Raw genomic sequence first — 56436 nt, forward strand, 5'->3', positions numbered from 1 at the left:
GGCCGCCGCCGCGACCGCGGCCGCCAGCGGAGCCAGCGGCCGGTCCGCCGGCGTCATCGCGGCCAGCGCGGCCACCACCCGCCCGTCCCGGCCCCGCACCGGGAGCGCGGCGCAGCACAGCCCCGGCACCACGCCCTCGCGGTCCACGAACGGACCCCGCTCCCGGCTCGTCAGGGCCGACCCGGCGGCCGTGCCCGGCGGGAAGCACATCCCGTCGCGCACCGGCACCAGCGGTTCGGCGAGCCCCGGCACCGAGGCCACCGCCAGCGCCCTCCCGTCACACGGCACCACCAGGACGGCGCTGGCGCCCGTCGTCATCCGCACCCGCAGCAGCGGCGTCCGCGCGGCCGCCCGCAGCCCCGGATACGGCTGCCACGACTGCCCCAGCCGGAACAGCTCCGGCCCCAGGACGTAGCGCCGGCCCCGCCGCTCGACCGCCCCCAGCGCGGCGAGCTGCTCCAGCAGGCGGTGGGCCGTCCCCTTCGGCACCCCGCACGCCACGGCGATCTCGGTCAGCCCCGCCTCCCCGCCGGCCCGCCGCAACGCGTCGAGCAGCGCGAACGCCCCGTCGAGCACCCCTCTGCCCACTGACTTCCCCGTCATGGATCCCCCCGTACACATCGGTCACCGGCCCGCAGGCCCTCCGCAGTGTGCGGACCTCGCGCCCGCCGCGCCATCCCAGGAATCTGGGGGTGCGGGCCCGGCCCGGCGCCGTTTATCGAACGTTCAGCGACATGGCCGAATCTGGACCCCTGTCCGCTCCGCCGGGCGCTCGAACGGGAGGACGCATGACCGGCCCCACGTACTGGCAGGGCGCGCACCGGCGTACGGTCCGGGCCGCGCAGGAAGCGAGGGGCCCCGTCCCCGTGCTGGAGGCGGCCGCGGCCGAACTGGCGCGCACCGTCCCGTTCGAGCTGTGGGCCGGGGTGCTGCTGGATCCGGACACCCTGCTCAACGTCGGCGGTGTCTACCGGCACGGCGTCGGCGCGCAGTGGATGCCCCGGATGCTCGACATCGAGTACCGCGAGGGGGACGCCCTCCAGATGCCCGTCCTCGCCCGCCCGGGCACGCCGCCCGTGGGCACCCTGCACACCGGACTCGACGGCCGGCTCGACCGCAGCACCCGCTACCGCGACATCTACCGCCCGCAGGGGCTGGGCGACGAGATGCGGATCCTGCTGCGCGACGCCGGCCGGGTATGGGGCGCGCTGGTCATGGTCCGCGACGCCGGCGGGGTGCCGTTCTCGGCCGCCGAGACGGAGTTCGCCGCCCGGCTCTCGGCCCCGCTGGGCCGGGCCCTGCGCGACTCCCTGACGGCCGTCCCGGGCGGCCGCGACCCCGAGGCGCGGGCGATGGTCCTGCTCAGCGCCCGGTACGAGGTGCTCTCCTCCTCCGCCGCGGCCCAGGGCTGGTTCGCCGAGCTGGCCGAGGTGCCCGCGGCCGGCACCGGGCTGCCGGCCGCCGCGTACGGGGTGGCGGCGGCCGCGCTGCGCAGTACGACGGGCGGCAGCCGGGTGTGCGTGCCCACCCGCTCCGGGGGCTGGGCGGGCATCGAGGGCTGGCGCCTGGACGGGGGCTCCGCGCCGCAGATCGCGCTGTCCGTCGGCCCGGCCTCGCCGCCCGACCGGATCTCCGCCCTGCTGCGCGCGTACGCGCTGACCCCGCGGGAGTGCCAGGTGCTGCGGCAGGTGCTGCGGGGCTCGTCGACGGCGCAGATCGCCACCGGCCTGGCCCTTTCCCAGCTGACGGTGCAGGACCATCTCAAGTCGGTGTTCACCAAGACCGGGGTCCGCTCCCGCCGGGAACTGCTCGGCCAGGTCTTCTTCCACCAGTACCTGCCCGAGCTGCCGCTCGGCTGAAGCGTGCCGGGGACTTCGAGGTCCGGGGCCGTGTCGCCCGCGGCGTCCTCCCCGGATCAGATCCGTTCGAAGCCGTGGCACCGGCCGATGACCGAGAAGCCCCGCCGCTCGTACCAGTGGCGCGGCCAGTCCGCGGCGTCGGCCGTCAGGAAGCGGGTGCCGCAGCGCGCGTCCGCGGCCCCGCGCAGGGCGGCGGCCAGGACCGCGTCGCCGTAGCCGCGCCCCAGGTGGAGCTCGGAGGTGACCAGGTCCTCGATCTGCGCCGTGCCCGAGGCGGGGTCGAGGTAGAGGTCCGCCCACGCGGCGACCTCGCCCTCCGGGGTCCGGGCGCCGATGAACCGCACGGTGTCGGCCCCGCGCCGGCCGGTCTCGCGGCGTTCCACGAGCTGGCGGATCACCGTCTCGTCGGCCTCGGGAAGGAAGTCGCGCCAGCGTCGGGCCAGCGGAACGCGGAGCGCGTCCAGGTCGACCTCCTCGGCCCGGCCGCCGTCCGGCACAGGGCCCCCGTGCAGCATGACGAGGTAGACGGAATGCGCGTAGCCCGCCCGGACGAGGGGCTCGGCGCAGGCCTGCCCCACCGCGTCGTCGAGGACCGTCACCAGGCGGTACGGCAGGTGCCCGAGCGCCTCGTCCGCCAGGGCGGGCAGGGCGGCGGGGTCGGCCGCACCGTCGATGACGACCTGGTTGTTCGCGTAGGAGAGCGCGAACGCGTCGTCGAGGGCCGCGAATCCGCCGGGAAGGTCGACGGTCCGCGCGGCCCTGCGGCGGGCGAACGCCGCGAGGAAGGTCTTGATCCGGGGCAACTCCGAGCCGGGCATGGGGCGAGCCTAGGCGGCCGGGCACCGTGGTCGCCGCCGAATATCCACCCGTCCGTGCCCGCTCCACCTACGCTGCCCCCCATGACCGACGCTCAGGAAGAACACGAGGAACAGGACTGGGCCGCGACACGCGCCTGGGTGGACGACTTACTGCCCGACGGGGAGCGCGTCGTGGACGCCACCCCGCTCCACGGCGGCTGGACCTCGCGGATGCGCCGGCTGGAGCTGGACGGCGGGCCGGCCGGCCGCCGTTCGCTGGTGCTGCGGTCCTTCGTCCGGCCCTTCTACCTCCGGCACGCGGAAGGGCTGCTGACGCGCGAGGCCGCGGTCCTGCGGCTGCTCGGCGCCACGGACGTCCCCGCGGCCGCCCTGGTCGCCGTGGACCCGACGGCCGAGCACTGCGACCACCCCTCCCTGCTGATGTCCCTGCTGCCCGGGACGCCGCGCCTCGACGACCGGGAGGCGGACCGGCGCGCGGACCTGCTGGCCCGCCGGCTGCTGGACGTCCACCGGCTGCGGGTGGCGCCGGAAGACCGCCCCCGCGCCTATCAGGCGTGGACCTCCGCCGACCGGGTCACCCCGCCGGAGCGCACCGCACGGCCCGAGCTGTGGTGGCGGGCGGCGGACGTCATCCGCCGCGAGCCCCCCGCGCACCCGGCCTGCTTCCTGCACCGGGACTTCCACCCCGGCAACGTGCTCTTCGAGGGCGTTGGCGAGACCCTGCGGATCAGCGGTGTCGTCGACTGGGTGGAGACCTCCTGGGGCCCGGCCGACCTGGACGTGGCCCACTGCTCCACCTCCCTCGCCCTGCTGCACGGGGTACGGGCCGGGATGGCCTTCGCCGACCGCTACACGGCGGCGGGCGGAACCCTGGCGGAAGCCGGTGCCGACCACCTCTACTGGCGCCTGCTGGACGCCCTGGCGTTCGCCCCGGACGCGGAGAAGGTCGCCGTCCCCTGGCGCGCCCTGGGACGGACGGACCTCACCCCCGCCGTCCTGGCGGACCGGCTGGAGGGGTACCTCGCGGCCCTGTTCGAGCGCTACGCCTGAGCCGCGGGCCCGTCGTCCGCCCCGCCCAGCGCGCGGGCCAGCAGCCGCTTGTCGGGCTTGCCGACCCCGGTGAGCGGGATCCGGTCCACGGTGTGCACGGCGCGGGGGGCGTACATCGCCCCCAAGTGCCGTGTGACGTACTCCCGGACCGCCCTGGGCCCCGCGTCCCGGCCCGGCACGGGGACGACCGCCGCGTGGACCTCCTCGGTCCCGTCCCCCCGGCGCACCCCGAACACCGCGCACGCGGCGACGGCGGGATGGGCCAGCAGCAGTTCCTCCAGCTCCGCCGGGTGGACGTGCCCGCCGACCACGACGATCCGGTCCCCGATCCGGTCCAGGACGAACAGGCGGCCCTCGGCGTCGAGGCAGCCGATGTCCCCGGTACGGATCCAGCCGTCGCGCAGCACCTCGGCGGTCGGTCCGGGCTGCCGCCAGTATCCGCTCATCGGCATCGGGGTCCGGACGACGATCTCCCCGCGCTCCCCGGCGGGCAGCGGCCGGCCGTCGGCGCCGCGGATCTCGATGGTGACGCCGGGCGCCGGCCGGCCCGCCGTCGGCAGCCCGCCGGGGCCCGTCACCCCGTGTTCGTGCGGCAGCACCTCGGCGATGTTGCCCGCCTCCGTCTGCCCGTACCAGCCGTGCAGCACCGGCCCGAACGCCCGGGCCGCCTCCCGCAGCCGCCGCGCGGACGCGGCGGTCCCGCCGTAGAACACGCGGCGCAGGGCGGACAGGTCGGTCGCCGGCAGGTCCGGGTGGTCCAGCAGTTGGTAGAGCAGCGGCGGAAGCAGCCAGACGTCCGTGATCCGCTCGCGGGCGAGGGCCGCGAGGACGTCGCCCGCCTCGAACCCGGGCCGGAGCACGACCGTGCCGCCGGCGAGGAGGGCGATGTCCGCGAGGACGCCCGCCATGTGCGCGAGCGGGGTGCAGGCGAGGGTCCGGGGCGGGCTCCCGGCGGGGATCCGGCCGGCGTGGAGGGCCAGCGTCGAGGCGTACGGGCCGTGCGCCATCCGCACCCCCTTGGGCACCCCGGTGGTGCCGCCGGTGAAGCGGACGCACCAGTCGTCCCCGGGGCGGGCCGCCCCCGCCACCGGGCGGGGAGGCCGCAGCGCCGCGGCCGCCGTGAGGTCCTCGTGGTCCGGGGAGGGCCCCAGGGACAGGACGGCCGGCGCGGCGACCCGCGCGAGCAGCGCCCGGGCGGCGGCCTCCGTGCCGGGAGCCACCAGCAGCACCGCCGGGCCGACGCCCTCCACGATCCGGGCCTGCGCCTGCGGGGCCGTGCCCTCGCCCAGGAACACCGCCCGGGCGCCGATCAGGTTCGCCGCGTACCGGGCGGTGAGCGCCTCGGGACGGTTGCCCGTCAGGAAGGCGACGGTGGAGCCCCGGCCCACGCCCCGCTCCGCCAGCTCCGCCGCCGTCCGCCGGACGCCGTCGCGCAGTTCCCCGGCGCTGACGGCGGGGCCCCGGGCCGGGACCAGGGCCGGACGGCCGGGGGAGCGGGCCAGTACCTCCAGGAGGGACTCGACGTAACTGCGGTACGGCGCACCCGCGTTCTCGCTGTTCTCGGTCATGCTCCGCAGGCTAGGGGCGCACCGTTCATACGGTCCAAGACCGGTTCGGCCATGAAAGGATGCCCCCGGGGTTATGAAGGGGGAACGGGGAGATGGACCTGCTCGCACTGCGCTGCTTCCAGACCGTCGCCCGCCATGAGCACATCAGCCGCGCCGCTGCCGAACTGCGCGTGGCCCAGCCCTCGGTGAGCCGCACCGTCGCCCGCCTGGAGGCGGAGCTCGGCGTACGGCTCTTCGAGCGCCGCGGCCGCCGCATCCGCCTGAACCGGCACGGCGCCGCGTTCCTGCGCCGCGTCGACCGGGCGCTGGCCGAACTGGAGGACGGCCGCCGCGAACTGGCCGAAGCCGCCGGCACCGGAAGCGGCGCCGTGACGGTGGCCGCCGAGACCCTGATGACGGTGGCGGCCCTGCTCCCGGGCCACCGCCGCACCCACCCCGGCGTGGACGTGCGGCTGCGTCAGTGCCCCGCCGACGCGATGGCGCACCTGCTGCGCACCCGCGAGGCAGACCTCTGCCTCGCCTCCGCCCCGCTCGCCGGACCCGGGCTGGAGGCGGTCGAGCTGCTCCGCGAGGAGGTGCTGCTGGCCGTGCCCGCCGGGCACCGGCTGGCCGGACGGGAGGGCGTCGCCGTGGCCGAGCTGGCGGGGGAGCCGTTCCTCACCCCGGGGCCCGGGCACTGGCAGCGGGAACTGGCCGACCGGCTGTTCGCCGGGGCCGGGCTGCGGCCCTCCGTCGTCTGCGAGGGCAACGAGCCCGGCGCGCTCGTCGACCTGGTCGGTACGGGCCTGGGGGTCGCCCTGCTCCCGGCGATGGCCCGGGACGCCGGCCCGCGCGCCGGCGTGGCCTGGGCGCGGCTGGCGACCCCGGACAGCCACCGGGTGCTGTGGCTCGTGCGCGACCGCGAGGCCTTCGTACCGGCCGCCGTCCGGGACTTCGCCGATTTCGCCCTCGCGCACTTCCGCGGGGACGGCTGAACGCCCGCGGCCTCAGACGGTCCGGGCGGCCGTCCCCGGGGTGGGCCGCGGATAGGTACGGGACTGCTTGACGCTGCCGAACGCGAAGCTCGACTCGATGGAGGCGATCCCGGGGATGGCGTGGATCCGGTGGCGGACCAGGGCCTCGTAGGCCTCCAGGTCCTCGATGACCACGCGCAGCAGGTAGTCGCTGCTGCCCGCCATCAGGTAGCAGTCCTGGATGTGCTCGATCACCGCCACGTGCTGCTCGAACTCGGCCACCGCCTCCTTCGTGTGCCGCTCCAGGCGGATCCGGACGAAGACGGTGATCGGCAGCCCGAAGGCGACCTGGTCCACCACCGCCGTGTAGCCGCGGATCAGGCCCGCCTCCTCCAGCCGGCGGACCCGGCGCAGACAGGGTGAGGGGGACAGCCGGACGCGGTCGGCGAGGTCCTGGTTGGAGAGCCGGCCGTCGGCCTGGAGCTCCCGGATGATCTGGAGGTCGACGGCGTCCATGGCCACTCCCGGGGGTGCTCGGCGCTTTCTCGGCGGTTGTTGGCAGATCCTGCCCCAAACGTATGTCCGAGCGGCAGAACTGGCAATCGGCTGCCCCGGCCGAAGCTCTAACGTTGCCGGTGAACGGGCCGGACCGGCCCGCTCTCACAGGCTGGAGTGCATCCCTTGGTCGCGACCCACACCACCGGCGCGTCCGCGCCTGTCGACACGGCGGGCCCGCCGGCCGGAAACACCGGCCGGTTCGGGCTCTCCCCCCACGCGCAGGGCATGGCGGCCCTCGCGGTGACCGTGGCGATCTGGGCCGCCTTCGCCCTCAGCGCCCGCGCCCTCGGCGCCTCCACCCTGCTGCCCGCCGACGCCGCCCTGCTGCGCTTCGGCGTCCCCGTCCTCGTCCTCGCCCCCGCCCTGTGGCGGCGCAGGCGCCGGATCGCCGCGGTCCGCCCGGGCGCCGCGCTCATGATCGTCTGCGGGGCCGGGGTGCCGTTCTTCCTCGCCGCGATGCACGGCGGCTCCCTGACCTCGGCGGCCTTCGTCGGCTCGATCGTCCCCGGGATGGTCCCGCTCTTCGTCGCCGCGCTGATGGCGGCCCGCGGCCGCGGCCTGCCCCGGGGCGCCCAGGTGGCCGGGCTCGTCCTGATCGCGGCCGGCGTGGCCGCCCTGGTGTGGCGCTACGTGGTCCCCGTCGACGCCGACGTCCTCGAAGGGGCCGGCACCCTGCTCGTGGCCAGTGGCCTGTGGGCCCTGTACACGGTCGGGCTGCGCGACGTGGACCTCGACCCGGTCGGGTCGATCGGACTGCTGTGCCTGCCCTCCTTCGGCGTGATCGCGCTGCTGGTCCTCACCGGGGTCCTCCCCACCGGCCTCGCGCACGCCGCCGGCGGCGACATCGCCCTGTTCCTCGTGGTGCAGGGGCTCGGCGTCGGGCTCTGCGCCGGCCTGCTGTACGCCTTCGCCATCCGCCGGCTCGGCGCCGAGCGCGCCTCCGTCGTCGGCAGCCTCAGCCCCGTCGCCGTCGTCCTGCTCGCCGTCCCCGTGCTCGGGGAGTCCCCGACCGCCGCCGTCCTCGTCGGCGTCCCCCTCATCACCGCCGGCGTGGTCCTCGCCAACCGCCGCCCCGGTCCCCGCACCCGTCCCTCCGCCCGCCCCCGTCCCGAGGTCCCCGCAGATGCTTGAGCTCCTCCCCCCGCCGCCCACCGACCCGCTGTGGGACCTGACGTACGAGTTCGGCTCCGACGAGCGGGCCGAGCGGCTGAACCTGGTGCTCGGCGTCTACCGCGACCCCACGGGCCGCACCCCCGTCATGGCCGCCGTCCGCGAGGCGGAGATACGCCTGGCGGAGCGCTCCGAGTCCAAGGAGTACCGCGGCCTGTCCGGCAACGCCGCGTTCAACCGGGCCCTGCTCACCCTGGTCCTGGGCGACACCGGACCGCAGGGGCCGGCCGGCCGGGCCGCGGCCGTCCAGACCGTCGCCGGCTCCGGCGCGCTGCGGCTGCTGGCCGACCTGATCTGCCGCACCCGGCCGGGCGCCACCGTGTGGATCAGCGACCCCGCGTACGTCAACCACCGCCCCATCCTGGAGGCGGCCGGGCTCCGGGTCCGCACGTACGGCTGGCGCGACGCCGACGGCGGCTTCGACGCGGCCGGCGTGCTGCGCGACCTCTCCGCGGCCCGCCGCGACGACGTCGTCCTGCTCCAGGGCTGCTGCCACAACCCCACCGGCGTCGACCCCGAGCCCGAGCACTGGGAGGCGCTGGCCGGCCTCGCGTCCCGCGACGGCTGGGTCCCGTTCGTCGACCTGGCCTACCACGGCCTCGGCGACGGGCTGGAGGCCGACCTGCGGGCCACCCGCATGCTCGCCGAGCGGGTGCCGGAGATGCTGATCGCCGTGAGCTGCTCGAAGAACTTCGGTCTGTACAGCGACCGCACCGGCTGCGCCATCGTCCTGGGCGCCTCGGAACGGGCCGTGCGGCACGCCGAGACGGCCCTCCAGAACGCCGCCCGGACGCTGTACTCCATGCCGCCCGAGCACGGGGCCGCCGTGGTGACGGCCGTCCTGGAGGACGAGGGCCTGCGGACCGCCTGGCGGGCGGAACTCGACGTCATGCGCGGCCGCATCGAGGCCAATCGCACGAGCCTCGCCGCGCACCTGGCGGAGCTGGGCTGGGAGGCGCAGGCGGCCTCGCTCGCGCGGCAGCGCGGGATGTTCTCGATGCTGCCCCTCACCCCCGAGGAGATGCTCCGGCTGCGCCGGCAGTACGCCATCTACGGGACCACCGCCGGCCGGATCAACATCGCGGGCATCGGCGCCGAGCGGATCCCGTGCCTGGCGCGCGGCGTGGCCGGGGTGCTCGCCGGCCGCTGAAAGGCGTGCCCGCGAAGGCCCGTTCCGGCACCTCCGGATTTCCCGGCCGCTTTCCCCGTCCCCGGGGAAGGCGGCCGGCGGAGTATCACCGGTCGAAATCCGCCTGGAGAGTGGCCGGATAGAACTCAGCTGCCGGGGTGGGGAGTTGGTCGTATGGCATCATGGCCGCGTTGTCGACCGCTGGGTTCGCCGGAGGACTGAGGGATGAAGTTACCTGGCTCCGCGTTACCGGCGTCGGAGGACCGGACGCTCAGGCGCCGACTCAAGAAGGTGCGCCGGACCTGCGAGGGGCTGCTCGCGGAGTGGGGCATGGAGCACGGTTGCGGCATCGACGAACTCCACGCATATCTCAGCGAACAGCGCGGGCGTCCGATCCATTTGATTCCGACGGCCTTCCCCGAACGCCACCTGTTCGGCATATGGCTGAAAACGGATGACTTCGACATCATCGCCTTCGAGAAGGCGGCTTCGGCGTCGCACAAGGAACACATCATCGCCCACGAACTCGCCCATATCGCCTTCGATCACAAAGGCTCCCTGCAACTGGACCGGACCGACCCCGGCACGCACGAGTCGGACGGTGCGGAGGGTGCGGGCGGTGCGGGTACGGGGGGCGAAGCGGCACCGGCGGGTCCGCTGTTCTCCGATGTCGACCCCGAGGCGGTGCGGAGCGTGCTGATGCGCTCCCGCTACAGCGACGACGAGGAGCAGGAGGCCGAGACGATGGCCTCCCTGATCCTCGCCCGCGCCAACAAGCGCTGGACCGAACCGGCCTGGGGCGTTCCGGAGGCGGCCGCCGAGATAGTGGCCCGGATCGAGAGCGGCCTGGGCAGGCCCGAACAGGGGCCCGCGTGATCTACGCGATCCTCGCGTGGGTCTGCGCCTTCGTGGGCCTCGCGGCCTTCGCCTACCGGCTCCCGGACCTGCTGCGCAGACGGCACGACGTCGCCCTGTGGGCGCTGTGCACCTACTTCCTCTGCTCCGGCATCAGCTTCCTGGTCGACCTGGACCTGCTGCGGCTGCACATCTCCGCCTTCTTCGGGCTGCCCAACATCACCTCGCTGATCACCCAGGCGGCGGTCGTGGTGCTCACCGCCGCGCAGCAGGTCGTGCTCGTCTACTGGTCCTCGCCGCCCGCCGAGGCCCGGCGCATGGCGCGCCACCGCGTCCTCGGCTTCGGCGCGGCCCTCGCCGTGCTGATCGTCTCCTCCTTCGCCGTCGGCCCGGTCGCGCACTCCGAGACAGCGACCTCCACGATCCTGCTCAGCATCCAGCACGGCGGATACGCCGTGTACATGTCCTTCTACCTGCTGATCTGCGCCGTCGGGCAGTTCGAGACGGTACGCCTGTCGCTGCGCTTCACCACCATGGCCAACCGGCAGTGGCTCAAGGTCGGCATGCGCACCGTCACCGTCGGCGCCAGCCTGATCCTGGTCTACTGCGTCACCCGGGGCGTCCAGATCGCCGGGACCCGGCTGGACTTCGACGGCAGCGCCCTGGACCCCGTCCAGTGGACGGCCGGCAGCGTCGGCGCCCTCCTCCAGATCGCCGGCTGGACCATCCCCTCCTGGGGCATCCGCCTCACCCGCGCCCGCGGCTGGATCCGCTCCTACCGCTCCTGGCGCCGGCTGCGGCCCCTGTGGTGGGCGCTGTACCAGGCCTCGCCCGACATCGCCCTGGACCCGCCGCGGTCCTGGCTGCGCGACCTGGTGCCGCCCCGCGACCCGCACTACCGCCTCTACCGGCGGGTCATCGAGATCCGTGACGGCCAGCTGATCCTGCGCACCTCGCTCTCCCTGGAGGACTTCTCGCGGGTGGCCCGCTCCCTCGGCCTCCCCGGGGACCCCACCTCGCCCCTGGGAGAGGCCCTCCAGCTGCGCGCCGTGCTGAGCCGGCCGGCCGAGGAGCGGGCCGAGCGCGCCGACGCCTCCGAGATCCCCGCGCGGCCCCCGTACGAGGACTTCCGCGACGAGGTGGAATGGCTCAGCCAGGTGGCCTCGTCGTTCCACCAGCTCGGCCGGCGCCGCTCCGCGCCGGCCGACGCCGGCCTGCTGTCATGACGGCACCGCAGCGGCCGGGGGGCCCCGACCACCTGGTCCCCCTGGCCGGACGCGCCGTCGCCCACCTGGTGGCCCTCGACACCCGGAGCGGTGCCACCGCCGCCGTGGCGGCCGTACGGGGGGCCGTGCGCGGGATCCCGCAGCTGTCCGCCGATCCGCACGCCCTGCACGGCCTCGGCCCCGACGCCCTCGCCGCCCTCGCCGAGCTGGCCGAGGTCATCGGCTGGATCCTCTTCGACGCCGGCCGCTACCGCGCCGCCCACCGGATGAACCTGAGGGCGCTCGCCCTGGCGGGGCTGTGCGGCGACCGCTGGACGGCGCGGCTGACCCTGCTCAACCACGCGATGCTCGCCACCCACACCGGCCGGCCCCGCGCCGCCCTCGACGCAGCCGGCCGGGTGGCCGGGCCGCGCCCCCTGCCGGCCCGGGTCGCCAGCCTCGTCCTGGTCCGCCGGGCGCACGCCACCGCCCTGCTCGGCGGCCACCGCGAGCCCCTGGAGCTGATCGCCCGGGCCCGCAGCCGCTTCCTGGACGGGATCTCGGCCCGCGACCCGCACTGGGCGTGGTGGATCGACGAGACGGAGCTGCTCGGCCACCAGGGCTGGGTCCAGGCCCGGCTGCGCCGCTGGAACCGGGCCATCCCCCTGCTGTACGAGGCGGCCACCGCACCCGGCCCCGCCTACCGGCACCTGTTCACCGCACAGCTCCTCACGGCCCTGGCCGACGCCGGTGCCTGGCGGGAGGCGGAGGACCTCATCGGGCGGATCGCCCCCCGTGCCGCCGGCATCGGCTCGGTCCGCACGACCGAGGCGCTCGCCGCCACCGCGGCGGGCCTGCGCCGCCGCTCCGGCGCCCCGGCCCCGCTGCGGGACGCGGCCGCCTTCCTGCGGGAATCCCTGCCGGCCTGACCGGCCCCCGCCGGCCACCGCGGCGGCCCCTCGCCGCGACACGGACACACGCACGCACCCCCGGATCACACCCACGCACCCCAGAGTGAGGACGACGACATGCGCTCCCCGAGAATCTCGACCCCCGCGGCCGCCCTGCTGGCCGCGGCGGCCCTCCTCTTCGCCTTCGGCGGCCCGGTGTCGCAGGCCGCCTTCGGCACGCCCGCCGCGTCCGCCGCCCCGGCCGCACAGCCCGCCGCCGACCTGGGCAGCCCCTACATCTCCACCCACCTCTACTTCGGGACGGGCCGGCACAACGGGAACCCGCCCATCACCGAGGAGGAGTTCAACCGGTTCGTCGCCGACGTGATCACCCCCCGGTTCCCCTCCGGCCTGACCCTCCAGGAGGGGCGCGGCCAGTGGCGTGACAAGGAGGGCGACATCAACCGGGAGAAGTCGTACGAGCTCACCGTGATGTACCCGGTGCGCGAGGCCGCCGCCCGCAACGCCGACATCGAGTACATCCGCCGCCTGTACTGCAAGACCTGGGAGCTGGAGTCCGTGGGCCGGGCCGACGTCCGCGCCCAGGTCGACTTCTGACGGGACCGGTCCGCGCGCCTTCCCGGCGGGCCGGTGGGGGCCGGCACCCCACCGGCCCCTCCCGCCCCCGCCACAGCGCCCCGCGTCGAGCCCTCGGATAGGGTGAATCGGTACGAATCGGACCCCCGTGAGGTCGGTGCCTTGGACACGTACCCGTCGACGAGCAGGGTGCCCGATCCGCCGGAGGCGGCCGTCGGCTATGCGGGCGTGCTCCGCGAGCTGCTGCCGATCGCCCTGTGGCGGGAGGACGCGGACGGGCGCGTCGTGGAGTGGTCCCTGGCCGCCCAGGAGCTCCTGGGCCACCGCCCCGAGGACATCCTCGGCCGCCCCGGCACCGCCGTCCTGGTCCCCGAGGCCAACCGCACGCTCGCCGACGACCTCACCCGCCGCGTCCAGGCCGGCGAGACCGTCGTCGGCACCCTGCCCGTCCGCCACCGCGACGGGCACCGCGTCGCGATGGAGATGTGGATCGTGCCCGCCGCCGACCCGCGCGGCCGCAGGGGCGCCATGCTCATCGCCGTCGAGACCTCCGAGGTCCTGCGCATGCGGGACTCCCTCGCCGCCTACCAGAGCCTGTTCACCCAGTCCCCGATCGGCCTCGCCACCCTCGGCCCCGACCTGCGCTTCCTGCGGGTCAACGACGCCCTCGCCCGGATGAACGGCGTCCCCGCCGCCGACCACCTCGGCCGGCGCCTCACCGAGGTGGTCCCCGGGGTCAACGCCACCGCCCTCGAAGCCACCATGCGCCAGGTGCTCGAACACGGCACCGCCGTCCTCGACGTCCGCCGCACCGGCCGCACCCCCGCCGACCCCGGCCACGACCACACCTGGTCCTGTTCCTACGCCCCCCTCCTCGACGGCGGCGGCCGCACCCTCGGCCTGATCGCCTCCCTCATCGACATCACCGAGGGCCAGCGCGCCCAGCTGGAGGCCGAACGCGCCCGGACCCGCTTCGCCCTCCTCGCCGAGGCCGGCACCCGCATCGGCACCACCCTCGACCTGGGCCGCACCGCCCAGGAGATCGTGGACCTGCTGGTGCCGCAGCTCGCCGACTCCGCCGACGTCCAGCTCCTCGAAGCCGTCCTGGACCCCGACGAGACCCACGCCGCCGCCACCCACGGCCTGCTCCGCCGCCTCGCCGCCACCTTCCCCGACCCCACCGCCCCCACCGCCCGGCTCGCCCCCGGCCAGACCCTCCAGATCCCCGCCGGGTCCGTCTACGAACGGGTCATCGCCGACGGCGTGCCCATGAACCTCTACGCCTCCGACGTACCCGCCCTGATCACCGACCCCCGCGCCGACGCCCTGCGCTCCTACCTCTCCAGCCTCGGCTCGGCCCGCATGGTCCCGCTCGTCGCCCGCGGCAAGGTCCTCGGCGCCGTCGCCGTCACCCGCCTGCGCAGCCGCGAGCCCTTCGACGCCGAGGACTGCGTCCTCATCGACGAACTCGTCGCCCGGGCCGCCCTCAACATCGACAACGCCCGGATGTACACCACCCAGCGCCACGCCGCCCTGACCCTCCAGCGCAGCCTCACCAACAGCGCCCTCCCCGACGTCCCCGGCCTCCGGCTCACCGGCCGCTACCTGCCCGCCAGCGACCACGACGTCGGCGGCGACTGGTACGACGTCATCCAGCTGCCCCGCGGCCGCACCGGCCTGGTCATCGGCGACGTCATGGGCCATGGCATCCACGCCGCCGCCGTCATGGGCCAGCTGCGCACCGCCGTGCGCACCCTGGCCCGGCACGACGTGCCGCCCGCGCGGATGCTCCGCTCGCTGGACGCCGTGGTCTCCGACCTGGGGGAGGACGAGATGGCCACCTGCGTCTACGCCGTCCACGACGCGGCCGCCGGCGACTGCGTCATCGCCCGCGCCGGCCACCCGCCGCCCGCCGTCGTCTCCCCCGACGGCACGGTCGCCTTCCTCCGCGGGTCGTCCGGCACCCCCCTGGGCACCGGCGGCCGCGCCTTCCGCACCGAGACCGTCGCGCTGCCGCCGGGCAGCCTCCTCGCGCTCTACACCGACGGCCTGATCGAGGCCCGCGGCCGGGACCTGGACGAGGGGATGGAGCGCCTCGCCCGCGCCCTGGGAGGGCCCGCCCGGCCCCTGGAGGAGCTGTGCGAGGGCGTCCTGGCCCGGCTGCTGCCCGCCGCCCCGCAGGACGACGTGGCGGTCCTGCTGGCCCGTACCACCGGCCGCCCCGCGGCCCGGCCGCCGGGCTGACCGTCACCAGGCCAGGTCCCCCAGGGCGTCCAGGTCCAGATCGAGCGGCAGCGGCGGCTCCGCGCCGGAGGCGCGCGACAGCTCCGCCCAGATGACCTTGCCCCGCTGCGTGTAGCGGGTGCCCCAGCGCTCCGCGTACTGCGCGACGAGGAACAGCCCGCGGCCGCCTTCGTCGGTGGTCGCCGCGTACCGCAGGTGCGGGGAGGTGCTGCTGGCGTCGGACACCTCGCAGATCAGGTTCCGGTCGTGCAGCAGGCGGACCCGGATCGGCTCGTTCCCGTACCGGATCGCGTTGGTGATCAGCTCGCTGAGGACCAGCTCGGCGGTGAACGACAGCTCCTCCAGCCCCCACGCCTCCAGCTGTCCGGCCGCCGCGCGGCGCACCCGGGAGACGGCCGACGGATCGTCGGGGACCTCCCACTCCGCGATCAGGTGCGGATCCAGCCGTCGGGCCTCGGCGATCAGCAGCGCGATGTCGTCGCTCGGCGCCGGGAACAGCATCGCCGCCAGGACGTCCGCGCAGGCCTGCTCGGGGCTGCGGCCCGGCCGGGCCAGCGTCCGGCCCAGCAGTTCCAGTCCGGCGTCGAAGTCCCGGTCCCGGTCCTCCAGCAGCCCGTCGGTGAAGAGCACCAGCCGGCTGCCCTCGGGCAGGACCAGCCCCGCCGTCTCGAAGGGCATCCCGCCCACCCCGAGGGGGAGACCGGTCGGCAGTTCGAGGAACTCCACGCGCCCGTCCGGGTGGACCAGGGCGGGCCCCGGGTGGCCGGCGCTGGCCATGACGCAGTGTCCCGACACCGGGTCGTAGACGGCGTAGAGGCAGGTGGCGCCGGTGATCCCGGTCTGCTCCTCGGCCCCCTCGCCGGGCTCCTCGCCCGGCCGGCCGCCGGGCCCCGCACTGCCGTCCGGCCCGCCGCTCTCCAGCTGGTCGATCCGGTCGATGAGCTCGTCCAGGTGACCCAGCAGCTCGTCGGGCGGCATGTCCAGCGTCGAGAAGTTGTGCACCGCCGTGCGCAGCCGGCCCATCGTGGCCGCCGCGTGCACCCCGTGCCCCACCACGTCGCCCACCACCAGCGCCACCCGCGCCCCCGGCAGCGGGATCACGTCGAACCAGTCGCCGCCGACGCCCGCCTGCGCCGGCAGGTACCGGAAGGCCGTCTCCACGGCGCTCAGGTCCGGCAGCACCCGGGGCAGCAGGCTGCGCTGGAGGGTCACCGCCGTGGCGTGCTCCCGGGTGAAGCGGCGGGCGTTGTCGATGGAGACGGCCGCGCGCGCCCCCAGCTCCTCGGCGAAGGACAGGTCCTCCTCGTCGAAGGCCTCCGGGGTGTCGGCCGCCCGCCAGAAGTTCGCCATCCCCAGGACCACGCCCCGCGCCTGGAGCGGTACGCAGATCAGCGAGTGGAACCCGTACTCCAGGGCCATGCGGGTGCCCGCGGGGTCGGCCGCGCGCCAGCCCATCTCGGCCTGCAGGTCGGCGGCCAGCACCGCCTGCCCGGCGTCCAGGGCCGCCGCCATCGGGGCCGTGGGCACGGCGAAGACGATGGTGTCCCCGACCGGCTGGAGCGGCGGGTCGGTGCGCACCCCCGTCATCGCCGCCCGGCGCATCCGCGTGTGCATCCCCGCCACCGGCGAGGGCTCGTCCCCGCGCAGCACCGGCTCCAGCAGCTCGACGGTGACGAAGTCGGCGAAGCGCGGCACGGCCACCTCCGAGAGCTCCTCCGCCGTGCGCGCCACGTCCAGGGTGGTGCCGATCCGCACCCCGGCGTCGTACAGCAGCTGGAGCCGCTCCCGGGCCACCTCGGCGCGGCCGGAGAGTGCGGCGAGCTCGGTGGTGTCGCGCAGGGTCATCACGCTGCCCGAAGGCCGTCCGGCGGAGGGCGGGGTGGGCCGCACGTTGACGGCCAGGAGGCGGTCGCCCGCCAGGTGGACCTCGTCCGTCGCGACCCGCCCGGACAGCAGCAGCTCCGCGGTGCGCGGATCGAGGCCCAGGTCGCCGACGTGCCGCTGTTCGGCGTCGGGCGGCAGGTCCAGCAGCCGGCGGGCCTCGTCGTTGGCGAGCAGCAGCCGGTGGTCCGCGCCGACGATCAGGACGCCCTCGCGCACGGCGTGCAGCACCGCCTCGTGGTGCTCGTTCATCCGGGCCAGCTCGGCGGCGCCCAGGCCCCGGGTCTGGCGCCGCAGCCGCCCGCTGACCAGGGCGGCCCCGGCGGTGCCCAGCAGCAGGGCGCCGGCGGCGGCCCCGATCAGCAGCGGGAGCTGGCCCTCGACCACGTGGCCCACGTTCTCGATCTCGATGCCGGTGGAGACCAGCCCGACCACCCTGCCCTGCGCGTCCCGGACGGGCACCACGGCGCGGACCGCGTCACTGGGGGCGCCGCGGAAGACCTCCGTGAAGGCCTCCCCGGCGGCGGCCCGCCCCAGGTCGCCGGTGGCGCGCTTGCCGATCAGGTCGGGGCGGGAGTCGGTGTAACGGAGGCCGTCCTTCGTCATGACGGCGATGAAGTCGAGCCCGGAGGCCTTGCGGGCGGCGTCGGCCAGCGGCTGGAGCTCGGCGGTGGGGTTCGGGGCGGCCAGGGCGGCGGGCAGGCCGGGGGCGTGGGCGAAGGCCTCGGCGGCGGCCAGCGAGCGGTTGCGGGCGTCCTTCTCGCTGTCGTAGCGGGCCTGGAAGACCAGGGCCACGGCGGCGGCCGTGATCAGCAGCAGCACGATGAGGGCCTGGAGGGAGAAGACCTGACCGGCGAGACTGTCCCGGGCCAGGGAGATGCGCGCTCGGGCCAGGGAGATGCGCGCGAGCAGGCTCGCCGACGGCGTCTCCCTGTGCCGACCCGAACGTCCGGTCATGAGCCATTTCTAACACTGTCACCGGATATGGGAGCGTTGGCCGCCGCCGTGCGGTACGCGCGCGGGCTGCGCCCGAAGGCCGCCCCGAAGTGCTGGCGGAAGGTGACCTCGCTGGCGAACCCCGCCCGGCGCGCCACCTCGGGCACCGGATGGTCCGTGCGCTCCAGGAGCTTGCGGGCCTCGTCCAGTCTGCGGCTGAGCAGCCATTTGTGGGGCGTGGTCCCGGTGGCGGCCGTGAAGTGCCGCGCGAACGAGCGCGGGGACATCCCCGCCCAGCGGGCCAGGGTGGCCACGTCCAACGGCTCGTGCAGCCGGCGCAGGGCCTGCTGGCGTACGGCGGCCAGCGCCTCGGCCGTGCGGTCGGCGGCCGGGGTGGGCCGGTCCAGGTACTGGGCGTGGTCCCCGGTGCGGAAGGGGCCCGTCACCATCGAACGGGCGATGGCGGCGGCGGCCTCCGCTCCGTGGGCCTCGCGGACCAGGTGCAGGCACAGGTCGATGCCGGACGCGACCCCGGCGGAGGTCCACAGGCCGTCGTCCTCGACGAACAGCGGGGCTCCCTCCTCCACCAGCACCGCGGGGTGGCGGGCGGCCAGCTGCGGGGCCAGCCACCAGTGCGTGACCGCGCGCCGTCCGTCCAGCAGCCCCGCCTCGGCGAGGACGAACGCCCCCGCGCACAGGGCGGCCACGGGCACTCCCCGGGCGTGCGCCCGCCGCAGGGCGGCCAGTACCGGCTCGGGCGTCGGGTCGGTGGGCTCGGCCAGCGCCGGCACGACGACCAGGTCGGCCCCGTCGAGCCAGTCCAGGCCCCGGTCGGGGGTGAGGGTGAGCCCGCCGGGCAGGGCGATGGGCCCGGGTTCCAGGGCGCAGCGGCGCAGTTCGAACGCGGGCACCCCGGAGCGGCTGCGGTCGGGACCCCAGACCTCGGTGATGACGGCGAGGTCGAAGGCGCGGATCCCGGGCTGGGCGACGATCGCGACGCGGTGCATGCGGCCACTCTGCCAGAGTCGGCTCCGGAGATCCTGCCATGCTGGCAGGATCCCATCGTTTCGGGTCCCCGGCGCCCCTGGGGTGGCCGAGCCCCGCCGGACATGATCGGTCCATGACCGAGAACGCGATCGAGATCGCCCCCGACAGTGCCCTGATCGTCATCGACGTGCAGAAGGGCTTCGACGACGCGGCCTTCTGGGGTCCGCGCGACAACCCGGCGGCGGAGGGGAACATCGCCGCCCTGATGGACGCCTGGCAGGAGTCCGGCCGCCCGGTGGTGCTCGTCCAGCACGCCTCGCCGAGGCCCGGGTCCGTCCTGGCCCCGGACCAGCCGGGCCACGCCTTCAAGGACTTCGTCGCCGACCGGGTCGGCCGGGAGGCCCTGCACGTCACCAAGACCGTGAACTCCTCCTTCTACGGCACCCCCGACCTCGGGGAGTGGCTGACCGCGCGGGGGATCCGCCAGCTGGTCGTCATCGGCATCCAGACCAACATGTGCGTCGAGACCACGGCCCGGATGGGCGGGAACCTGGGCTACGAGGTCATCGTCCCCCTCGACGCCACCCACACCTTCGACCTCACGGGCCCGGGCGGCCTGTCCCTCACGGCCGGACAGCTGGCCGCCGCCACCGCCGTCAACCTCCAGGGCGGCCACTTCGCCCGCGTGGTGTCCACCGCCGAGGTCCTGACGGCGGCCAAGGCTGTGTAGCCGGTGCCGGGTGCCGGGTGCCGCTGCGCGAAATCCAGCCCCGCCGGCGTTTGAGGCGCGGGGGCCGGGGGTTGCCCCGCACGGCCGAGGCCCGGTACCCCCTGGCAGGGGTACCGGGCCTCGGGAGCAACAGGCGGCCGGCTCAGAGGACCTCGGCCGCGATCTTCTCCGCGACGCGCTCCAGCAGGGGCCCGGCGTTCGGGATGGACTTCGCCGGGTCCGGCTCCAGGTCCGTCAGCGGGTACGCCTTGCGGATGCCCGCCGCCTCCAGCGCCTCCTGGTCCAGCAGCAGCCGGCCGCAGACCGCCACCACGGGCTTGCCGGCGGCCCGGGCCGCCGCCGCGACCCCGGCCGGGGCCTTGCCGTGCAGGGTCTGCTCGTCCAGGGAGCCCTCACCGGTGATCACCAGCGTGGCCCGCTCCAGCGCCGGGGCGAAGCCGAGCACCTCCAGCATCAGCTCGATGCCCGGACGGAAGCTCGCGCCCAGCAGCAGCGCGCCGTAGCCGATGCCGCCCGCGCCGCCCGCGCCGGGGGAGGCGGCGAGCTCGGCGGCCTTGGGGCCGATCGCCTTCTCCAGCACCTGCGCGTAGTGGCCGAGCGCCGCGTCCAGGGCCGCCACGTCCTGCGGCGAGGCCCCCTTCTGCGGGCCGTAGACCGCCGCGCAGCCCTTCGGGCCCGTCAGCGGGTTGTCCACGTCGCTGGCCAGGACGAAGTCCACGTCCGCGAAGCGCGGGTCGATCCCGGACAGGTCCGCCGACGCCAGCGAGGCCAGGGCGCCGCCGCCCGGGCCCACCGGTTCGCCGTCCGCGTCCAGGAACACCGCGCCCAGCGCGGCGAGCATGCCGGCGCCGCCGTCGGTGGTGGCGCTGCCGCCCACACCGAAGACGATCGAGCGGGCGCCCGCGTCCAGCGCGGCCTTCAGCAGTTCGCCGGAGCCGAACGTGGTCGCCGTCAGCGCGGCGAAAGTTCCCGCGGGGAGCAGCTGGAGCCCGGAGGCCTCGGCCATCTCGACCACCGCGGTGCCGTCGCGGAACGCGAAGGCGGCCGTGACCTGCTCGCCGACGGGACCGGTGACCCGGACCTCCCGGCGTTCGAACCCGGCCGCCACGGCGGCCGCGACCGTGCCGTCGCCGCCGTCCGCGACGGGGAGGGTTTCGACCTCCACGTCCGGTACGGCCCTGCGAAGGCCGGCCGTCACCCGCTCCGCGACCTGAACGGCCGTGAGCGAGCCCTTGAATTTGTCCGCGGCGATGAGCACGCGCGCGGCCTCAGTTACTGCTCCGTCCGTCACCTTGCTAATCCCTTGCTATCGAACAGTGCAGTCGCGCCACCCCGAGCTTATCCGGAGGATCCTCCTATGCCCATGAGTGGCCTGGGCCACATGCGGCGCGCCATGCGCCTAAATACGGATATACGCCTGCATAGTGTGGCCGCATGAGCGCGGAATCACTGGAACAGGCACGCCCGGACGCCCCCGGCGCGGGACCCGGCGGCGGCCCGCCGGACGACCGTCCCGACCGTACGGTCGTCATCGCGGGGGTGGCCGCCGTGCTGGCCGTCGTCGCCTGGGCCGCCCTCGGCAAGGACTCCTTCGACCACGCCTCCGCCTCCGCCCTGGCCTGGGTGCTGGACGACTTCGCCTGGCTCTTCGTGACCGCCGCCGACGTCTTCCTCGTCCTGTGCGTGGTCCTCGCCGTCAGCCGCTTCGGCCGCATCCGGCTCGGCGCCGACGACTCCGAGCCCGAGTTCGGCAACCTCGCGTGGATCGCGATGATGTTCAGCGCCGGCATGGGCATCGGCCTGATGTTCTACGGGGTGGGCGAGCCCCTCACCCACTACCTCGCCCCGCCCCCGGCCAGCGGCGCCGCCCCCCGCACCGGCGACGCGGCCCGCGCCGCCCTCGACTACTCGTTCTTCCACTGGACCCTCACCCCCTGGGCCATCTACGGCATCGCCGGGCTCGCCCTCGCCTACGCCACCTTCCGCAAGGGCCGCGGCAACCGCCTCAGCTCCGCCTTCGTCCCCCTCATGGGCGCCCGCCGCGCCGCCGCCTGGCCGGGCCGGGCCATCGACCTGCTCGCCGTCTTCGCCACCGTCTTCGGCACCGCCACCAGCCTCGGCCTCGGCGCCATCCAGGTCGCCGAGGGCCTGGACCTCACCACCGGGCTCCGCGCCTCGACCGGCGTCGAGCTGGTCGTCATCGGATCGCTCTCCGCCGCCTTCGTGCTGTCCGCCTTCTCCGGACTGCACAAGGGCGTCAAATGGCTCAGCACCCTCAACGTCGTGCTCGCCGCCGCCCTGATGGTCTTCGTCTTCCTGCTCGGCCCGACCGTCTACGTCCTCGACGTGATCCCCGCGAGCGTCGGCAGCTACCTCCACGAGCTGCTGCCCATGGCCAGCCGCACCGGCGCCTTCACCGACCGCACCTGGCTCGGCGCGTGGACGATCTTCTACTGGGCCTGGTGGCTCTCCTGGGCCCCCTTCGTCGGGACCTTCATCGCCCGGATCTCCCGCGGCCGCACCATCCGCGAGTTCCTCATCGGGGTGCTCCTCGTCCCCTCGGGCGCCACCGTCGTCTGGTTCTGCGTCATGGGCGGCACGGCCATCCGCCTGGACTCCACCGGCGCCGCCGACCTCGCCGCCAAGGCCCGGGAGGGCGCCGAGGCCTCGCTCTTCGCGATGCTCGACGCCCTCCCGCTCGGCACCCTCACCTCCTGGGTGGCCATGGCCCTGGTCATGACGTACTTCATCACCAGCGCCGACTCCGCCTCCCTGGTCATGGGCTCCCTCACCAGCCGCGGCTCCCTGCACCCGCCGACCTGGCTCGTGGTCACCTGGGGCGTCCTGATGGCCGCCGTCGCCGCCGTCCTGCTCGTCGCGGGCGGACTGAAGTCCCTCCAGACCGCGACCATCCTCGTCGCCCTTCCGTTCGTGATCGTCATGCTGCTGCTGTGCTGGGCGCTGCTGCGCGAACTGCGCGAGGACCCCGGTGCCGGGCCCGCCCGCCACCACGCCCTGCACGGGCTGCGCGACGCCGTACGGGCCATGGTGGGCGAGGCCGTCGAGGAGGCCGGACCGGCCCGCCACCACCGGCTGCGCCGCCTCGCCGAGAGCCGGGGGCAGGGCCGCGGGGACGGAACGGACCCGCACGGGTGAACCCGGGCCCCGCCGGCCGCCGGTTAGGGTGGCGGCGTGACCACCACGGATGACTACGCCACCTACATCGCGAGCCTGCCCCGGGTGCTGGCCGGCGCCGCCGCCCTCTACCGCGACGAGCGGGGCCGGGTCCTGATCGTCGAGCCCAACTACCGCGAGGGCTGGGCCCTGCCGGGCGGCACCATCGAATCCGACCGGAACGAGTCGCCGCGCAGCGCCGCCCGCCGCGAGAGCGCCGAGGAGATCGGCCTCGACCTGCCCCTGGGCCGGCTGCTCGCCGTCGACTGGAGCCTGGGCGAGGGCCGCCCCCCGCTGGTGGCCTACCTCTACGACGGCGGCGTGCTCGACGCCGCGCAGCTGGCCTCCCTCACCCTCCAGGAGGAGGAACTCCTCTCCTGGAAGCTCGTCGAGCCCGCCGAACTCCCCTCCTACCTCCTGGGGTCGCTCGGCCGGCGGGTCCAAGAGGCCTGCCGCGTACTGGAGTCGGGGGAGGCGGCCGTCGAACTGGAGAACGGCCGCCGCCCCGGCGGCGTCTGACACACCCCCACGACCCGGCCTGTCCCGCACCGCTTCCCCCAGGGCAGAATCAACAGATGATCACGATGTACGCCTGGCCGAGCACGGCCGACGGTCCCGACGCCCTTCCCATGGTCCACTTCACCACCGAGGAGCAGTCGGGCGGCGAGGTCTCCCCCGAGGGGATGCCGGTCTGGCTGTTCGACACCGCGATCCGCGAGGGCGGCTGGGCCAACTTCGAGGACTTCGAGGCCTGGTCCGCACCCGCCGAGGGCTGGCAGGCCTTCTACCGCCGGGAGGACGACGTCCTCGCCGTCACCGGTCCGGGCCCCTGCGAGGGCTGGTACCAGGGCCGGCTCGGCGCCGACGACGACTGGGTGAAGGCCGCCGCGACCCAGCAGAGCGTGGTGCTGCTCGCCGCGCCGGTCCAGCACCCGTCCCTCTACGCCTACGCCGTCGAGGCGGGCGCGGGCTTCGCCCTCCTGGTCCCCCTGGCCGTGGTCTGACGCCCTAACGGGCGCCGGCACCACGGCTCTCGAACTCCAGCAGCCGCACCTTGCGCTCGATCCCGCCGCCGTAGCCCGTCATCGAGCCGGAGGCGCCGATCACGCGGTGGCAGGGCACGATGATGCCGACCGGGTTCTTCCCGTTGGCCAGGCCCACCGCACGGGAGGCGCCCGGCTTGCCGAGCTCCGCGGCGAGCCGCCCGTAGGACCAGGTCTGCCCGTACGGGATCCGGACGAGCTGCTCCCAGACGCTGCGCTGGAAGGCGGTCCCCTCCAGCCGCACCGGGACGCTGAACTCGGTCAGCTCCCCGGCGAAGTAGGCGGTGAGCTGCCGCACCACCTCCGGGAACGGCTCCTCGGCCGCCGCGACCCGCTCGCCGAAGGACTCCTCGTCCGGGCGGTGGCGCTGGCCGGTCATGTACAGCCCGCTGAGGACCCCGTCGGCGGCGACGAGGGTGAGCGCCCCGTACGGGCTGTCGACCACGGTGTGCTGCCTGGTGCTGGTCACGACGGTGCTCCTTCTGCGGGCATGCGGTTGATCGGGTGGTCGTCGGTGGCCCAGAGGTACTGGACGGCGTACGCGCGCCAGGGCCGCCAGCCGGCCGCGCCGGCGGTGAGCGCGGCGGGCGTGGAGGGCAGCCCCAGCGCTCTGGCGGCCTTGCGGACCCCCAGGTCGGAGGGGAGGAACGCGTCCGGGTCGCCCAGGGCCCGCATCGCGATGATCTCGGTGGTCCACGGTCCGAATCCCGGCAGGGCGTTCAGCCGGGCGCGGGCCGCCTCCCAGTCGCTGTCGATGCCCAGCGGCAGGGAGCCGTCGGCCAGGGCCGCGACCAGGGTGGTGAGGGTGGTGCGGCGGCTGCGCGGCATCGACAGGGCCTCGGGGTCGAGGCCCGCCAGCGTCCCGGGGGAGGGGAACAGATGGGTCAGGCCGCCCTGCGGGTCCGCGACCGGCTCCCCGTACGCGGTCACCAGGCGGGCCGCGTGCGTCCGCGCCGCGGCCGTGGACACCTGCTGGCCCAGGACCGCCCGTACGGCGAACTCCGCGGCGTCGACGGTACGGGGCACCCGGCGCCCGGGCGCCTTGTCCACCAGTGGAGCCAGCAGCGGGTCGGTGCGCAGCCGGCCGTCGACGGCCTCGGGGTCGGCGTCCAGGTCGAGCATCCACCGGCAGCGGCTGATGGCGATGGTCAGGTCCCGCAAGTCGGTCAGCGCGAGCCGGCAGCCGATGTGGTCGGGACCGGGGGTGAGGGCGACGATCCCGGAGCCGTGGGGGAGCCGCAGCGTCCGCCGGTAGGCCCCGTCGCGCCACTCCTCCACGCCGGGGACGGCGGTGGCCACGAGGTGGCCGAAGAGGTTGTCGGGGTTGAGCGGGGCCCGGTAGGGCAGCCGCAGACTCAGGGTCCCGGGGATCCGCGGCTCCCGCCGCCCCGCCCGGGTGGCGCGGGCCCGCAGCTCGCCGGGGGTGAGGGCGAAGACCTCGCGGACGGTCTCGTTGAAGTTCCGGATGGAGGAGAAACCGGCGGCGAAGGCCACGTCACCCATCGGCAGCTCGGAGGTCTCGATCAGCAGCCGGGCGGTCTGCGCGCGCTGGGCGCGGGCCAGGGCGAGCGGCCCGGCGCCCAGCTCGGCGTTCAGCTGCCGCTCGACCTGCCGGGCGGAGTAGCCGAGGCGGGCGGCGAGGCCCGGGACCCCTTCGCGGTCCACGACTCCGTCCTGGATGAGCCGCATCGCGCGGGCGACGGCGTCGGCGCGGGCGTTCCACTCCGGCGAGCCGGGGCTGGTGTCGGGACGGCACCGCTTGCAGGCCCGGTAGCCGGCCTGCTGGCAGGCGGCCGCGCTGGGCAGGAAGCTCATGTTCTCGACCTTGGGCGGCACGGCCGGGCAGCTGGGCCGGCAGTAGATGCCGGTCGTCCGGACCGCGGTGAAGAACCACCCGTCGAAACGGGCGTCCTTCGACTGCACGGCCCTGACGCAGCGGTCGGTGTCGGTGTACATGGCTCCAGCATCCCGGTGCGCCGGGTGTCGGGCTGGCGGTTTTCCGACATCAAGCCCAGCCCTCCCGGGGGCCGGCCCACCGCTGCGCGCAGCCATGGCCGGCCCCGGCACGGGCCCCGGGGACGGCGAAGGCCCCGGGGTCACGTGGGACCCCGGGGCCTTCGGAGGAGAGCGGCAGCGCTACGGCAGCTGCGCCGCACGGGCCTCGCGCCGGTTGTGGCGGAACGTGTTCGCCCGCCGTGTCGTCGCGAACAGCGGGATCGTCGCCGCGAGGGCGATCTGCAGCGCGCACCCGGTCTGGAGCAGCAGCTGGCCGCCCGGCGCGTCGAACGCCCAGGCCGCCAGGAGCCCCATGGCCCCCACGATCCAGCTGAGCATCGCCGCCGCGAGGACCCCCCGCGGCTTCGGGTACTCGACCCGGCTCACCATCAGCCAGGCCACGCCCACGATCGCCAGCAGCGTCGGGACGAACGGCAGCTCCAGCAGGACGATCGAGACGACCGTCAGCGCGCCGAAGGGGCTCGGCATGCCCTGGAACATGCCGTCCTTCATCGTCACGCAGCTGAATCTCGCCAGGCGCAGGACCACGGCCAGCAGGACCACGATCGCCGCCAGCGCCGACACCTTCTGGTGCGCGTCGTCGGCGACCATCCCGTAGACCAGCACGAAGTACGCCGGCGCGAGGCCGAAGCTGATCAGGTCGGAGAGGTTGTCCAGCTCGGCGCCCATCGGGGAGCTGCGCAGCTTGCGGGCCACGATGCCGTCGAAGAGGTCGAAGACCGCCGCGAGCAGCATCAGTATCACCGCGGTCGCCGCGCTGTGCCGGGCCATGCCGGACTCGCCGCTGCCGGTGAGGTGCGGAATGAGGATCCCGGTGGTGGTGAAGTACACCGCCATGAATCCGCAGGTCGCGTTGCCCAGGGTGAGCGTGTCCGCTATCGACAGCCGCAGCGAGAGCGGCATGTCGTCCTCGGCGGACTCCTCCGGGGCGGACTCGGGCACCCAGCCGGTGGCAGGAGTCTCGGGGTCAGTCACGGTCAATTCGGGTCACCCCCGCGGTGGTGGCCTGACCGACCTCGACCGCGACCTCGACGCCCTCCGGGAGGTAGATGTCGACGCGGGAGCCGAAGCGGATCAGACCGATGCGTTCGCCCTGCTCCACCTTGGTGCCGGCCGGCAGGTACGGGACGATGCGACGGGCGACGGCGCCGGCGATCTGCACCATCTCGATGTCGCCGAGCTCGGTGTCGAAGTGCCAGACGACGCGCTCGTTGTTCTCGCTCTCCTTGTTGAACGCCGGGACGAACCCGCCGGGGATGTGCTCCACGGACGTCACCGTGCCGGCCAGGGGCGCGCGGTTGACGTGGACGTTCAGCGGGCTCATGAAGATCGCGACGCGGGTGCGTCCGTCCTTCCACGGCATGATGCTCTGCACCACGCCGTCGGCCGGCGAGATGACGCGGCCCTGGGCGATCTCGCGCTCGGGGTCGCGGAAGAACCACAGCATGCCCGCCGCGAGCGCGGTGGTGGGCACGGCCACAGCGGCCCAGCGGCCGGACTTGCGGGCCCGGGTCAGGCTGAGGGCCGCGGTGGCAACGGTCGGCAGAAGCCACGGCGATGCTCCGCGCGCGAGGCGTACGCCGAGTCGGCTGTCGCGAGGTGCAGAGGTTTGGCTGTGGGGCATGGATGACCTTCGTAGCGGGTGATTGCCGCGCCGCAAACGGGGGGACGGGACGGCGGCTTTACTGGAATGCTATCGGTTGCGCGCAACAACTGGGCAAGCCAGAAGCCGAGTCGATGCCCCCCAGCCAGTGACTGCCAGTGATCCTCCCACGGAAAACCGTGGGAAGAATCACCGTAAAAGGGACTTTCAGCCCTGGAGTCGGTACTCCTCCAGCAGGCGGCGCCCGATGATCATTTTCTGGATCTCGGCGGTACCTTCACCGATCAGAAGCATCGGGGCCTCCCGGTAGAGACGCTCGATCTCGTACTCCTTCGAGAATCCGTAGCCGCCGTGGATGCGGAAGGCATCCTCGACGACCTCCTTGCAGTATTCGGAGGCGAGGTACTTCGCCATGCCGGCTTCGAGGTCGTTTCGTTCCCCGGAGTCCTTTTTGCGTGCTGCGTTCACCATCATGGCATGGGCCGCTTCGACCTTGGTAGCCATTTCGGCCAGCTTGAACTGGATGGCCTGGTGCTGGGCGATGGCCTTGCCGAAAGTGTGACGTTGCTGGCCATACGAGACACCCAGCTCGAACGCACGCTGCGCGACGCCGCAGCCACGGGCCGCCACGTTGACGCGGCCGACCTCGACCCCGTCCATCATTTGGTAAAACCCTCGGCCGGTCTGGCCCCCGAGGACCCGATTGGCCGGAATGCGCAGTCCGTCCATGATCAGCTCGGTGGTGTCGACCCCCTTGTAGCCCATCTTGTCGATCTTGCCCGGGATGGTCAGGCCCGGACGGACCTCCCCGAAGCCCGGCTCCTTCTCGACGAGGAAGGTGGTCATCGACTTGTGCGGGGCCGTGCCCTCGGGGTGTCCTTCGTCACTCCGGCACAGGACCGCGACCAGCGTCGAGGTGCCGCCGTTGGTCAGCCACATCTTCTGGCCGTTCAGGACGTACTCGTCGCCGTCCCTGACCGCCTTGGACGTGATGGCCGACACATCGGAGCCCAGCCCCGGCTCGGACATCGAGAACGCGCCGCGCACCTCGCCCAGCGCCATGCGCGGGAGGAAGTACTCCTTCTGCTCCTGCGTGCCGTGCTGCTTGAGCATGTACGCCACGATGAAGTGGGTGTTGATGATGCCCGAGACGGACATCCAGCCGCGGGCTATCTCCTCGACGCACAGCGCGTAGGTGAGCAGCGACTCACCCAGGCCGCCGTACTCCTCCGGGATCATCAGGCCGAACAGACCGAGCTCCTTGAGCCCGTCGACGATCTGCTGCGGGTACTCGTCGCGGTGCTCCAGCTCGGTCGCGACCGGGATGATCTCCTTGTCGACGAACTCCCGGACGGTCTTCAGGATCTCCTGCTGGACGTCCGTGAGCCCGGCGGTCTGGGCGAGTCGGGCCATGGCTACTTCCCCTGTTCCTTCAGCTCGGGCCGGCCGGGCTGTTCGCCGCCGCGCGCCTTGATGTACGTCTCGGTCGGGACCATCACCTTGCGCCGGAAGACGCAGACGAGGGTGCCGTCCTGCTTGTAGCCCTTGGTCTCCACGTGGACGATCCCGCGGTCGTCCTTGGACTTCGACGGGGTCTTGTCGAGGACCGTGGTCTCGCCGTAGATCGTGTCGCCGTGGAAGGTCGGCGCCACGTGCCGCAGGGACTCGATCTCCAGGTTGGCGATGGCCTTCCCGGAGACGTCCGGCACCGACATGCCCAGCAGCAGGGAGTAGACGTAGTTGCCCACGACGACGTTCTTGCCGAAGTCGGTCGTGTTCTCGGCGTAATTGCTGTCCAGGTGGAGCGGGTGGTGGTTCATGGTCAGCAGACAGAAGAGGTGGTCGTCGTACTCCGTGACCGTCTTCCCCGGCCAGTGCTTGTAGACCGCGCCGACCTCGAACTCTTCGTACGTGCGTCCGAACTGCATGGCCTAGGCCTCCGGGATCTCGAACTTGGTGGTGCGCTGCATACCGGCGGCCCGGCCCTTGCCGGCGATGACCAGGGCCATCTTGCGGCTGGCCTCGTCGATCATCTCGTCGCCCAGCATCGCGGAGCCCTTCTTGCCGCCCGCCTCGGAGGTGCACCAGTCGTAGGCGTCGAGGATCAGCTCGGCGTGGTCGTAGTCCTCCTGGGAGGGGGAGAAGACCTCGTTGGCCGCCTCGACCTGGCCGGGGTGCAGCACCCACTTGCCGTCGAAGCCCAGGGCGGCGGCGCGGCCGGCGACCTCGCGGTAGGCGTCCACGTCGCGGATCTGGAGGAAGGGGCCGTCGATCGCCTGGAGGTTGTGCGTCCGGGCCGCCATCAGGATCCGCATCAGGATGTAGTGGTAGGCGTCCGCCGGGTAGCCGGGCGGCTGCATGCCCACGACCAGGGACTTCATGTTGATCGAGGCCATGAAGTCGGCCGGGCCGAAGATGATGGTCTCCAGGCGCGGCGAGGCCGCGGCGATCTCGTCGACGTTCACCAGGCCCTTGGCGTTCTCGATCTGCGCCTCGATGCCGATCTTGCCGACCTCGAAGCCCATGGTCTTCTCGATCTGGGTCAGCAGGAGGTCGAGCGCCACGACCTGCTGGGCGTCCTGGACCTTCGGCAGCATGATGCAGTCGAGGTTCTGGCCGGCGCCCTCGACGACCGTGATGACATCGCGGTACGTCCAGTGGGTGGTCCAGTCGTTGACGCGCACCACGCGGGTCTTGCCGGTCCAGTCGCCGTTGTTCAGCGCGTCCACGATGGTGTGGCGGGCGCCTTCCTTGGCGAGCGGCGCGCAGGCGTCCTCCAGGTCCAGGAAGACCTGGTCGGCCGCCAGGCCCTGGGCCTTCTCCAGGAACCGGGGGTTGGAGCCCGGCACCGCGAGGCAGGAACGGCGCGGCCGCAGCCGGTTCACGGGGGACGTGGGCGTGGTCATGCGGAGACCTCCAGGGGGTCGAGCTTGTTCGCTTTCCGGATCTCGTCGACGATACGGCCGATGATCTCCGTGATACCGAAGTCCTTGGGTGTGAAGACGGCGGCGACTCCGGCCGCCTTGAGCGTCACGGCGTCGGCGTTCGGAATGATGCCCCCGACGATGACGGGGATGTCGGCCGCCCCCGCCGTGCGCAGGCGTTCCAGGACGTCCGGGACGAGCGCGCTGTGCGAACCGGACAGGATGGACAGTCCCACGCAGTGCACGTCCTCGGCCAGTGCCGCCGTCGAGATCTCCTCGGGCGTCAGCCGGATGCCCTGGTAGACCACCTCGAAGCCGGCGTCACGGGCCCGGACGGCGATCTGCTCGGCGCCGTTGGAGTGCCCGTCCAGGCCGGGCTTGCCGACCAGCAGGCGCAGCCGGCCGGAGCCCAGCTCGTCCGCGGTGCGGGCGACCTTCTCGCGGACCAGGGCCAGCGGGGTGCCCTCCTCGGCGGTGACCGCCACCGGGGCCGAGGAGACCCCGGTCGGGGCGCGGAACTCGCCGAAGACCTCGCGCAGGGCGTTCGCCCACTCGCCGGTGGTGACCCCGGCCCGGGCGCACTCCAGGGTGGCCTCCATCAGGTTCTCGGTCCCGGCGGCGGCCTCCTTCAGCCGGTCCAGGGCCTGGCCGACGGTCGGGAAGACGAACGGGTCGCCGTTGCCCTGCCGGTCCGAGGCCTCCTGGCGCTCGGCGCGCCAGCGCCGGATCCGCTCGACGGTGAGCTCCTCGACCGCCGGGTCGACCGTCATGATCGCCCCGTCGAGGTCGGCGGTGAGCGGGTTCTCCTCGGTCTGCTGGAAGCAGTTCACCCCGACGATCCTGTCCTCGCCGGACTCGATCCGGGCGCGCCGTTCGGCGTGCGAGGAGACCAGCTGGGACTTGAGGTAGCCGGACTCGACGGCGGCCATCGCGCCGCCCATCTCCTGGATCCGGCCGATCTCGGCCAGGCAGTCGGCGACCAGGGAGTCGACCTTGGCCTCGATGACGTGCGAGCCGGCGAAGATGTCCTCGTACTCCAGCAGGTCGCTCTCGTGGGCGAGGACCTGCTGGATGCGCAGCGACCACTGCTGGTCCCAGGGGCGGGGCAGGCCGAGCGCCTCGTTCCAGGCGGGCAGCTGCACCGCGCGGGCGCGGGCGTCCTTGGAGAGGGTGACGGCCAGCATCTCCAGGACGATGCGCTGGACGTTGTTCTCCGGCTGGGCCTCGGTCAGGCCGAGGGAGTTGACCTGGACGCCGTAGCGGAAGCGGCGCTGCTTGGCGTCCTCGATGCCGTAGCGCTCGCGGGTGACCTGGTCCCAGATGCGGCCGAAGGCGCGCATCTTGCACATCTCCTCGATGAAGCGGACGCCCGCGTTCACGAAGAAGGAGATCCGGGCGACCACCTCGCCGAAGCGCTCCTGGGGCACCTGGCCCGAGTCGCGCACCGAGTCCAGGACGGCGATCGCCGTGGACATCGCGTACGAGATCTCCTGGACCGGGGTGGCCCCGGCCTCCTGGAGGTGGTACGAGCAGATGTTGATCGGGTTCCACTTCGGGATGTGGTTGACCGTGTACGCGATCATGTCCGTCGTCAGGCGGAGGGACGGGCCCGGCGGGAAGACGTGCGTCCCGCGCGAGAGGTACTCCTTGACGATGTCGTTCTGGGTGGTGCCCTGGAGCTTGGAGATGTCCGCCCCCTGCTCCTCGGCGGCCACCTGGTAGAGCGCCAGCAGCCACATGGCGGTGGCGTTGATCGTCATCGAGGTGTTCATCTGCTCCAGGGGGATGTCCTGGAACAGCCGCCGCATGTCGCCCAGATGGGAGACCGGGACGCCGACCCGGCCGACCTCGCCGCGGGCGAGGATGTGGTCCGGGTCGTAGCCGGTCTGCGTCGGCAGGTCGAAGGCCACCGACAGGCCGGTCTGCCCCTTGGCGAGGTTGCGGCGGTACAGCTCGTTGGACGCCTCGGCCGTGGAGTGGCCGGCGTACGTCCGCATGAGCCACGGACGGTCTTTCTGGCGCTCTGTCATCTCAGGCTGTCCCTCGGGTCCTTGGGCGTCTCAGATGTTGCGGAAGCGGTTGATGGCGTCGAGGTGCTTCGCACGCATCTCGTGGTCGCGGACGCCCAGGCCCTCCTCGGGGGCGAGCGCGAGGACGCCGACCTTGCCCTGGTGGAGGTTGCGGTGGACGTCGTAGGCGGCCTGGCCGGTCTGCTCCAGGGAGTAGGTCTTGGAGAGGGTGGGGTGGATCTTGCCCTTGGCGATCAGGCGGTTGGCCTCCCAGGCCTCGCGGTAGTTCGCGAAGTGCGAGCCGATGATCCGCTTCAGCGACATCCACAGGTAGCGGTTGTCGTACTCGTGCATGTAGCCCGAGGTGGAGGCGCAGGTGGTGATGGTGCCTCCCTTGCGGGTGACGTAGACGGAGGCGCCGAAGGTCTCGCGGCCCGGGTGCTCGAAGACGATGTCGATGTCCTCGCCGCCGGTCAGCTCGCGGATGCGCTTGCCGAAGCGCTTCCACTCCTTGGGGTCCTGGGTCTGCTCGTCCTTCCAGAACCTGTAGCCCTCGGCGTTGCGGTCGATGACCGCCTCGGCGCCCATGGACCGGCAGATCTCGGCCTTCTCCGGGGAGGAGACGACGCAGATCGGGTTGGCGCCGCCGGCCAGCGCGAACTGGGTGGCGTACGAGCCGAGGCCGCCGCTGGCGCCCCAGATCAGGACGTTGTCGCCCTGCTTCATGCCGGCGCCGTTGCGCGAGACCAGCTGGCGGTAGGCGGTGGAGTTGACCAGACCCGGGCTCGCGGCCTCCTCCCAGCTGAGGTGGTCGGGCTTGGGCATCAGCTGGTTGGACTTGACGAGGGCGATCTCCGCCAGGCCGCCGAAGTTGGTCTCGAAGCCCCAGATGCGCTGCTCCGGGTCGAGCATCGTGTCGTTGTGGCCGTCCGAGGACTCCAGCTCGACCGACAGGCAGTGCGCGACGACCTCGTCACCGGGCTTCCAGGCGTTGACGCCGGGGCCGGTGCGCAGGACGACGCCCGCGAGGTCGGAGCCGATGATGTGGTACGGGAGGTCGTGGCGCTTGGTGAGCTCCGAGAGGCGGCCGTAGCGCTCCAGGAAGCCGAAGGTGGACAGCGGCTCGAAGATCGAGGTCCACACGGAGTTGTAGTTGACCGAGGAGGCCATGACGGCCACCAGGGCCTCGCCCGGGCCGAGTTCCGGCACCGGGACCTGGTCCAGGTGCAGGGACTTGCGGGGGTCCTTGTCGCGGCTGGCGAGACCGTCGAACATCTCGGTCTCGTCCTTGTGCACGGTGATCGCGCGGTACGAGTCGGGCAGCGGCAGCGCCGCGAAGTCTGCGGCGGTGGCGGACTGCGACTGAATCGCGTCCAGGATGTCCTTCACGGTGTTGCCTCCGGCTGAGCGCTGTTTGAGGGTGCGCTGAGGGGTACGCGTTGCGTGCGTGGGAGCTGTGGTGGGTGCTGCGGGGTGCCGTCGGTCCGGCGAGCGGTGGTGCGGCCGCGCCTGTGGTGGGGCGGGCGGGGGGCCTGGTGACGCAGGCATCCGGGGCGCGTTCCGTGCCGAGTGGGCGTGGACCGCGGGGACGTCCGGACGAGTTCAACGTATGGCACCCCGTGTCACTCGGCAAGGCACTGCGTGCCAAAAATTTCTCTCATTTGCCTACTGACCTGCGCAGATGAGCGATGATCGATCAGAGTTACCCACGAGTAGGGGCAAGCCGGACAAACGAAAGCGGCCGCCCCCGAACCGGGAGCGGCCGCTGTGACGCGAGTGACCTACTTGTTCTTGAGCGCTTCTTCGATGGTCCGCATGACCTCGTCGAGCGGGGCGTCGGTGCGGGCCACCGCGACGAGCACCTCGCCCTCGGTGCGCACCGCCGTCTGCGGAGCCGCCGGAGCACCGCCCAGGGACCGGCCGGCGCCGATCCCGGAGCCGAAGGTCCTGCGGACGATCGCGAAGGCGTGGTCCAGCTGCGCCTCCACGTCCCCCTGGCCCCCGGCCCGCAGCCAGCGCCGCAGCACGTGGTTGTGCGCGGTCACCACCGCCGAGGCGGCCACCTCCGCCAGCAGCGGGTCGTCGTTGCCGTCGTGGTGGTCGGTCTCGTCGAAATGGGCCAGCAGGTAGCGGGTGAACAGCCGCTCGTAGCGGGCCACCGAGGCGATCTCCCGCTCCCGCAGCGCCGGCACCTCACGGGTCAGCCGGTAGCGCTCCACCGACACCGCCGGCGAGGCGGCGTACATCTTCATGACTTCCTTGATCCCCCGGCACACCGTGTCGAGCGGGTGCTCGTGCGCCGGGGCCACGTCCAGGACCGCCTCGGCGCGGATCAGGGTGTCGTCGTGGTCCGGGAAGATCGCCTCTTCCTTGGACCGGAAGTGCCGGAAGAAGGTCCGGCGGGCCACCCCGGCGGCCGCGGCGATCTCGTCGACCGTCGTGGCCTCGTACCCCTTGGTCGCGAACAGCTCCATGGCCGCCGCGGCGAGCTCGCGGCGCATCTTCAGGCGCTGGGCGGCCGCCCGGGTGCCCGCCGTGCCCTCCGGGGCGTCGGAGGCCGAGGCGGAGCGGGGTGAGGTCTTGGCGGGCTGGGACATAGAGCGAAAGTACTTCATCCGGGCGGGCGCGCGCGCCGGAGGGGGGTGGGCGGGGGGTGGATGCGGGGGAGGGCCCGCACTGGGCTCGGGAGGGTCTGTCCGCCGTGAGGGTCCGGCGGACCCGAGCAGCCCTCCCCACGCATCCTGTTCGGGGCCCGGCGGCTGAGGGGGTGTCCCCCTACCGGCGGGCGTACTCACGGAATCCGCGGCCGGTCTTCCGGCCCAGGCAGCCCGCGGCGACCAGGTGCTCCAGCAGCGGCGACGGGGCCAGGCCCGGGTCGCGGAACTCCTGGTGGAGGACCTTCTCGATGGCCAGCGACACGTCCAGGCCGACCACGTCGAGCAGCTCGAACGGGCCCATCGGGTAGCCGCCGCCCAGCTTCATCGCGGCGTCGATGTCGTCGAGGCTCGCGTAGTGCTGCTCGACCATCTTGACCGCGTTGTTCAGGTACGGGAACAGCAGCGCGTTCACGATGAACCCCGCCCGGTCGCCGCAGTCCACCGCGTGCTTGCGGACCCTGCCGCAAACCTCGCGCACCGTGGCGTGGACGTCGTCGGCGGTCAGGACGGTCCGGACCACCTCGACCAGCTTCATGGCCGGAGCCGGGTTGAAGAAGTGCATGCCGATCACGTCCTGCGGGCGCTCGGTGGCCCGCGCCACGGCGATCACCGGCAGCGAGGAGGTGGTGGTGGCCAGCACCGCGCCCGGCTTGCAGACCTTGTCCAGGCCCGCGAACAGCTGCTGCTTGACCTCCAGGTCCTCGGCGACGGCCTCCACGGCCAGGTCCACCTCGGCGAAGGCCTCCAGCGAGCCGGCCGGGGTGATCAGGTCCAGGGTCTGCGCGGCGGCCTCCTCGCTCAGACGGCCCCTGGACACCGCACGGTCCAGGGACTTCCCGATCGCGGCCTTCGCGGTCTCCGCCTTCTCCTGGCTGCGGGCCGCCAGCACCACCGGGTAGCCGGCCTGCGCGAAGACCTGGGCGATGCCGCTCGCCATGGTCCCCGAGCCGGCGACGCCGACCGAGTGGACGGGGCGGCCGGAGCCCAGCAGGGAGCCGTCCAGCGGGGTCTGGAGGTCGCGGACGACCACCGGGCTGCCCGGGGCCTCGTACGTGTAGAAGCCGCGGCCCGCCTTCTGCCCGGTCAGGCCCGCCTCCACGAGGTGGCCCAGGATCGGGGCCGGGGCGTGCAGCCGGTCGCCGGAGGAGGCGTACATGGCCTCCAGGACCGTACGGGCGGTGTCCACGCCGACCAGGTCGAGCAGGGCGAGCGGGCCCATCGGCAGGCCGCAGCCCAGCTTCATGGCCGCGTCGATGTCCTCGCGGGAGGCGTACTTGGCCTCGTACATCGCGGCGGCCTGGTTGAGGTAGCCGAAGAGGAGGCCGTCGGCGACGAAGCCGGGCCGGTCGCCGACCGCGACGGGCTCCTTGCCCAGCTCCCGGGCCAGGGCGGTGACCGCCTCGACCGCGGCGGGCGAGGTCAGCACGCTGGAGACGATCTCGACGAGCTTCATCGCGGGGGCCGGGTTGAAGAAGTGCATGCCCAGGACGCGCTCGGGCCGCAGCGACTCGGCGGCGAGCCGGGTCACGGACAGCGCGTTGGTGCCGGTGGCCAGGACGGTGTCGGGCCGGACGATCGCGTCCAGCTCCTGGAACACCCGGTGCTTGAGGTCGTAGTCCTCCGGGACCACCTCGATGACCAGGTCGGCGTCGGCGGCGGCGGAGAGCTCGGTGGAGGTGCGGAAGCGGGCGAGGACCTGCCCGCGCTCCTCCTCGGTCAGCTTCTCCTTGGCCACCGAGCGGGCCGTGGCGGCCGCGAGGGCCCCGGCGGCCCGGCGGACGGCCGCCTCGCTGACGTCGATGCCGACGACCTCACGGCCGGCCCGGGCGAGGACCTCGGCGATGCCGGTGCCCATGGTGCCGAGACCGACGACGGCGATGGTGTGGGGGGAGGAGGGACTGGACGTGGACGGAAGGTCCATCGCGGGACTCCAGTGGAATGAGGGTGACGACTGAGGAAGGCGCGCGCGGCGCACGGTGCGCGCGGGGTGCCGTACGGCACGGTGGTGCGGGGCGTGCGGGAACGCGGAGGGCGACGCCGTGCACGGGGCCGTGCGTCGTCGACGCGGTGCGTGGAGAGCCGTACGGCGTGCCGCGCCGGGCTCCCGCCGTTCGGGGCGGAAGCCGGGTGGTCGCGCCCTGAGAGCGGGCGCGGCGGGCCTGGCGGCACGACCCTGTCCCGGGGTCCTGCCGTGCGTACGGGTGGTGCGGTGAACCGACTGGCACGGGGCGGCTGCGTCACCAGGCCGGTCCCGTGCGTGTGTAAAAGACAGTAACTCGGCGGTAACTCGTGCGCCAGAGCGCGGAGATGTGACCTGTACCGCCCAAATGTACCGATCATCGATGATCGATCAGCCGGGCGGGGGAACTCGGCCGAAGCGGGCGTGGCGCGGCCCCCGGAGCCCTAGGGTGGCCGCGTGAACGAGGTACTGGAGCGCCTGCGGGCGGAGGCGGACGGATCGCCCGGGTACGAGGCGCTGCTGGCGGCCGGACCGGACGGGCTGGCCGCCTCGCTGACAGCGGCCGGCCAGCCCCTGTGGGCCCGCGAACTGGCCGCGTACCGGCTGGGGATGGCACGCGACCGCCGGGCGTTCGAGCCGCTGGTCCTGCTGCTCAACCACCGGGACCCGGCGCGTTGCGAGGCCGCCGCGCAGGCCCTGGGCGTGCTCGGCGACCCCCGCACCGCCCGCGCCGCGGCCGCCCTCGCCACCAATACCCTGCGCACGGCCTACGCCCTGCATCCGGTGCGGCTGCTGGCCGCGCTGCGGGCACCCGAGTCGGCCCCGGCGCTGATCTCGACCCTGTCGCGGCTGCTCGCCCCGCACGACCCCTACTGGCGGGTGGCCCTGGCCTGCGTCGAGGGGCTGGGCGCCCTGGCCGACGCCCGGGCCCGCGACGTCCTGGTCCGCGCCCAGGCCCACCCCAGGCTGGCCCTGGCGGCCACCGACGCCCTGAACCGCCTGATGGCCCACCACCCCGACGCCTAGGGCGTACGAGCCGTCGGGCTCCGCGGGCGGGAGCCTCAGGTCCGGGCCGGGACGATCGCGAAGGCCTCCACCTCCAGCAGGAGCTCCGGACGGAACAGCGCGGCGACCTGGACCGCCGAGGAGGCCGGGAGGAGGTGCGGGGCGATGACCTCGTCGCGGGCCGCCCGGACCGCCGGGAGGTGGGCCACGTCCGTGACGAAGTACGTCAGCTTCACCACGTCCTCGAAACCCGCCCCGGCCGCCGCCAGGCACCGCCGCAGGTTCTCGAACACCTGGCGGGCCTGCGCGGCGGCGTCGCCCTCGCCCACCACCTCGCCCTTCTCGTCGAGGGCGCACTGCCCGGAGACGGCCACGAACCGTCCGGTGCCCCAGACGACGTGGCTGTATCCGGTTCCGGGGGCCACCCCCTCCGGCGCGGCGATCCGGGCGAGGTGGCCGCCGTCGTGCGCGGCGGGAGCGAAGGCAGGCTGCGTCATGTGACGATCTTGCCCGCCGGAGGTCAGCCCCGGAAGCCCAGCAGCCCGTGCAGGGCGGCGCCGCCCGCCGAGGACGGGACCGCCCGGGTCTGCGTCGTCGGCTTCGGGGCGGGCTGCGCCGGGCAGGTGGCGTCGGAGGCCTGACCCGTCCTCAGGTACGCCGCGAGCTTCTCGTCGAGGCACTTGTTGCCCGCCAGCGCGATCCCGTGGTTGCCCCCGCCCTGCTCCACCACCAGCGCCGAACCCGCCAGCCGGTGCCGCATGCCGACCGCGCCCTCGTACGGGGTCGCCGCGTCCTCCGTGGCCTGGAACAGCAGCGCGCCGGGGAGCGCCGTGTTCGTGACGTCCGGGGCCTGGAGCGGCTCCGTCGGCCAGAACGCGCACGGCGCGTTGTACCAGGCGTTGTTCCAGGTCATGAAGGGCGCCTTGGCGTGCGTGCGCCACATGTCGGCCCGCCACCTGTTCCAGTCCTTCGGCCACGCCGAGTCCCGGCACTGCACCGCCGTGTACACGCTGTAGGAGTTGCCCGCCGAGGGCTCCACCGCGCCGAACCGCTCGTACGCCGCCACCAGCGGCTTCGGGTCCCCCTTCACCGCGTACGCCGCGAATGCCTCGGCCAGGTGCGGCCAGTAGCCGTTGTAGTAGCCGCCCGGCATGTAGGTGTCCTCCAGCTCGGACGGCCCCACCTTCCCGCCGGCCGGGGTCCCGCGCAGCGCCTCGCGCATCCCGTACCAGCGCCGCTCCACGGCGGCCGGGTCGGTGCCCAGGTGGTAGGCGGAGTCGTACTGGGCCACCCAGGCCAGGAACGCCTTGTGGCGGGCGTCGAAGGCCTGGTCCTGGGCCAGGTTGTCCTCGTACCAGACGCCGCCGGGGTCGACCACGGAGTCCAGCACCAGCCGGTGGACCCGGTCCGGGTGCAGCTTGGCGTACACCGCGCCCAGGTAGGTGCCGTAGGAGTAGCCGAAGTAGCTGACCTTCGGCGCCCCCAGGGCGGTGCGCAGCACCTCCAGGTCGCGGGCGGCCGAGACGGTGCCGACGTACGGGAGCACGTCCGCGTGCCTGGTCCGGCAGGACTCGGCGAAGGAGCGCACCCGGTCCAGGTTGGCCTCCTCGGTGGCCGCGTCCAGTGGCACCGAGTCCGGCCGCACGGGCTTGAAGTGCCCGGCCCCGCAGTCCAGCGCGGGCTCGCTCCTGCCCACGCCCCTGGGGTCGAAGCCGATCACGTCGTACTCGGCCGCCACGTCCTTGGGCAGGGCCGCCGCCACGAACCCGGCCAGGGCGCGGCCGCTGCCGCCCGGACCGCCCGGGTTGACCAGCAGCGGGCCCTGGAAGGAGGAGGCGGGGGAGGTGTGCGGGACCCGGGTCAGGGCCAGGGAGATCTGCCGCCCGGAGGGCCGCTCGTGGTCGAGGGGGACCCGGAGGGAGGCGCACTGCAGCGTCGGGTAGCGGGGCGTCGCGCAGCCGGTCCAGCGCAGGCCCGCGGCGGCCGGGGCGGGCGCGGGCGCGGGCGCGGCGGCGGTGACGGGGCTCGCGAGGGCGGCGGCGACCGTGGAGATCGCCAGCAGCAGTGCGGCGCGCCTCTTCACGGGGCCGCGCTGCTTCGCGGGGTGCGGTACGGGGTGGAGCATGGGGCCTCCCAGCCGAGGGGTCTGGGCGGAATCGTCCCGGAAACCGGGCCCGGAAAGCGGGATTGGGGCGCCTATTGGCCCGATGTGATGACCCGTCGGGCGGCGTCCGGGTCAGGGGAGGGCCCGCCGCGGCCCCGGCCGCCCGGGACCCGGAGGGGTCGACGGCCCCCGCCGGGCCCGCGCGCCGCCCCCGCCCGGGACGGCGGACGGAGTACCCCGGGTGTGCCGCGGACCGCACGGCGGAGGGGGCCGCGGACCGCTCGGCGGAAGGGCCGGGGAGGCGCTCCGGCCGGTCCCCGGCCCCCGCCGGGCGCGGTCCGCCCCGGCCCCCGGATTTGGGCGGCCGCCCCCGAGGTGGTTGGCTTGCCGCGAAGAACGGACACAACTGCTGGAGGAACAGGTATGGCGCAGGTCGAGGCCACCACGGAGCGCATCATCGGGGCCGACGCGGAGACCGTCTTCGACGCGCTGGCGGACTACACCGGCACCCGGGGCAAGCTGCTCCCCGAGCACTTCAGCGAGTACGAGGTGCGCGAGGGCGGCGACGGCGAGGGCACCCTGGTCCACTGGAAGCTCCAGGCCACCAGCAAGCGCGTCCGCGACTGCCTGCTGGAGGTCACCGAGCCCACGGACGGCCAGCTCGTGGAGAAGGACCGCAACTCCTCCATGGTCACCACCTGGACCGTCACCCCGGCCGGCGAGGGCAAGTCCAAGGCCGTCGTCAGCACCGTCTGGAACGGCGCGGGCGGCATCGGCGGCTTCTTCGAGCGCACCTTCGCGCCCAAGGGCCTCGGCCGCATCTACGACACCGTCCTCGACAACCTGGCCCGGGAAGTCGAGGCCTGACCGACGCCTCCGGCCCGTCAGGCCAACTCCCCTGGCGCGGCTCACCGGTTCGGGTGGATTTCCCGGCCCCGCGGCGGACGTTCGCGGCGCCCGGGCCGCACGCGCGCCGGGTCGCGCCCCGCGCCCCGCGCGGCCCGGGCGTGGCCCCGGGCCGGGGAGCGCCCGGGCGGCTAGGGTGGGGCCCCAGTCGACCCGACCCACCGGGGGCCCGATGAAGATCCTCATCTCCGCCGACATGGAAGGCGCCACCGGCGTCACCTGGCCCGCCGACGTGCTGCCGGGCACCCCGCAATGGGAGCGCTGCCGGGGCATGTTCACCTCCGACGTCAATGCCGCGATCCTCGGCTTCCACGACGGCGGCGCCGACCGGGTCCTCGTCAACGAGGCCCACTGGACCATGCGCAACCTGCTGCTGGAGAAGCTCGACGCCCGCGCCGAGATGATCACCGGACGCCACAAGTCCCTCTCCATGGTCGAGGGCGTCCAGCACGGCGACGTCGACGGCGTCGCCTTCGTCGGCTACCACACCGGCGCCGGGGCCGAGGGCGTCCTCGCCCACACCTACCTGGCCAACTCCCTCACCGGGGTCTGGCTCGACGGACTGCGCGCCAGCGAGGGCGTCCTCAACGCCCACGTCGTCGCCGAGTACGGCGTCCCCGTCATCCTCGTCACCGGCGACGACCTCACCTGCGCCGACGCCGCCGGCTACGCCCCGGACGCACGCACCGTCGCCGTCAAGGACCACGTCTCGCGCTACGCGGCCGTCTGCCGGACCCCGGCCCGTACCGCCGCCGACATCCGGGCGGCCGCCACGGAGGCCGTGAAGCTCGCCGTCCGCCACGAACCGGTGCGCGGCGGCCCGCACACCATGGAGGTGGAGTTCGACGCGGAACACCTGTCGATGGCCGCCACCGTCGTACCGGGCGTCGAACGGACCGGTGAACGCCGGATCGCGTACACCAGCGGGACCATGTACGAGGCGATCCGCACCTTCAAAGCGGTCACCACGGTCGTCTCGGCGGCTCTGGAGGAGCAGTATGGCTGACATGGAACGGCTGCACGGCGGACCCGGCGCGGCGGGCCCCCTCGCGGCGGGCCCGTTCGCGGCCGCCGCCGACGGGTCCCTGGACGCGGCCGCCTTCGACGAGGTGGTCGCCTTCACCTCCGAGCTGATCCGCATCGACACCGGCAACCGCGGCGGCGGCGACTGCCGGGAACGGCCCGCCGCCGAGTACGCGGCCGAGCGCCTCGCCGGGGCCGGCCTGGACCCCGTCCTCCTGGAACGCACCCCGGGCCGCACCAACGTGGTGGCCCGGGTCGAGGGCACCGACCCCGGCGCGCCCGCCCTCCTCGTCCACGGCCACCTCGACGTGGTCCCCGCCGAGGCCGCCGACTGGAGCGTCGACCCCTTTTCCGGAGAGGTGCGCGACGGGGTGGTCTGGGGCCGCGGCGCGGTCGACATGAAGAACATGGACGCCATGGTGCTGGCCCTCGTACGGGCCTGGGCGCGCACCGGCGCCCGCCCGCGCCGGGACGTGGTCATCGCCTTCACCGCCGACGAGGAGGACAGCGCCGTCGACGGCTCGGGCTTCCTCGCCGACCACCACCCGCACCTCTTCGAGGGATGTACGGAGGGCCTGAGCGAGTCCGGTGCCTTCACCCTGCACACCGGCCCCGGCCGGGCCCTCTACCCCATCGCCGCCGGCGAACGCGGCACCGCCTGGCTGAAGCTGACCGCGCACGGCCGCACCGGGCACGGCTCCAAGCCCAACCGGGACAACGCCGTCACCCGGCTCGCCGCCGCCGTCGCCCGCATCGGCGACCACGAGTGGCCGCTGCGCCTCACCGACACCGTCGCCGCCTGCATCACCGAACTCGCCGCCCTCCAGGGGCTGTCCGTCGACCCGCGCGCCCCCGGCACCGACCTCGAAGCCGTCCTCGGCAAGCTGGGGCCGGCCGCGGCCCTCGTCGAGGCCACCCTGCGCAACAGCGCCAACCCCACCATGCTCAGCGCCGGTTACAAGCTCAACGTGGTCCCCGGCCGCGCCACCGCATACGTCGACGGCCGCACCCTGCCCGGCGGCGAGGCCGAGTTCGCGGCCGTCCTCGACGAGCTCACCGGCCCCGACGTGGACTGGGAGTTCCACCACCGCGAGGTCGCCCTCGAAGCCCCCGTGGACGGCCGGACCTACGCCGTCCTGCGGGAGGCCGTCGAGCACTTCGACCCCCACGGGCACGCCGTCCCCTTCTGCATGGCGGGCGGCACCGACGCCAAGCAGTTCTCCCGCCTGGGCATCACCGGCTACGGATACTCCCCGCTCAAGCTGCCGCCGGGCTTCGACTACTGGGCCCTGTTCCACGGCGTGGACGAGCGGGTCCCCGTCGAGGCCCTGCACTTCGGCGTCCGCGTCCTGGACCGCGCGCTGCGGAACCTGTGATGGGGGCCCGGTGATGGCGGCGGCCGCGGCCTGCGCCCCCTACGGCAGCTGGCCCTCGCCGCTCACCGCCGCCCACGCGGCCGCCCACGACGGGCGCCCGGAGTACGTGGGCACCGTCGGCGCCGACGTGTGGTGGACCGAACCCCGCCCCGAGGAGGGCGGCCGCCGCACCCTGGTGCGCCGGCCCGCCGACGGCGGCCCCGCCCGGTCCGTGCTGCCCGCGCCCTGGAACGTGCGCAGCCGGCTCACCGAGTACGGGGGCCTGCCCTGGGCGGGGGCCGAACGGGCCGGCCGGGGACCGCTGGTGGTGTTCGTCCACCACGCCGACCAGCGGCTCTACGCCCACGAGCCCGACGCCCCCGGAGCCCCGCCGCCCCGCCCGCTGACCCCGGTCTCGGCGACCGGCGGGGGGCTGCGCTGGGCCGACCCGGTCCTGCGCGGGGCCGAAGTCTGGTGCGTGCTGGAGGAGTTCACCGGCCCCGCCCCGGGGGACGTGCGCCGGGTCGCGGCCGCCGTCCCGCTGGACGGCTCCGCCGCCGATGACCGGGCCGCCGTCCGGGAGCTCACCGACGACCGCCACCGCTTCCGCACCGGGCCGAAGCCCTCGCCCGACGGGCGGAGCGCCGCCTGGCTGGTGTGGGACCACCCCCGGATGCCCTGGGACGGAACGGAACTCCAGCTGGCCGACGTACGCCCCGACGGCACGCTCGGCCCGCCCCGCACGGTGTTCGGCGGGCCGCGGGAGGCGGTGGCCCAGCTGGCCTGGGCCGCCGACGGGAGCCTGCTCGCGGTGAGCGACCGCAGCGGCTGGTGGAACCCGTACCGGGTGGACACCGAGGGGGGCGGGGCCGTCGCCCTGTGCCCCCGCGAGGAGGAGTTCGGCGGCCCGCTGTGGCAGCCGGGGCTGACCTGGCTGGCGCCGCTGCCCGAAGGGCCGGTGGCCGTGCTGCACGGCCGGGGCTCCTGCGTCCTCGGCGTCCTCGACCCCGACACCGGCGACCTGGTGGACGCAGCGGGGCCCTGGACGGCCTGGCAGCCGGGCCTGGCCATCAGCGGCACCCGCGTCTACGGGGTCGCCGCCAGCCCGCGCAGCGCGTACGAGGTCGTCGAGCTGGACACCGCCACCGGACACGCCCGGGTGGTCGGCGCCCGGGCGGCGGACCCCGTGGACCCGGCCCACTACCCCGAGCCGCAGACCCGGACCTTCCCCGGCCCCGGCGGCCGCGAGATCCACGCCCACGTCTACCCGCCCCACCACCCCGCCGTGCGGGCCCCCGCCGACGAAGCGCCCCCGTACGTGGTGTGGGCGCACGGCGGCCCCACCGGCCACGTGCCGCCCGTACTGGACCTGCACATCGCCTACTTCACCTCGCGCGGCATCGGCGTCGTCGAGGTGAACTACGGCGGCTCCACCGGCTACGGCCGCGCCTACCGCGAGCGGCTGCGCGAACAGTGGGGCGTCGTCGACGTGGAGGACTGCGCGGCCGTCGCCCGCGCCCTGGCGGACGAGGGCACCGCCGACCCCCGCCGCCTCGCGATCCGCGGCGGCAGCGCGGGCGGCTGGACGGCGGCCGCCTCCCTGGCCGCCACCGGCCTGTACGCCTGCGCGGCGATCATCTACCCGGTCCTGGACCTGCGGGGCTTCGCCGCGGAGACCCACGATCTGGAGTCCCACTACACCGACGGCCTCGTCGGCCCGCCGCAGACCCTGGAGCTGCGGTGCCGCGAACGCTCGCCCGTGGCCCGCGCCGACCGGATCACCGCCCCGTTCGTCCTCCTCCAGGGCCTGGAGGACCCCGTCTGCCCGCCCGCCCAGGCACAGCGCCTGCTGGCCGCGCTCCGCGCCCGGACACCCGTGGTCCCGCACGCCTACCTCGCCTTCGAGGGCGAGGGCCACGGCTTCCGGCGGGCGGAGACGATGGTGCGGGCCCTGGAGGCGGAACTCTCCCTGTACGCCCAGGTCTTCGGCTTCGACAGACCGGACGTACCGCGGCTGGACCTGAGCGGCGGCTGAACGGCCCGGGCCGGCGGCCCCGGCCGCCCGCGGACCGGCAGCCGCCCGGACGGGCCGGCCGTGCACCGCTCGCCGGAGACCGGCGTCCCGCACCGGACGCGGACCCCGGGACGCCCACGGACGGTCCGGGCACGCCCTGCCGGCAGGCGCCCCGCGCGGACCGCGGCGGAACAGGGAGCCCGGCCCCGGGACGGCGGCCACCGCACGGGTCTGCCGGCAGCCGCGCCCGGGGGCGGGCTCGGGACGGTCCGTGCCCACTCCGCACCGACGAGGTCGCCCCACGCCAGGCCGGGCGCGGGCCCCGGCGCGGGCGGCCGGTGTGCACCGTGCCGGGCGGATCTCCGCCGGACCGCGGTGGTCCGGCCCGGGCTCAGGACGTGCGGAGCCAGACGCGCAGCGGGCCGAGGGGGCTGAACCCGGCGCGTACGGCGGCGTCCAGGTCCGCGCCGTGCTCGTAGCCCACCACCGGCAGCTCCGGCCAGTGGCGGGAGGCCGTGCCGAGGGCGAAGGCCCGGGCGGCCTCGGCGTCCGGCCCGCTCCCGCCGAACACGTTCGAGACGCCCACCACCCCGCCGCCGGTGCTGAGGACGGCCCCGGCCTCGATCCGGCCCCCGTCACGGCCGGCCAGGAAGACGATGCCCTCCCGCAGCAGTCCGGAGTGGAACACCCCTCCGCGCCCGCCGCCGGACCAGGCCGCCTCCCAGCGTCCCAGCTCCCCGGGGGCCTCGACCTCGTCCCACTCCAGCCGGCCGCCGGCCGGTGCGACGGCGGCCCCCGCCGGACGGTGCACCCACTGAGCCTCGAACAGGACCTCGAACCCGTCCGGGGCCAGGTCCAGTGAGGCGAAGCTGTCCTTCACCGAGCAGCCGGGGGTGGCGGTGTCGACGCCGGCGAGCACCTCGGCGGCCGTCGCCGAGGGGGCGAGGGTGACGGCGTCGGGGTACAGCGGCGGGGTGCGCCGGGGGCTGCACCACAGGCCGCGGCGGAAGTGGCCGGCACGGGAAACGGCCGCGCACCATTCGGCGTTGTTGCGGGCGGCGGCGCGGAGCAGCGCGGGGGCGTTCGGTTCGTCGGTCACACCGGGGATGCTGCCACGGGTCGTAGCCTGGGGTGATGCCGATGTCCACGTCCACGTACCTGAGGGAGGGCGCGCGGGTGGGGCTGCGCCCCTTCCGGCCCGCCGACGGACCGGAGTTCACCGCCCGGGTCCGCGAGAGCCGCTCGCTGCACGAGCCCTGGCTGTACCCGCCGGACACGATCGAGGAGTACGAGCCGTACGCCGCCGCCCTGGCGGAGGGCGGCGTCCGGGCCGGCTTCCTGGTCTGCGAGCTCGCCGGCGGGGCCATCGCCGGCTTCGTCAACGTCAACAACATCGTCCGGGGCGCCTTCCAGTGCGGGGCGCTGGGGTACGGGGCCTTCGCGCACGCGGCGGGGCGGGGGCTGCTGGGCGAGGGCCTGGACCTCCTGCTGGCGCACGCGTTCGCCGACACGGGCCGGGGGCTGGGGCTGCACCGGCTGGAGGCGAACATCCAGCCGGGCAACACGGCCTCGATCGCCCTGGTCCGGGGGCGGGGCTTCCGCCTGGAGGGGCTCTCCCCGGACTTCCTGCACGTCGCGGGGGCGTGGCGCGACCACGAACGGTGGGCGCTCACCGCACCGGCGCCCTGACACCGCGGGTGCCGCCGGGCGGCGACTCCGGCCCGCGAAGCGGGCGGTGTCCCGCGCAGCGGCACCCCTGCCCGGACGCACGTGCGGGTGGCCACCGCCGACGCCGGGCCCGCGCGCCGCTTTGCGTAATCCTGACCGGTGGTGATGCGCGGAACCCCTGTGCACCGCCCGTGGTGGCGTGTTCCATTCCCCCATGGCCACCACCGTCCGACGTGTCCCACTGACCCTCCCCGCCGCCCCCCTGGGCCCCGACAACCCGCTGCCCGCACTGCGCGCCCCCGACGGGGTGCACGCACTGGACGAGCGCTCGCGCGAAGGGCTGCCGCGCGACATGGCCCGCCAGATCGGGTACGAGCCGCTGCGCTCGCTGCTTCCCGTCCGCATCCGCGACGGCTACGGACGCCGCCGCGCGGAGCGGGAGTTCGAGGCCGTCGTCATCGACAACGGCCGGCTGCGGGCCACCGTGCTGCCTGGCCTCGGGGGGCGGGTCCACTCGCTCGTCCACCTCCCCACCGGACGCGAACTCCTGTACCGCAACCCCGTGTTCCAGCCGGCGAACTTCGCCCTCAACGGCGCCTGGTTCTCCGGCGGCATCGAATGGAACATCGGCGCGACCGGCCACACCGCCCTGTCCTGCGCCCCGTTGCACGCCGCGCTCGTACCCGCCCCCGACGGGGGCGTCATGGTGCGGCTGTGGGAGTGGGAGCGGCTGCGCGACCTGCCGTTCCAGGTGGACCTCTGGCTCCCGGAGGACTCGGACTTCCTGTACGTCGGCGTCCGCGTGCGCAACCCGCACGAACGGCCCGCCGCCGTCTACTGGTGGTCCAACACCGCCGTCCCCGAGAACGCCGGGACCCGGGTCCTCGCCCCCGCCGACGAGGCCTGGCACTTCGGCTACGAGCGGGCGCTGCGCCGGATCCCCGTCCCCCGGTGGGAGGACGCGGACCGCACGTACCCGCTGGAGAGCACCTACCCCGCCGACTTCTTCTACGAGGTGGGGCCCGAGGCCGCCGGCCGCCCCTGGATCGCCGCCCTCGACGCCGGGGGGCAGGGCCTGGCGCAGGCCTCCACGGGGCTGCTGCGCGGGCGCAAGCTGTTCGTGTGGGGCGCGGGCGCGGGCGGCCGGCGCTGGCAGGAATGGCTGACGGAACCGGGTACCGGGGGGTACGCGGAGATCCAGGCCGGGCTGGCCCGGACCCAGCTGGAACACGTACGGCTCGACGCCGGGGCGGAGTTCAGCTGGCTGGAGGCGTACGGGCCGCTGTCCGCGGACCCGGCGGCGGTGCACGGCGCCGACTGGGCCGCGGCGCGCGCGGCGGCCGGGGCGGCGCTGGACGCGGCGCTGCCGCCCGGCACCCTGGACGCGGCGCACGAGGCGTGGCGGGGCGTCTCCGCCGACGCCGAGCCGGACGGCGGGCCGGGGGAGTGGCTGGCCCGTGGCTCGGGCTGGGGCGCGCTGGAGGTGCTGCGCGGCGGCTTCGCCCTGCCCGGTACCCCGTTCCCCGAGGCCGTCCTGGAGGAGGAGCAGGAGCCCTGGCTGGCGCTGTGGCGGACGGGTGTCCACCCGGCGCCGCGGCGGGTCGTCCCGCCGGGGCCCAGCCTGGTGGCCGCGCACTGGCGGGACATGCTGGAGACCGCCCCGGCGGACCCGCTGACCGAGTACCACCTGGGCGTGGCCCAGTGGCACGCGGGCGACACCGCGCAGGCCGTGCGCAGCTGGGAGCGCGGACTGGCGCTGGCCCCCTCGCGCTGGCCGCTGCTGCGCTGCCTGGCGGTGGCGGACACGCTGGCCGGGGACCGGGAACGGGCGGCCGACCGGTACGCCGAGGCGTTCGAGGACCTGGCGGCCGAGACCCGGGGCGGGGAGGCCTGGACGGCGGCCGAGTCCGCGCTGGGCCGGGAGGCGATGGCGGCCCTGCTGGCGGCGGGCCGCCCGGCGGGGGCGCGGGCGGTCTGGGACCGGCTGCGGCCCGCGCTGCGGGAGCAGGGCCGCTTCCGGCTGCTCGCGGCGCGGCTGCTCGCTGCGGAGGGGCACGTGGGGGCGGCCCGGCGGGTGTTCGAGGAAGGCTTCGAGCCGGCGGACCTCAGGGAGGGGGAGGAAACGCTGTCGGAGGTCTGGTCGACGGTCTCGGGGGCGCCGCTTCCGCCGTCGTACGACTTCCGCATGCGGCCGCCGGAGTAGCCCCGCCGGCGGGCGGGGCGCGGGCCCGGGGCGGAGCCCCGGGAAACGGGGCCGGCCCCGCGCCTCGGCTACCGCGTCACGCGCGGCACAGCAGCTCGCCGTTCAGCACCGAGAACCACGCGTCGGGCGCGGCCCCCCACTCCCGCCAGGCGGCGGCGACCCGGGACAGGGCGTCGCCCGTGGCGTGCCCCCCGCCCACGGCCGCCTCCGCGTACGACGAGGCCGTCGTCCGGTCCGCCCACAGACCGGACCACCACGCCACCTCCTCCGCCGTCGCGTAGCACCACGCCGTCGCCGACGCGCGGACGTCCGTGAAGCCCGCCGCCCGCGCCCACGACAGCAGCCGCCGCCCGGCGTCCGGCTCGCCGCCGTTCGCGCGGGCCACCCGGTGGTACAGGTCCAGCCACTCCTCCAGTCCCGGAGTCGCCGGATACCAGGTCATGGCCGCGTAGTCGGCGTCGCGCACCGCCACGATCCCGCCCGGCCGGCACACCCGCCGCATCTCCCGCAGGGCCCGCACGGGGTCGCCCACGTGCTGCAGCACCTGGTGGGCGTGGACCACGTCGAAGGTGTCGTCGGGGAACTCCAGGGCGTGGACGTCCGCCACCGCGAACTCCACGGCCCCCTCCAGCCCCCGCTCCGCCGCGCAGGCGGCCGCCTGCGCCAGGACGTCGCGCGCCGCGTCGACCGCGGTGACCCGGCCGCCCGGCGCCACCAGCTCCGCCAGGTCGGCGGTGATGGTGCCGGGGCCGCATCCCACGTCCAGCACCCGCATGCCCGGGCGCAGCTCCCCGACCAGGTAGGCGGCCGAGTTCGCGGCGGTGCGCCAGCGGTGCGAGCGCAGGACCGACTCGTGGTGGCCGTGCGTGTAGACGGCCGTCTCGTGGGCGTCGCTCATGGCGGTCTCCTCCTCGTCGAAGTGATGTGATCACCGTAGGCGATCCGACCGCGATCCGAGACGGGCGTTTTGACATGTGGACACAAGCCTTGTTTCCCAAGGGGGTTGGCCGAAGTTTGCGGCTGCGACCCCGCCCATCTCGTCGGACGTGCCACCCGGGGCGGACGCGCGGCTGAAGGCGAGGGATAGCGGGCATTGTGGCGGAAATAATCGTATAAAGGGCAGGCCGGTCGATGGCGCTCCCGGCCGCGGCCGGCGGCAGCGGCATGGATGGCTCCGAGCACCGGGCAGCGGAAGGCGGGCACGTGGCGGGGATGGCCGAGGGGACGACGCGAGGGCCGGCCGGGGCCGGGGTGTGGAGGCTGGCACCGGAGGGGCGGGGACCGGTCCGCTACGGTCCCCCCGCTCCCGAACCGGGCCTGCCGGTCCTGCCGGAGCTGCGGGCCGCCCTCGCCGGGGCGGCGGACCGGGCCGCCCCCGAGCCCCCCGGCGGCGGGGAACCCGTCCGCGGTGCCGCCTGCCGGTACTGGGCGCGGCGAGGACTCCCCACCGCACCCGAGAACGTCGCCGCCGGGCCCGGCGCGCCCGCCCTGCTGCTGGCGCTGCTCGGCGCGTACGGCGGCGACGTGCTGCTGCCCCGGCCCTGTCCCGCCTGGTGGACCCCACAGGTCCGGCTGCTGGGACGCCGGGCCTACCACGTGCCCACCCCCGCCGAGTGCGGCGGCGTCCCGGACCCCTACGCCCTGCTGGAGACGGTTCGGCGGGTACGGGCCGAGGGCGGCGACCCGCGCGTGCTGCTGCTGTCGGTGGCCGACGACCCGACGGCCACGGTGCCGCCGCCCGAGATGCTCCGTGAGGCCTGCGAGGCGGCCACCGACGCCGGCCTGTTCGTGGTCAGCGACGAGAGCTGGCGCGACACCGTCCACCGTCCGCACGACACGCTGGTGCTCAGCCCCGCCGAGATGCTGCCCGACACGGCCGCCGTACTCGTGGACCTGTCCGGCGCGCTCCTGCCGGGCGGCTGGCCCGCCGCCGTGGCCCGCTTCCCCGCCACCCCGCGCGGCACCTGGCTGCGCGCCCGCACCCTCGACATCCTCACCGCCACCGGCGCCCTCGTGGCCGGCCCCGTCGCCGGGGCGGCCGCGCACGCGCTGGACGAGCCGGACCACGTCGCCGGACGGGCCTACGCGGCCGCCGCCCTGCACGGCGCGGTGGCCGCGGCCGCGCACCGGGAACTGCTCGCCGCCGGGGCCCTCGCCAGGCCCCCGCAGGCGGGGCGCCACCTGTACGCGGACCTCACTCCGCTGCGGGCCGGCCTGGCCCGGCACGGGGTGGGCGACGCGATGGAACTGGAGGACTGGCTGGGCGGACGGCTCGGCTCGCCGGCCCCCGGCGGACAGCGGTTCGCGGACGAACTGGGCGCACTGCGCGTACGGCTGTCGACCGGCCCGCTGCTGGGCGCCACTCCGCAGGAGCGGCTCGCCGCGCTCGGCGCCCGCGACCCCCTGGACCTGCCGCACGTCCGGGGCGCGCTCGACCTGCTCGGCTCGGTACTGGCCGGGCTGGCCGACTGACACCGACGACCGCCGCTGAACGGAGACCGCTCGATGAGGGACCAGCCGGAAACCCCGGTGACGACCGTCCGCACCCCGCCCCCGCACGGCGCCCCCTCCCCGCCCGCCCCGACGCCGCCGTCCACCCCCGCGCGCCGCACCACGCTCCCCGCACCCCCGGAACCCGGCCCGGTCCCGCCGGGCCCCTCCGCCGGGAGCCCCGCCCCCCGGCCCCTCGGGGAGCCGCGGGTCTGGCCGCGGTCGTTCCGGGACCGGCTGACCACGCCGCTGCCCGGGGTGCGCGGCCTCGCGCGGCTGGCCCGGGAAGGGGCCTTCCGGCCCGGGCCCGACGGGCTGAGGGGTATCCCCGACCTGCCCTACCGGCCCGCGCCGCTGCCCGCCGTGGCCCCCGGCGCCGTCTGCGTGACCTGGGCCGGGCACGCCTCCTGGGTGATCCGGACCGGCGGCCTGACGGTGCTCACCGACCCCGTCTGGTCCCGGCGGATCCTCGGCACCCCGGCCCGGATGACGCCCCCCGGCGTCCGCTGGGAGGAACTCCCGCCGGTGGACGCCGTGGTGATCAGCCACAACCACTACGACCACCTCGACGCCCCCACCCTCAGACGGCTCCCCAGGGACACCGCCCTCTTCGTACCGGCGGGCCTCGCCCGCTGGTGCCGCCGCCGCGGCTTCCGCCGGGTCACCGAGCTCGACTGGTGGGAGTCCGCCGAACTGGGCGGCGTACGCTTCGACTTCGTCCCCGCCCACCACTGGTCCAGGCGCACCCTGCTCGACACCTGCCGCACCCTGTGGGGCGGCTGGGTGCTCACCGACCGGGCGGGCACCGGCCGCACGGTCTACTTCGCGGGAGACACCGGCTACGGGCACTGGTTCGGCGAGATCGGCCGCCGCCACCCCGGCATCGACCTCGCCCTCCTGCCCATCGGCGCCTACGCCCCGCGCTGGTGGCTGCGCGACGTGCACGCCGACCCGGAGGAAGCCGTGCGCGCCTGCCGCGACCTCGGCGCCCGCCGGATGGCCCCGATGCACTGGGCCGCCTTCGTCCTCTCCGCCGAACCGGTCATGGAACCCCTGCACCGCGTCCGGGCCGCCTGGGCCCGGACCGGGCTGCCCCGCGAGGACCTCTGGGACCTGCCCGTCGGCGCCTCTCGCACCCTCGCCCCCGCCCCGGACGCCGATACCGGCGGCGGGGGGCGGGGCAGGCTCCCGTCCGCCGCGCGCGAGGCTCCGTAGGACCCGGCCCGGCCGGATCCCGCCCCTGTCGTGGACCGCCCGGCCGGCATACCGTGCCACCACGGAACACCCCGGTGGAGGAAGGCGCGTACGCACGTGGACGACGGTGAGCTGATGTTCCTGGGCGCGGCCCGGCAGGCGGAGCTGGTACGGGAGGGGAAGGTGAGCGCCCGGGCCCTCGCGGAGGCCTCGCTCCGCCGGATCGCCGCACTGGACCGGCACCTGGGCGCGTTCCGCGTGGTGCGGGCCCGGGAGCGGGTCCTCGCCGAGGCCGACGCGTGCGACGCGGCCCGGGACGCCGGGACGGAACTGCCCCTGCTGGGCGTGCCCGTGGCGGTCAAGGACGAGCTGGACGTGGCGGGTGAGGTCACGACCTTCGGCGGCGCCGCCAACCTGACCCCGGCCGCCGGCGACTGCGAGGCGGTACGCCGGCTGCGGGCGGCCGGAGCCGTCGTCGTCGGGAAGACGACGATGCCCGAGTTCGGCCAGTGGCCGTTCACCGAGTCCGCCGCCCACGGCCGCGCCCGCAACCCCTGGGACACCTCCCGCACCACCGGCGGATCCAGCGGCGGCAGCGCCGCCGCGGTGGCGGCCGGCCTGGTCGGCGCGGCCCTCGGCGGTGACGGCGGCGGCTCGATCCGCATACCCGCCGCCTGCTGCGGGCTCTTCGGCCTCAAACCGCAGCGCGGCCGCGTGCCCACCGCCCCGCAACCGCACCTGTGGCACGCGCTCGGCACCATCGGCCCGCTCACCCGCGGCGTGCGCGACAGCGCCCTGCTCTACGACGTCCTCAGCGGCCCCGCGGACGGCGACCGCTGGACGGCCCGCCCCACCGCCACGAGCTTCGCCCGGGCGGCGTCCACCGGGCCCGGGCGGCTGCGGATCGCCTGGTCGGCCAAGCCCGCCGTGCCGGGCGTGCGCCCCCACCCCGAGCACGTGGCGGCCCTGCGGCGGACCGCGGAACTGCTGCGCGAACTCGGGCACGACGTACGGGAGGTGTCCCCGCGCTACCCCGACGCCACGGCGGCGTTCCTGCCGCAGTTCTGCGGGGGCGTGCGGGCGGAGGCGGCGGCCGTGGAGCGCCCGGAGCTCCTGGAGCGCCGCACCCGGCAGACCCTGGCGCTGGCCCGGCTGGTGCCGGAGGCCGCGGTGGAACGGGCCGTACGGGCGGGTGAGCGGCTGGCCGACCGGGCCGACCGGGTCTTCGCCGGGGCGGACCTGCTCCTCACCCCGGCCCTCGCACACCGGCCGCGGCGGGTCGGCGCGCTGGACGGGGTGGGGCTGGCGGGCGCGCTGATCCGCTCCCGGCCGATGGTCGCGTACACCGCGCTGTGGAACGTGACCGGACATCCCGCCGCGTCCGTCCCGGCCGGGTTCGGGACGGACGGCCTGCCGGTCGCCGTCCAGCTGGTGGGGCGGCGGCACGAGGAGCCGGTGCTCGTGGGCGTCGCCGCCCAACTGGAGTCCGCCCGCCCGTGGACGGCCCGCCGGCCGGCCCTCCCCGCCGCCTGAGCCCCGGGGCCGCTGCGCCGGACCGCCCCGCGCGGCGGCCCGGCGGCCGGGCGGGTTCAGGCCCCGTCGCCCCCGCCGGCCGGGGGCGGCAGGAACCGGCCCGCCTTCAGGGCGAGTTGCCGCGCGAAGTACTCCGCCGCGTCCGGCCGCATCCGCGCCAGCGCCACCATCCCCGTGATGATCACATCGCACACCTCGTCATGGACGTCGCCCCAACTGTGCGACCGCCCCTTGCGGGGATTCGCCCCCGTCGCACCGATCACCGCCTGCGCGGCCTCGCCGAACTCCTCGCCGATCTTCAGCACTTGGAGGACATGGCTCTGCGGCGGCGCCACCCCCCGTTCGGCGGAGGCCGCGTCGAAGCGGTCCGCGAGCGCGCGCACCGTCTCCCAGGCGGACGCGAACGGCGTTCCGCCACCGCGGAGTTCCTGCGTCATCGGACACCCCTTCGTCCCGGAGGGGAGGAGCCTACCCGGCCGGGCCGCGCCCACCCCGCGCCCGCCGCCACACCGCCGGGCCGCCGCTGATCACCACCGTCAGGGCCACCGCGAGGGCGACCCCCTTCCACGGCTCGGAGAACAGCGAGCCGCCCAGGATCCCGATCAGCCCGTACGTCGCCGCCCAGGCGAGACACGCCGGAGCGTCCCCGCGGGCGAACCGCCGCAGCGGCATCCCGCCCAGCAGGCAGGCCAGCATCACCGGGATCCGGCCCGCCGGGACCAGCCGCGACAGCACCAGGACCAGCACCCCGTGCGCGTCCAGCCCCGTCCGCGCCCGCTCCAGCCGCTCCGGCGCGGTCCGCCGGCGCAGGGACTCCAGCATCCGCGAGCCGCCGCGCGACCGCACCCCCCGCTGCCCGAGCCAGTACAGCGCCAGGTCCCCGCAGAAGGCCGCCAGGGCCGCCACCCCGAAGACCGGCACCACCCCCAGGGGCAGCGACCGCTGGTGGAACGCCACCACCGCCGCGGAACTCACCAGCGCCCCCGTCGGGATCACGGGGACCAGCGCCCCCAGCGCGACCAGCACGAACAGCGCCGGATAGCCCACCGCCCGCTGGGTCGTCTCCGGAGGCACCCGCCCGACCACCTCCGCCGCCCCCTGCCACCACCCCGTCACGGCAGCCGCACCCGCTCCCCGTGCCCGGGGACCCGGACGGCCACCTTCGGCGCGAGCACGGCCGCCAGCCGGGCGAACTCCTCGCCCGGCGCGTGGAACTCGTGCGGCCGGACCGCGTCCATGCCGATCGGCCAGTACGTCCCGTAGTGCACCGGCACCGCCGCCGGCGGAGCCAGCCGCACCAGCGCCCGCGCCGCACCCTCCGCGTCCAGGTGCCCCGGCCCCAGGTACGGCCCCCAGCCGCCCACCGGCAGCAGGGCCACGTCCACCGGCCCGGCCTCCTCGGCCATCGTGTCGAACAGGCCCGTGTCCCCGGCGAAGTACGTCCGCGCCGAACCCTCGACCACGTACCCCAGCGCCCGCACCCGCTGCGGGCCGAACGGCACCCGCCGCCCGTCGTGCCGGGCGCTGACCGCCCGCACCCGTACGCCCTCCCGCACCCCGACCTCCTCGCCCGGGACCACCTCCGTCACCGCCAGGCCCCGCGACCGCGCCAGCCGCGCCAGCCCCGGCACCGCCCGGCGCGCCCCGCGCGGCACCACGAGCCGGGTGCCGGGTGCCAGCCGGGCCAGCGACGGCAGGTGCAGGTGGTCGGCGTGCAGGTGCGACACCAGCACCACGTCCGCCTCGGCGGCCTCCGGCGGCGGGGGCGCCCCGCGCCGGCGCCGCAGGTGGGCCAGCCGCCGGACGAACAGCGGATCCGTCAGCACCCGCACGCCCGAGTCCCGCACCGTGCACGTGGCGTGTCCCCACCAGGTGATCTCGACCGGCACCCCCGCACCCCCCTTCCCTCGACCCGTCGAGCCTAGGCCTTCCCCGGCCGGCCCGCCCGGAAGCGGAACCCCGCGGCCCCCTCCTGCGCGGGCCCGGATCGGAGTAGGGTCGGGCGCCATGGATGCGTTGCGCGTGGCCGCGATCGCCAGCCTGGCCCCGCTGGAGGAACTCGACGCCGACCCCTTCGCCGTGGACACCCGGAGCCAGCACGCCATGTGCGCGCGCTGGGCCGCCG

The 56436-nt window shown here is 74.9% G+C and carries 50 protein-coding genes (1 of these 50 only partly in view); 25 read left to right on the forward strand and 25 right to left on the reverse strand.

Features of this window, described 5'->3' with window-relative positions; all coding sequences use genetic code 11:
• Positions 1–603, reverse strand: a 603-nt coding sequence (locus WDV06_RS13660; protein WP_395509975.1) for an IclR family transcriptional regulator, incomplete at its 3' end; no start/stop codon positions are given.
• 185 nt (positions 604–788) lie between these two features.
• On the opposite strand from WDV06_RS13660, the gene WDV06_RS13665 reads away from it, so the two are divergent.
• The gene (locus tag WDV06_RS13665; RefSeq protein ID WP_395509976.1) at positions 789–1859 is read left to right on the forward strand and encodes a helix-turn-helix transcriptional regulator; all 1071 of its coding nucleotides are present in this window, start codon (positions 789–791) and stop codon (positions 1857–1859) included.
• Positions 1860–1915: 56 nt separating this feature from the next.
• Here WDV06_RS13665 and WDV06_RS13670 read toward each other — a convergent pair whose 3' ends face one another.
• Positions 1916–2677 carry a GNAT family N-acetyltransferase gene (locus WDV06_RS13670; protein ID WP_395509977.1) on the reverse strand — a complete coding sequence of 254 codons (762 nt, stop codon included), beginning with the start codon at positions 2675–2677 and terminating at the stop codon, positions 1916–1918.
• A gap of 81 nt (positions 2678–2758) precedes the next feature.
• On the opposite strand from WDV06_RS13670, the gene WDV06_RS13675 reads away from it, so the two are divergent.
• Positions 2759–3727: a phosphotransferase family protein gene (locus tag WDV06_RS13675; protein WP_395509978.1), complete on the forward strand. Its 969-nt coding sequence runs from the start codon at positions 2759–2761 to the stop codon at positions 3725–3727.
• On the opposite strand, the gene WDV06_RS13680 is transcribed toward WDV06_RS13675, so the two are convergent.
• Positions 3718–5295 (reverse strand): AMP-binding protein, encoded by a 1578-nt coding sequence (locus WDV06_RS13680; RefSeq protein ID WP_395509979.1) that lies wholly within the window; start codon positions 5293–5295, stop codon positions 3718–3720. The two genes, WDV06_RS13675 and WDV06_RS13680, sit on opposite strands and share 10 nt — an antisense overlap.
• Positions 5296–5387: 92 nt before the next feature.
• Between WDV06_RS13680 and WDV06_RS13685 the strand changes: the two genes are divergently transcribed.
• Positions 5388–6269 carry a LysR substrate-binding domain-containing protein gene (locus tag WDV06_RS13685; RefSeq protein ID WP_395509980.1) on the forward strand — a complete coding sequence of 294 codons (882 nt, stop codon included), beginning with the start codon at positions 5388–5390 and terminating at the stop codon, positions 6267–6269.
• Between the two features lie 12 nt (positions 6270–6281).
• Here the strand turns inward: WDV06_RS13685 and WDV06_RS13690 are convergent, their stop codons facing one another.
• A complete protein-coding gene (locus WDV06_RS13690) occupies positions 6282–6764 on the reverse strand; it encodes an Lrp/AsnC family transcriptional regulator (protein ID WP_395509981.1) in 483 nt (160 codons plus the stop codon).
• A 165-nt stretch (positions 6765–6929) separates the two neighbouring features.
• Between WDV06_RS13690 and WDV06_RS13695 the strand changes: the two genes are divergently transcribed.
• From WDV06_RS13695 to WDV06_RS13725, 7 genes are all read left to right on the forward strand, one after another.
• On the forward strand, positions 6930–7937 hold the full coding sequence (locus WDV06_RS13695; RefSeq protein WP_395509982.1) for a DMT family transporter: 1008 nt from the start codon (positions 6930–6932) through the stop codon (positions 7935–7937).
• Complete coding sequence (locus WDV06_RS13700; RefSeq protein ID WP_395509983.1) at positions 7930–9126, forward strand: amino acid aminotransferase; 1197 nt, start codon at positions 7930–7932, stop codon at positions 9124–9126. Before WDV06_RS13695 ends, WDV06_RS13700 begins: the two co-directional genes overlap by 8 nt.
• 309 nt (positions 9127–9435) lie before the next feature.
• Positions 9436–9981: a hypothetical protein gene (locus WDV06_RS13705; RefSeq protein ID WP_395509984.1), complete on the forward strand. Its 546-nt coding sequence runs from the start codon at positions 9436–9438 to the stop codon at positions 9979–9981.
• Positions 9978–11186, forward strand: a complete 1209-nt coding sequence (locus WDV06_RS13710) for an MAB_1171c family putative transporter (RefSeq protein ID WP_395509985.1) — start codon at positions 9978–9980, stop codon at positions 11184–11186. Before WDV06_RS13705 ends, WDV06_RS13710 begins: the two co-directional genes overlap by 4 nt.
• Positions 11183–12094 (forward strand): DNA-binding protein, encoded by a 912-nt coding sequence (locus tag WDV06_RS13715; protein WP_395509986.1) that lies wholly within the window; start codon positions 11183–11185, stop codon positions 12092–12094. Before WDV06_RS13710 ends, WDV06_RS13715 begins: the two co-directional genes overlap by 4 nt.
• A 99-nt stretch (positions 12095–12193) precedes the next feature.
• Positions 12194–12673: a DUF3574 domain-containing protein gene (locus tag WDV06_RS13720; RefSeq protein ID WP_395509987.1), complete on the forward strand. Its 480-nt coding sequence runs from the start codon at positions 12194–12196 to the stop codon at positions 12671–12673.
• A 141-nt stretch (positions 12674–12814) separates the two neighbouring features.
• Positions 12815–14896 (forward strand): SpoIIE family protein phosphatase, encoded by a 2082-nt coding sequence (locus tag WDV06_RS13725; protein ID WP_395509988.1) that lies wholly within the window; start codon positions 12815–12817, stop codon positions 14894–14896.
• 3 nt (positions 14897–14899) lie between these two features.
• Here WDV06_RS13725 and WDV06_RS13730 read toward each other — a convergent pair whose 3' ends face one another.
• Positions 14900–17734 (reverse strand): SpoIIE family protein phosphatase, encoded by a 2835-nt coding sequence (locus WDV06_RS13730; RefSeq protein ID WP_395509989.1) that lies wholly within the window; start codon positions 17732–17734, stop codon positions 14900–14902.
• Positions 17731–18720 carry a GlxA family transcriptional regulator gene (locus WDV06_RS13735; RefSeq protein ID WP_395509990.1) on the reverse strand — a complete coding sequence of 330 codons (990 nt, stop codon included), beginning with the start codon at positions 18718–18720 and terminating at the stop codon, positions 17731–17733. Before WDV06_RS13735 ends, WDV06_RS13730 begins: the two co-directional genes overlap by 4 nt.
• Before the next feature lie 113 nt (positions 18721–18833).
• On the opposite strand from WDV06_RS13735, the gene WDV06_RS13740 reads away from it, so the two are divergent.
• On the forward strand, positions 18834–19430 hold the full coding sequence (locus WDV06_RS13740) for a cysteine hydrolase family protein (protein WP_395509991.1): 597 nt from the start codon (positions 18834–18836) through the stop codon (positions 19428–19430).
• 142 nt (positions 19431–19572) lie between these two features.
• On the opposite strand, the gene WDV06_RS13745 is transcribed toward WDV06_RS13740, so the two are convergent.
• The gene (locus tag WDV06_RS13745) at positions 19573–20721 is read right to left on the reverse strand and encodes a glycerate kinase (RefSeq protein ID WP_395509992.1); all 1149 of its coding nucleotides are present in this window, start codon (positions 20719–20721) and stop codon (positions 19573–19575) included.
• A gap of 143 nt (positions 20722–20864) precedes the next feature.
• Here WDV06_RS13745 and WDV06_RS13750 point away from each other — a divergent pair, with 143 nt between their 5' ends.
• From WDV06_RS13750 to WDV06_RS13760, 3 genes are read left to right on the forward strand one after another with little or no spacing between them, the layout of a single operon-like run.
• The gene (locus tag WDV06_RS13750; protein WP_395509993.1) at positions 20865–22586 is read left to right on the forward strand and encodes a BCCT family transporter; all 1722 of its coding nucleotides are present in this window, start codon (positions 20865–20867) and stop codon (positions 22584–22586) included.
• 36 nt (positions 22587–22622) lie between these two features.
• Positions 22623–23123, forward strand: coding sequence for an NUDIX domain-containing protein (locus tag WDV06_RS13755; protein WP_395509994.1), 501 nt, complete (start codon positions 22623–22625; stop codon positions 23121–23123).
• A gap of 56 nt (positions 23124–23179) precedes the next feature.
• Positions 23180–23608 carry a hypothetical protein gene (locus WDV06_RS13760; RefSeq protein WP_395509995.1) on the forward strand — a complete coding sequence of 143 codons (429 nt, stop codon included), beginning with the start codon at positions 23180–23182 and terminating at the stop codon, positions 23606–23608.
• Between the two features lie 4 nt (positions 23609–23612).
• Here the strand turns inward: WDV06_RS13760 and WDV06_RS13765 are convergent, their stop codons facing one another.
• From WDV06_RS13765 to WDV06_RS13815, 11 genes are all read right to left on the reverse strand, one after another.
• Complete coding sequence (locus WDV06_RS13765) at positions 23613–24116, reverse strand: methylated-DNA--[protein]-cysteine S-methyltransferase (protein ID WP_395509996.1); 504 nt, start codon at positions 24114–24116, stop codon at positions 23613–23615.
• Positions 24113–25603 (reverse strand): AlkA N-terminal domain-containing protein, encoded by a 1491-nt coding sequence (locus tag WDV06_RS13770; RefSeq protein ID WP_395509997.1) that lies wholly within the window; start codon positions 25601–25603, stop codon positions 24113–24115. The genes WDV06_RS13765 and WDV06_RS13770 overlap by 4 nt, the downstream gene beginning before the upstream one ends.
• A 180-nt stretch (positions 25604–25783) precedes the next feature.
• Entirely contained in the window at positions 25784–26644 is an 861-nt protein-coding gene (gene pssA, locus WDV06_RS13775; protein ID WP_245692688.1) for a CDP-diacylglycerol--serine O-phosphatidyltransferase, read from the reverse strand.
• Positions 26631–27287, reverse strand: coding sequence for a phosphatidylserine decarboxylase (locus WDV06_RS13780; protein ID WP_045951332.1), 657 nt, complete (start codon positions 27285–27287; stop codon positions 26631–26633). The genes pssA and WDV06_RS13780 overlap by 14 nt, the downstream gene beginning before the upstream one ends.
• Before the next feature lie 186 nt (positions 27288–27473).
• Positions 27474–28679, reverse strand: coding sequence for an acyl-CoA dehydrogenase family protein (locus WDV06_RS13785; RefSeq protein WP_395509998.1), 1206 nt, complete (start codon positions 28677–28679; stop codon positions 27474–27476).
• A gap of 2 nt (positions 28680–28681) precedes the next feature.
• Positions 28682–29194 (reverse strand): MaoC family dehydratase, encoded by a 513-nt coding sequence (locus WDV06_RS13790; protein WP_395509999.1) that lies wholly within the window; start codon positions 29192–29194, stop codon positions 28682–28684.
• 3 nt (positions 29195–29197) lie between these two features.
• The gene (locus WDV06_RS13795) at positions 29198–30172 is read right to left on the reverse strand and encodes an HpcH/HpaI aldolase/citrate lyase family protein (protein ID WP_395510000.1); all 975 of its coding nucleotides are present in this window, start codon (positions 30170–30172) and stop codon (positions 29198–29200) included.
• Complete coding sequence (locus WDV06_RS13800; RefSeq protein ID WP_395510001.1) at positions 30169–32220, reverse strand: protein meaA; 2052 nt, start codon at positions 32218–32220, stop codon at positions 30169–30171. Before WDV06_RS13800 ends, WDV06_RS13795 begins: the two co-directional genes overlap by 4 nt.
• A gap of 30 nt (positions 32221–32250) precedes the next feature.
• On the reverse strand, positions 32251–33588 hold the full coding sequence (gene ccrA / locus WDV06_RS13805) for a crotonyl-CoA carboxylase/reductase (protein ID WP_395510002.1): 1338 nt from the start codon (positions 33586–33588) through the stop codon (positions 32251–32253).
• A gap of 392 nt (positions 33589–33980) precedes the next feature.
• The gene (locus WDV06_RS13810) at positions 33981–34796 is read right to left on the reverse strand and encodes a TetR family transcriptional regulator (RefSeq protein WP_395510003.1); all 816 of its coding nucleotides are present in this window, start codon (positions 34794–34796) and stop codon (positions 33981–33983) included.
• 178 nt (positions 34797–34974) lie between these two features.
• Positions 34975–36777 carry a 3-hydroxyacyl-CoA dehydrogenase family protein gene (locus WDV06_RS13815; RefSeq protein WP_395510004.1) on the reverse strand — a complete coding sequence of 601 codons (1803 nt, stop codon included), beginning with the start codon at positions 36775–36777 and terminating at the stop codon, positions 34975–34977.
• Between the two features lie 495 nt (positions 36778–37272).
• Between WDV06_RS13815 and WDV06_RS13820 the strand changes: the two genes are divergently transcribed.
• The gene (locus WDV06_RS13820) at positions 37273–37842 is read left to right on the forward strand and encodes a HEAT repeat domain-containing protein (RefSeq protein WP_395510005.1); all 570 of its coding nucleotides are present in this window, start codon (positions 37273–37275) and stop codon (positions 37840–37842) included.
• A 35-nt stretch (positions 37843–37877) separates the two neighbouring features.
• On the opposite strand, the gene WDV06_RS13825 is transcribed toward WDV06_RS13820, so the two are convergent.
• Positions 37878–38318, reverse strand: coding sequence for a RidA family protein (locus WDV06_RS13825; RefSeq protein WP_395510006.1), 441 nt, complete (start codon positions 38316–38318; stop codon positions 37878–37880).
• A 23-nt stretch (positions 38319–38341) separates the two neighbouring features.
• The gene (locus WDV06_RS13830) at positions 38342–39946 is read right to left on the reverse strand and encodes an alpha/beta hydrolase (RefSeq protein ID WP_395510007.1); all 1605 of its coding nucleotides are present in this window, start codon (positions 39944–39946) and stop codon (positions 38342–38344) included.
• A 402-nt stretch (positions 39947–40348) separates the two neighbouring features.
• Between WDV06_RS13830 and WDV06_RS13835 the strand changes: the two genes are divergently transcribed.
• The 4 genes from WDV06_RS13835 to WDV06_RS13850 all read left to right on the forward strand — a co-directional run bounded on the left by WDV06_RS13835 (position 40349) and on the right by WDV06_RS13850 (position 45244).
• A complete protein-coding gene (locus WDV06_RS13835; RefSeq protein ID WP_042813038.1) occupies positions 40349–40792 on the forward strand; it encodes an SRPBCC family protein in 444 nt (147 codons plus the stop codon).
• A gap of 211 nt (positions 40793–41003) precedes the next feature.
• Positions 41004–41837, forward strand: coding sequence for a M55 family metallopeptidase (locus WDV06_RS13840; RefSeq protein ID WP_395510008.1), 834 nt, complete (start codon positions 41004–41006; stop codon positions 41835–41837).
• Positions 41830–43230, forward strand: coding sequence for a M20/M25/M40 family metallo-hydrolase (locus tag WDV06_RS13845; RefSeq protein WP_395510009.1), 1401 nt, complete (start codon positions 41830–41832; stop codon positions 43228–43230). Before WDV06_RS13840 ends, WDV06_RS13845 begins: the two co-directional genes overlap by 8 nt.
• A gap of 13 nt (positions 43231–43243) precedes the next feature.
• Entirely contained in the window at positions 43244–45244 is a 2001-nt protein-coding gene (locus WDV06_RS13850) for a S9 family peptidase (RefSeq protein WP_395510010.1), read from the forward strand.
• Between the two features lie 370 nt (positions 45245–45614).
• Here the strand turns inward: WDV06_RS13850 and WDV06_RS13855 are convergent, their stop codons facing one another.
• Positions 45615–46322, reverse strand: a complete 708-nt coding sequence (locus WDV06_RS13855; protein WP_395510011.1) for a hypothetical protein — start codon at positions 46320–46322, stop codon at positions 45615–45617.
• A gap of 35 nt (positions 46323–46357) precedes the next feature.
• On the opposite strand from WDV06_RS13855, the gene WDV06_RS13860 reads away from it, so the two are divergent.
• Together WDV06_RS13860 and WDV06_RS13865 are read left to right on the forward strand one after the other, a co-directional pair.
• On the forward strand, positions 46358–46912 hold the full coding sequence (locus tag WDV06_RS13860) for a GNAT family N-acetyltransferase (protein ID WP_395510012.1): 555 nt from the start codon (positions 46358–46360) through the stop codon (positions 46910–46912).
• Between the two features lie 193 nt (positions 46913–47105).
• Positions 47106–49094 (forward strand): DUF5107 domain-containing protein, encoded by a 1989-nt coding sequence (locus WDV06_RS13865; protein WP_395510013.1) that lies wholly within the window; start codon positions 47106–47108, stop codon positions 49092–49094.
• Positions 49095–49170: 76 nt separating this feature from the next.
• On the opposite strand, the gene WDV06_RS13870 is transcribed toward WDV06_RS13865, so the two are convergent.
• Positions 49171–49992: a methyltransferase domain-containing protein gene (locus tag WDV06_RS13870; protein ID WP_395510014.1), complete on the reverse strand. Its 822-nt coding sequence runs from the start codon at positions 49990–49992 to the stop codon at positions 49171–49173.
• 314 nt (positions 49993–50306) lie between these two features.
• On the opposite strand from WDV06_RS13870, the gene WDV06_RS13875 reads away from it, so the two are divergent.
• The 3 genes from WDV06_RS13875 to WDV06_RS13885 all read left to right on the forward strand — a co-directional run bounded on the left by WDV06_RS13875 (position 50307) and on the right by WDV06_RS13885 (position 54311).
• Positions 50307–51566: an aminotransferase class I/II-fold pyridoxal phosphate-dependent enzyme gene (locus WDV06_RS13875; protein ID WP_395510036.1), complete on the forward strand. Its 1260-nt coding sequence runs from the start codon at positions 50307–50309 to the stop codon at positions 51564–51566.
• Positions 51567–51599: 33 nt separating this feature from the next.
• Positions 51600–52799 (forward strand): MBL fold metallo-hydrolase, encoded by a 1200-nt coding sequence (locus tag WDV06_RS13880; protein ID WP_395510015.1) that lies wholly within the window; start codon positions 51600–51602, stop codon positions 52797–52799.
• Between the two features lie 96 nt (positions 52800–52895).
• Positions 52896–54311, forward strand: coding sequence for an amidase (locus tag WDV06_RS13885; protein ID WP_395510016.1), 1416 nt, complete (start codon positions 52896–52898; stop codon positions 54309–54311).
• Positions 54312–54367: 56 nt separating this feature from the next.
• Here the strand turns inward: WDV06_RS13885 and WDV06_RS13890 are convergent, their stop codons facing one another.
• From WDV06_RS13890 to WDV06_RS13900, 3 genes are read right to left on the reverse strand one after another with little or no spacing between them, the layout of a single operon-like run.
• A complete protein-coding gene (locus tag WDV06_RS13890; RefSeq protein ID WP_395510017.1) occupies positions 54368–54748 on the reverse strand; it encodes a MazG-like family protein in 381 nt (126 codons plus the stop codon).
• Positions 54749–54779: 31 nt separating this feature from the next.
• A complete protein-coding gene (locus tag WDV06_RS13895) occupies positions 54780–55385 on the reverse strand; it encodes a DedA family protein (RefSeq protein WP_395510018.1) in 606 nt (201 codons plus the stop codon).
• Positions 55386–55423: 38 nt separating this feature from the next.
• The gene (locus tag WDV06_RS13900) at positions 55424–56200 is read right to left on the reverse strand and encodes an MBL fold metallo-hydrolase (protein WP_395510019.1); all 777 of its coding nucleotides are present in this window, start codon (positions 56198–56200) and stop codon (positions 55424–55426) included.
• A 118-nt stretch (positions 56201–56318) separates the two neighbouring features.
• Between WDV06_RS13900 and WDV06_RS13905 the strand changes: the two genes are divergently transcribed.
• Positions 56319–56436, forward strand: partial view of a hypothetical protein gene (locus tag WDV06_RS13905; RefSeq protein WP_395510020.1) — the 5' portion only. Its footprint extends 287 nt past the window's final position; the window shows 118 of its 405 coding nt (coding positions 1–118); the start codon lies at positions 56319–56321; its stop codon lies beyond the right edge, outside the window.

The organism is Streptomyces racemochromogenes, assembly GCF_044129415.1.
Taxonomy (GTDB): domain Bacteria; phylum Actinomycetota; class Actinomycetes; order Streptomycetales; family Streptomycetaceae; genus Streptomyces; species Streptomyces racemochromogenes_A.

Coding starts and splice junctions, on each gene's coding strand:
- WDV06_RS13875 (WP_395510036.1), top strand. CDS start 50,307: ATGGCCGAGGGGACGACGCGAGGGCCGGCCGGGGCCGGGGTGTGGAGG.
- WDV06_RS13690 (WP_395509981.1), bottom strand. CDS start 6,764: ATGGACGCCGTCGACCTCCAGATCATCCGGGAGCTCCAGGCCGACGGC.
- WDV06_RS13760 (WP_395509995.1), top strand. CDS start 23,180: ATGATCACGATGTACGCCTGGCCGAGCACGGCCGACGGTCCCGACGCC.
- WDV06_RS13865 (WP_395510013.1), top strand. CDS start 47,106: ATGGCCACCACCGTCCGACGTGTCCCACTGACCCTCCCCGCCGCCCCC.
- WDV06_RS13730 (WP_395509989.1), bottom strand. CDS start 17,734: ATGACCGGACGTTCGGGTCGGCACAGGGAGACGCCGTCGGCGAGCCTG.
- WDV06_RS13735 (WP_395509990.1), bottom strand. CDS start 18,720: ATGCACCGCGTCGCGATCGTCGCCCAGCCCGGGATCCGCGCCTTCGAC.
- WDV06_RS13870 (WP_395510014.1), bottom strand. CDS start 49,992: ATGAGCGACGCCCACGAGACGGCCGTCTACACGCACGGCCACCACGAG.
- WDV06_RS13810 (WP_395510003.1), bottom strand. CDS start 34,796: ATGTCCCAGCCCGCCAAGACCTCACCCCGCTCCGCCTCGGCCTCCGAC.
- WDV06_RS13670 (WP_395509977.1), bottom strand. CDS start 2,677: ATGCCCGGCTCGGAGTTGCCCCGGATCAAGACCTTCCTCGCGGCGTTC.
- WDV06_RS13770 (WP_395509997.1), bottom strand. CDS start 25,603: ATGTACACCGACACCGACCGCTGCGTCAGGGCCGTGCAGTCGAAGGAC.
- WDV06_RS13780 (WP_045951332.1), bottom strand. CDS start 27,287: ATGCCCCACAGCCAAACCTCTGCACCTCGCGACAGCCGACTCGGCGTA.
- WDV06_RS13740 (WP_395509991.1), top strand. CDS start 18,834: ATGACCGAGAACGCGATCGAGATCGCCCCCGACAGTGCCCTGATCGTC.
- WDV06_RS13675 (WP_395509978.1), top strand. CDS start 2,759: ATGACCGACGCTCAGGAAGAACACGAGGAACAGGACTGGGCCGCGACA.
- WDV06_RS13720 (WP_395509987.1), top strand. CDS start 12,194: ATGCGCTCCCCGAGAATCTCGACCCCCGCGGCCGCCCTGCTGGCCGCG.
- WDV06_RS13795 (WP_395510000.1), bottom strand. CDS start 30,172: ATGACCACGCCCACGTCCCCCGTGAACCGGCTGCGGCCGCGCCGTTCC.
- WDV06_RS13680 (WP_395509979.1), bottom strand. CDS start 5,295: ATGACCGAGAACAGCGAGAACGCGGGTGCGCCGTACCGCAGTTACGTC.
- WDV06_RS13835 (WP_042813038.1), top strand. CDS start 40,349: ATGGCGCAGGTCGAGGCCACCACGGAGCGCATCATCGGGGCCGACGCG.
- WDV06_RS13815 (WP_395510004.1), bottom strand. CDS start 36,777: ATGGACCTTCCGTCCACGTCCAGTCCCTCCTCCCCCCACACCATCGCC.
- WDV06_RS13790 (WP_395509999.1), bottom strand. CDS start 29,194: ATGCAGTTCGGACGCACGTACGAAGAGTTCGAGGTCGGCGCGGTCTAC.
- WDV06_RS13840 (WP_395510008.1), top strand. CDS start 41,004: ATGAAGATCCTCATCTCCGCCGACATGGAAGGCGCCACCGGCGTCACC.
- WDV06_RS13665 (WP_395509976.1), top strand. CDS start 789: ATGACCGGCCCCACGTACTGGCAGGGCGCGCACCGGCGTACGGTCCGG.
- WDV06_RS13890 (WP_395510017.1), bottom strand. CDS start 54,748: ATGACGCAGGAACTCCGCGGTGGCGGAACGCCGTTCGCGTCCGCCTGG.
- WDV06_RS13800 (WP_395510001.1), bottom strand. CDS start 32,220: ATGACAGAGCGCCAGAAAGACCGTCCGTGGCTCATGCGGACGTACGCC.
- WDV06_RS13850 (WP_395510010.1), top strand. CDS start 43,244: ATGGCGGCGGCCGCGGCCTGCGCCCCCTACGGCAGCTGGCCCTCGCCG.
- WDV06_RS13785 (WP_395509998.1), bottom strand. CDS start 28,679: ATGGCCCGACTCGCCCAGACCGCCGGGCTCACGGACGTCCAGCAGGAG.
- WDV06_RS13750 (WP_395509993.1), top strand. CDS start 20,865: ATGAGCGCGGAATCACTGGAACAGGCACGCCCGGACGCCCCCGGCGCG.
- WDV06_RS13705 (WP_395509984.1), top strand. CDS start 9,436: ATGGAGCACGGTTGCGGCATCGACGAACTCCACGCATATCTCAGCGAA.
- WDV06_RS13860 (WP_395510012.1), top strand. CDS start 46,358: ATGCCGATGTCCACGTCCACGTACCTGAGGGAGGGCGCGCGGGTGGGG.
- WDV06_RS13825 (WP_395510006.1), bottom strand. CDS start 38,318: ATGACGCAGCCTGCCTTCGCTCCCGCCGCGCACGACGGCGGCCACCTC.
- WDV06_RS13700 (WP_395509983.1), top strand. CDS start 7,930: ATGCTTGAGCTCCTCCCCCCGCCGCCCACCGACCCGCTGTGGGACCTG.
- WDV06_RS13845 (WP_395510009.1), top strand. CDS start 41,830: ATGGCTGACATGGAACGGCTGCACGGCGGACCCGGCGCGGCGGGCCCC.
- WDV06_RS13880 (WP_395510015.1), top strand. CDS start 51,600: ATGAGGGACCAGCCGGAAACCCCGGTGACGACCGTCCGCACCCCGCCC.
- WDV06_RS13830 (WP_395510007.1), bottom strand. CDS start 39,946: ATGCTCCACCCCGTACCGCACCCCGCGAAGCAGCGCGGCCCCGTGAAG.
- WDV06_RS13715 (WP_395509986.1), top strand. CDS start 11,183: ATGACGGCACCGCAGCGGCCGGGGGGCCCCGACCACCTGGTCCCCCTG.
- WDV06_RS13685 (WP_395509980.1), top strand. CDS start 5,388: ATGGACCTGCTCGCACTGCGCTGCTTCCAGACCGTCGCCCGCCATGAG.